This window comes from Viridibacillus sp. FSL R5-0888 (genome assembly GCF_038009105.1).
GTDB classification, from domain to species: domain Bacteria; phylum Bacillota; class Bacilli; order Bacillales_A; family Planococcaceae; genus Viridibacillus; species Viridibacillus arenosi.
This window is the reverse complement of sequence record NZ_JBBPAU010000001.1, coordinates 1,614,805-1,672,475: the sequence shown is the minus strand read 5'-3', so window position 1 is coordinate 1,672,475 and position 57,671 is coordinate 1,614,805. Positions and strand designations below refer to the sequence as shown.

The following is a 57,671-nucleotide window of genomic DNA, read 5'->3' as shown; positions in this document are numbered from 1 at the left end:
CCTTAATAATTCACTCCTAATCATAGATATCATTTATCTACCATATCTATTTTCTGTTTTTTAGTCAAGTTAGATGTCTTTTTGCTACTAGCAATTCTCCTGTCGCTTTAGAAAAAATGCTACCATGACAATAAAAGAAATGATTGTATAACAAGGCTTATCGGAAAACTTGTAGAATATTAATCTATAATGCATTTATAAAAATAGCCACTGTTAAGAAAGGGGCAGAAATGTGAGGGGAATATGAGTCTAAAAGAAACACCAGAAGAAAAAAGAGAACGCTTAAGACAAAGTGAATTGAAAAATAATCCCTCTGGTTCTATACACGATGCATTGAATAGAGGAAGTAGTGGGAATTTAACTGATTTAACAGGAGGTATGGGGTGGAAAGGTACAGGCATATTAATTTTAGTATTAATTTTTGGTTTCATTTTATACAACCTTATATTCTAAGGACTATATTGGATTGTTCACCCTACGAAAAATAAGCATATTCGACTTAATATCGAATATGCTTATTTTTCTGATGAAAAGCAAAAATCAAGTAAAACAGAGTCTTTTGTAGCAAGTCTTCTTAGCTTGAAAATTGAAATGGCTCTACTCTCGTTTCACCTGTCTCCATATTTTTCACCGTTAGTTGATTAAGCTCTACTTCATTCTCACCAATTATTATTACATTGCGTATGCCTTCACTATTCGCACGGTCTAACGCTTTGCCAATTTTCTTGTTACTCATATCTAATTCTACCTTGTATCCCTTCTGTCTTAATCGTGTTGCAACTAATAAGGATTCCATTAATGTATTCATTGGTATGATGTAATAATCGAGTAATGAAGCCTCTATTACAGCTGAATCTTTCAAGGAAATAGCCGTATAAATGACATCTAATCCAAAAGATATACCGACAGTTGAAAAAGACTGATTCGTACCAAGTAAGCCTGCAATCACATTATCGTATCTCCCACCACTCCCAATGCTCGATTTAATTGTCTGGTCGACTAAAAAGAGTTCATAAATCGTACCTGTATATATTTCCAAACCTCTTGCTAAAAATGGGTTGAAAATACATTGCTCCGAAATATTTAAATATGCTAAGAATGATTCTAATGCTTTTAATTCATTTACTCCTTGCTCAATATTGTTATTCAATTTAGTATATGACTCAAAATAATCGATCGTCTTATTCTTCTCATCAGTTAAAAACCGCTCGATGGAATCTACTATTGTTTGTGGTAAACCTAATTCGCTTAGTTCCTTCTTTACCGTTGAAACACCCACTTTCTCTAATTTATCCAACACTAATATTACTGCACTCATTTGATCAGTAGGTACTTCAAACATTTCTAACATTCCGGATAATAATTTTCGGTTGTTATATTGAATGGCGATTTTCAAATCTAACTTGGTAAAGGCGGAAAGTGCCATTTCCATCAGCTCTGCTTCTGCAATTTGAGATTCTACTCCTACGATATCTACATCACATTGTGTAAATTCACGGAATCGTCCTGTCTTTATTGGCCCATCTCTAAAAACTTTACCAATTTCATATCGCTTAAAAGGCATTCTAATGGCGGGATTCATCGCCACAACTTTTGCAAAAGGTATCGTTAAATCATAACGAAGTGCTAAATCTCTCTCTCCCCGATCAGTTAATGTGTACATTTCCTCTAATATTTCTGCACCACCACCGTACTTTGAAGCCATCAGCTCCGTATAATTCAATATTGGCGTTTCAAGTGGTTTACAACCGTATTGTATAAATGTGTCTTCAAGCGTTCTTCTAATTTTCCTTCTAATCACTTCAGCTTCAGGTAAGTAATCTTGTGTACCTTTAACATTTTGATAATCCATTTTTCTCATTTGATATTCCCCCTAATTTTTTGAAAATAAAAAAACTGCACCTGATAAAAGTGATTTCCTTTATCGATGCAGTTCAATATAAATAGTCTTCCTATGTGCGATTTTATAAAATCGGATAGCAAGACTACATGTGATGATGGAATTGTGAAGTGTTACTTAAAATTTTTGTTCGTAACATATAATTCACCTCATATTTGATAATTAACTTAACATAATAATTAGAATATTTCAATGATTTTTGTTGCGCAAATTAAATTGAGACTTTTGGTGAATTGAATAAAATGAAATCAATATGCTTGATTTTTATTCGTTACTTTGTGATTCATTTAAATCAAAATCTTGCTTTAACAGTGAATACATATATAAGTCGTCAAATTTACCACAAGTAAACTCATAATTTCTTAGTAATCCTTCTTTTATAAAGCCTTGCTTTTCAACTAATTTTTGTGATGCAATATTTTCAGGTTCGATTAACGCTTCAATCCTTTGAAGTTTAAAGTTTTCAAACCCGTATTTAATTACAGCTTCAAAAGCCTCGCTAGCAATACCTTGTCCCCAGTATTCTTTGCTTAATTCAGTACCGATTTCTGTACGAAAATGCTTAGGGACCCTGTTAAGAAAACCACAGCTACCAATTACTTCATTATTTTCTTTCAAAGTAATTCCCCATCTAATTCCTGTTCCCTGTTCAAATATTGTTTGATACCAAGTGATCTCATCCATTGCATCCACCACTGTGTTAAAAGGTTCTATTCCAATATGCTTTACTACTTCATTATCAGACATATATTTTAAAACACTACGTGCATCAACTTCTGTAACTTTTCTTAATATTAATCTATCAGTTTCTAGTATTGGAAAAGTCCTGTTTTCTATTTGCATTATAAATGCCTCCAATTCAAATACAATCTAATATCGCTTGAAAATAACATCTATAAAAAATCTGTTTATTTTAACAGATTTAATTACTCTAATTAATAATTTCTTTGATTTTCTTATCGTCTAAAGACATTCTAACTTTTTGAGTAATTACCCCCTCACTATTTATGATATATGTTGTTGGAAAAGATCGTACATCATATAATTTCATAACTTTACCATCATTATCATCTACTAGAACTGGAAATGTCATTTCATATTTCTCAACAAATTCCTCTATTTTTTCTTTACCGCCTTTTTCTACCCTAGTCATATTTACTGCAAGAATTACCATATCAGATTTTTCTCCATACTCTTCATAGTACTTTTGCATATATGGAATTTCTTCTTTACAAGGTGGACACCATGAAGCCCAAAAATTGAGTAGTACTTTTTGTCCTCTATAATCTGATAATTTCACTTGTTCACCGGCTAAATTTTTCAATTGAAAATCAGGTGCAACATCGTTTATTTTAAGTCCTGATTCAGCAGATTCATCTTTATCTATAAAATTTGTTTTAATCATTAATATAATCATAAAGATAACTATAAAAACTGAAATAATCTTTGCCAAAGCTCTAAAGTTCATTAATATCTCCTCCAAAATATCATTTCTCAAATCAGATTTTAATAAGAAATGCCAATACTAATACTTTACTTATTTTACATTAAAATATTTTATTTTCCATTTATATTTTGATTAATACTATTGTTATGTAGAACAAAAACTTGTGAAAATTTTTTATAAATAGTAAAAGAATTGTTCTATTTGTTTATTTTCAATCCATCAGGGTACATAAAAGATTAATGTTATTTTAAAGGAGTGTTTACATGAATAGACAATATGAAGAATGTATTAAAATTTGTATGGAATATTTGGAGGCGTGTAACACATGCTTTGATTCATGTTTAAAAGAAGATGATGTCAAAATGATGACCAAATGTATTCGATATGATCGTGCTTGTGCTGATGCTTGTATGTTTGCGATTCAAGCGATGGTTTCAAACTCTCCATTTATTGATGAGATTTGTAATCTTTGCGCTGACATTTGCGAACGCTGTGCTGAAGAATGCGCGAAACACAATCATGAACATTGCCAACAGTGTGCTCGGACTTGCCAGAAATGTGCAGATGCTTGCCGTAACATGAGCGCTTAATAATAATTAATTTAGAAAAGGCTACTTCAAAATGAGTTTTGGAGTAGCCTTAGTTTGTTTTAGCAAGATAAATGATTTACTGATTGTCTCCGAATGATTCATCACATTCTAAAGAGATTTTATTAGTTTCTATTTTCTTTTACAAATTGTATTGCCAATTCTGTTGAATGAATTAAAGATTGCTCTTTTTTTCTTTTTCGAATAGATAATGCTTCGTTAAAATGAGATAGTGCTATTTTCCATTCATCCAATTGCATTAGACACTTCCCTTTATGCTGTAGAGCAAAATCCACTAAATCACAATCATCTGTAGGTGTTAATGCTCGAATAGCTAAGTCAAACAACCTTAATGCTTCTTCATATTGTCCAGCATATTTATATGCTTCGCCTAAACGAATCAGATTAGCAATCTTTAATTTTTTTAGACCACTTTCTTCAGCAAGCTTAAAACTTTTTTCTAATATATTTACGGCTTGATTACTATCTCCTGCAATACGATATAGATTACCAAGATTTCCAAATAGAAAAATCTGCTCAATTTTAGAATATTGCTCTAAAGATTTTATAGCCTCTTCAAATTGAGATGTCAGTTCATTTATTGCTTCATAATTGTTGCATTTTTCACGTAAATATTGGTTTTCATCAAAGTATATGAATTCATTAAGCATTACTAAACTTGATTTTAGGATAGAATATCCATTAGATAATACCTCCAAAAAGCTAATCTTCATTCATCTTAATGACTCTATCCACAAACTCCAACTTCGCATTAGCATAAGCATTTTCATTGTTTGGATGTTCTTTAGACAGCTTTATTTTTAACTGTTCATATTCCTTTGCCAATTCAGGTTGTGCTGTTAAGCGATCACGGAATAGTATATGCTTTTGCCACCATTCTTCTCCATACTCTACAACGTGAGCAACATGCGTTTTGAATAGAGGCTCCAAACTTTCAAACTTTGCAATAACTTCCTTGCCTTCAATGTTAACTTTCGCTAAATGATAATAACTGTTCTTTTTGAGCTCCTGAAAATCAAACATTTTAAAATCTTCTATTTTTCTTAAACCAATAATTATATCTACTAATGGCTTAGCTTTAATTCCTGGAATAGCTGTGCTGCCTATATGCTGAATATCTATTATTAAATCCCCTAAAACTCTTTGCAAAATATCCTTCTCATTTATGAAAGATTGCACCCAGTTATCATCAGGTTCCACTAAATATACTTCGCCTTTTTGTAATCCAGACATTTCCATCCCTCCCTTATTATTTAAGGCTACCGTATATTACTTCCCAAAAACAGGCTAATATTATATGTGAATTTTTGTTATAATAGAAGTAGCAAATAAGCATAGTTCACTGCTTAATATTCATTCAAACATTCATTTAAATTCCTAAACTTTCCATATTTAATTAATAAATTCTTGCTCCGACAAATTAACATCCCTCATTAAACTATCCGCTTCTACACCCAAATCCATTTGGATACTTACAATTCGAGTGAGATTTTCAATTACATTCAAATCGATTTGTGAACTTGTCGCTAACTTGATTAATTTGGGTACTTCCCAAGCACTTCTTAAAGCGACAGAAGCGCAAAATCCGTATCTTGGTAATGTTATGTCCCCATTCCATCCAGCATCTTTAAGTCCTTCAATATAGTTTTTAAATAATAAATTTTGATAGTAGTCACCTTGATCACTTTCAATATTTCCTTGACTCATCGCAACACCATATAATTTACCTAAATCTTCACCTAACCCCGAGATGCTTAAAAACTGCCAATCAATTAATGTCAACACCTTTTCAGCACCTTGATATGTATTAATAAACATATTTTGCCGGCTTAAATCTTGATGGGCAAGAACACGCGGTAGTTTACTTAATGTTTGGAGATGATTATTCATATTATTATTTAAACAGGTATAGGAATTCCAAATATTTTCGAGATTAAGCCCAAACTGAATTTGAGGATAATAAATGGTTGGGTCACTAGCATATCTTTTACATCCATTAATCCATGACTCAAGCCAATTACGACAAATCCAGTTGTGTTCTGGAAGTGTATGACCTGTTACATAAGCTCCATTGAAAATTCCCAATTGACGAGCCACAAATGCATAATCATTTTCAGACCAAATCTTAATACTATCTTCTATTATTTCTTCCATCCATATCCACACTGAACCATCTGTTTTTTCCTCAACGTTAAAACATTGTGAGGTATTAATCACATCAGGAAGTTTAACCAATATATCTGACTGGTTGACCAATGCTTCACGCCTCCAATAGTTGTGATACCATGGATCATTCATTTCTACTTGTCCAGGCTTTATGACCTTTACCACAACAGCCCATGGTACTTCCTTTCCCATGATATCTGCAATCCCATGAATACGGTAAACACCTTCTGTCGTAAAATTAAGGGATTTACAAACGATCGAATCAAATTCCCAGCTTTTCACACAATTAACTCGTTCGTTTAATATCTTTGAAACACATTGATGTAATATTCCCAAGTCTACACGTTTACTTAATAATAATTGGTTCATATTAGTCACCTCGTTATTTAAAGCAATATTAACTATGCTCATATTATTGATACTATCATTTATTTCCAGATAAAAGTGACAAAATTCAGGGTGATTTAATTAGTATCCAATCTCCCTGTTAAGTTTTATATGAAGAAATTTTAATTAAGAATAAAACATTCTATTACTGTGCACCTTACACTCTAGGAGGTGAAGATCCATGTCTAAGAACAATAACAAAACAAAAAACGAAAGAAATCATAACAAGAATATCGACAACAGTAATAGTAGCTACAACAGTAACAACAATGACCCCAACAACAACGAAGAATTTGCTGCTGAATTTGATGCTAAATCAAATAATAAAAGTAAAAAATCAAATAAAAGTAAAAAATAGTTAAACATGAATGATTAAACTGAACTCCGAATAGGGCCACTTTTTTCAGTGTCTACTACTCGGGTTTCAGTTCAAAATCTATTAGGATCACTTCTTCTATTTAGATTAGCAGTACATAAACTATAAAATATTTGCTGTATACTTATATATTTTTGAGGACCCTTATCTTCAATCCGAGATTCTCGATTCAATTTCATAGTTGGTAATTGAATCGTTTTCGAAATAACATTATTCCCTTTAATTAGATGTTTAGACAATAGTTTATATTTGCTTTATCCAATTACTTTAAGATAACCTTCTTCTGTTATAAGATCCTCATCCTCCCCCTCTGTATCTTCCACACGTCTAGTTATTGAAATAAATACTGGATCCGTGAATATGTACATTTCTAGAGTTATGGAAGCTAAAGACCATGTGATTGTACTTTCATTAGTCTAAAAAGCTGTAAGTTCTTACTTTTAGTGCTTGTTTACGATTAATACTAGCTAATTACGAAATATCTTCACAATATCCACGTTACTGGGTATTGAAAAATATCTGTTGTAACTTGTTTCATAGGAAAGACTTTTTATAGAATTCATTGTGGTGAATTGATTCTACAAGAAATGATCTTTCTTATTTTATTTATTCAATTACACAAGATATATCTCCCTCAACTTGATTGTTACTTCACTAGAGCAAAAATAGTACTGAAAAAAGGTTTAAATTACATAAAACTTTTTACATTAGTCCTACGTCTTAGCACCGTATACAAATTTGATACGTATCAAGGGAGTAATTTTATGTTCAAAAGAAGAAAACTAGAGAAGGCTTACATAAAGTTTGTAACTGAAAATCATACAAACCTATATCGCTTTTCTTATAGTTATATGAAAAATCAACAAGATGCTTTAGATGTTGTCCAGGAATCTATTCGAAAAGGATTAAGTTCGCTTCATACGCTTGAAGATGAGTCAGTAATGAAAAGTTGGATGTACCGAATAGTAATCAATACTTCAATTGATGGCATAAGAAAGCGAAAAAAAGTAATTATGATGGAAACAGATGACATTGAATATCATTTAGCTGGTGTAACTGATGAATATACCAATATGGATTTGAAAAAAGCAATTGAATCGCTACCCAATTCATATCGCGCCATTATTATGCTTCGCTTTTTTGAAGATATGAAAATTGATGAAATAGCCAATGTATTAGAAGAAAATGTTAATACTATTAAAACAAGATTATATAAAGCATTAAAGTTATTGAAAATAGAATTAGAAGAGTGAATCCAGGAGGTTCAAAAGAATGAAGAGAATGAAACAACTGATAAAAGAATATAAAGAAATTGAAATACCAGAAGAAATAGAATCAGTAGTTAAGCACTCATTATTTCCAAGGAAAAGAAAGCTAAAAAAATTGTATTTTGGTATTGCAGTTGCAGCAGCTTTGTTTATGACGAGTGTCAATACAAGTTCAACGATTGCTTATGCTTTTTCCGATATTCCGATTTTAGATAAAGTTGTGAAATTAATTACGTTTAGAGAGTTTAAAGTTGATGAAGGTACTTACAAAGCAGACTATAAAGTTCCAGCAATAACTAACTTAGACAACAAAGAATTAGAAAGCAGTCTAAACGAAAAATATTTAAAAGAGAATGAACAATTATATCAAGAATTTTTAGCCGATAAGAAAGAGCTGAAGAAAAATGGAGGCGGACATTTAGGTGAAAATAGTGGTTATGAAATTAAAACAGACACCAAACAACTTCTTTCAATCGGAAGATATTATGTAAATACTGTTGGTTCTTCATCAACGACAATAAAATTTGATACAATTGACAAAGAAAAGGAAATTTATATAACACTGCCAAGCTTATTTAAGAATGAAAATTATATAAAAGCTATTAGTGAAAATATACAAGAGCAAATGAGAACACAAATGAAAGAGGATGCGGAATTGACTTATTGGGTAAGTGGAACCGGTAAAGAGTTAGTATTTGATCCATTTGAAAAGATAGTTAAAGATCAAAATTTCTATATAAATAACAAAGGTAAATTAGTAATTTCATTTGATAAATATGAAGTTTCTCCTGGTTATATGGGTTTAGTTGAGTTTATAATTCCAACTGAAGTCATCCAAAATGAATTAGTGAGTAATGAATATATAAAATAGCTATTTTTTCAACATTTGATTGCTGTTGATAACATATAAATTTTTAAACAATCATTTATCAAAAAACTTTTAGCAAGATAATAGAAGATTTTCTCATGCCAATAAAGTTGTTTAATTTTAATAAACTATACACACATAGCACCTTTCAGAAATGGAACAGTGTTATGTGTGTTTTTTTCTCCATCCAAGATTCATTTTTCTCAAAACAAACAAAAATATCATTATTTAAAAAGATTCTCAACAATTACATCCCATTCTTAAAGAACAGATTACATTTATCTATATTAAAACGCAGGTGGGGTAACTGAAAATAAAACAACTGCATTTTCAACAAAATTATTTTCCCATTTATGTTTCAAATTTGCTGGTATCTTCACACTATCACCAGCTTCTAATACATATTCATCTTCATCCAAATATAACTTAATTTTTCCTTCCAAAATATATGCCACTTCCTCTCCTCTATGTTCTAAAGGATTTTCTGATGAGGAAGAATTCGAAGGTACTTTCATTAATGCTGTTGCCAAATTCCCTGTAAAATCAGGTGACAATAACTCATAGGTTAAATTATCAATGATTATTTTCTTACGATTGTTGGACCTAACGATTAAATCCTCCGTAACTATTTCTTCAAGTAGAAAACTAAAAGTTGGAACATTTAGAGTTTTAGCTAAGACTTTTAGTGTTTGAATTGACGGATTAGCTAAACCTCGTTCAATCTGGCTTAACATTGAAGGTGTAATTTCAGCTAATTTTGCTAATTCTCTACTACTTAATCCTTTAGCTTTTCTAAATTTTTCTACTTTCTTACCAATGTCTATATTCTCCATTATCGATACTCCTTAAAATACGTTAAATTTAATTAAAAATAATTAAATTTAAATTAATATCACAGTAATTGTATGTTAAACTGTATTTAAATTTATTTAATTATAATTTATAAAACGACTTGCTACAAGAAAATTAGGAGGATCAAACATATGAAAGAAATTGAAAGCAAAGAAATACAAAAATTGAAAGAACAATATCCTTTACTAAACAAACTCATTTCTTTGGAAGAAGTATTTTGGATGAATCCAAATGTTAAAAATTTTCAAACAGGAATTAATAAATCCCCTCTTACTAAAGAAGATGTAAGAGATGCAGAGGAAAGATTAAAACGTTTCGCTCCATATATCGCCAATGTTTTCCCTGAAACAAAAGAAACGAATGGGATCATAGAGTCTCCTTTAGTCAGAATTCCTGACATGAAACGTTCATTAGAACAGGGATATCAACAACCTATATTAGGTGAATTATTACTTAAATGTGATAGTCACCTTCCTATCTCAGGATCTATTAAAGCACGAGGTGGTATTTATGAAATTCTCAAACATGCAGAAGACTTAGCTTTTCAGCATAATTTGTTAACAATTCAAGATGATTATTCGATTTTAGATAGTGATAGATTTCGAAAGTTCTTTTCACAATATTCAATCGCTGTAGGCTCGACTGGAAATTTAGGACTTAGTATTGGTATCATCAGTGCAAAATTAGGGTTTAATGTTACTGTTCATATGTCAGCTGATGCAAAACAGTGGAAAAAAGACTTGCTTAGAAGTAAAAATGTCAAAGTTATTGAATATGAAGCTGATTATAGTAAAGCAGTGGAGGAAGGTCGAATTCAAGCTGATAGTGACCCAACATGTTATTTTGTAGATGATGAAAATTCTCACGACCTATTTTTAGGCTATGCAGTGGCTGCAAGTCGATTGAAGAAACAATTGGAAGAGCTAGAGGTAACAATAGACGAAAATCATCCTTTATTTGTTTACCTTCCATGTGGAGTAGGTGGTGGTCCTGGAGGCGTAGCTTTTGGTTTAAAATTATTGTATCAAGATCATGTTCACTGTTTCTTTGCAGAACCTACCCACTCACCTTGTATGTTACTTGGTTTAATGACTGGACTTCATGATCAAGTTTCTGTACAAGATTTTGGTATAGATAATGTTACAGATGCAGATGGGCTTGCTGTAGGAAAGCCATCTGGGTTTGTCGGTAAAACTATGGAGCCTTTTTTAAGTGGTAATTATACGGTTAGCGATGAACAGTTGTATATGTTACTAAAAGAACTAGTCGATACTGAGGGCATTCATTTAGAACCTTCTGCATTAGCAGGCATGATAGGACCAAGTAAATTATGCAAAGAGGGCATCGATTATTTACAGAACCATAATTTAAAGGAAAAGATGAGTAAAGGTACACATATTATTTGGGGAACTGGTGGAAGCATGGTTCCTGAAGAAATGATGACGCAATACTATCAAACAGGTTTAAAATTATCGTTAGAAAATAAATGATTTTCTTTTTCTTATTAAGAAAAGCTCTCGTTAGTTTATAGACTCCCTCCCCTGCTAGAACTTCTGAAGTTCAGCTATTGCCTTAAACCGGTTAGATAATCCATTAGTGGCTTTGCTTTAATTTCCGAAATTACTTTACTAGCAATATGCATGAACAGTGGAAGAAATAAAAATAATTCATATTGCTCCTCCAAAAATTTCATGGTAAAATTATAAAATGCCTAAAAATAGTGAGTGATAAATATGATTCAAACTACAAATTCACGAAAACTATATATTTCAACAACAAAAACCCTCGACTAAAACCAGTCGAGGGTTTTTGTTGCTCTTGGGAAAGATTTTTATTGGGGGTGCAAATTTATGAATCAAGTCACAAATTCAAATGGTTCAATACTTGCTGGGTGGATTAGTTTAATAAGCAATATTATTTTAACAATTCTTAAAATTGTTGTAGGTACTCTCTTCAATAGCCCTGTTCTTCTTGCAGATGGTTATCATAACGCTGGTGATGTTATTGCAAGTGGTGCTGCTTTAACTTCAATGCGTATTTCAAAACGTCCTGCAGATGAAGACCATCCTTATGGCCACGGTAAAGCTGAAGTAATCAGCTCTGCCATTGTTGGTATAATTTTATTACTAGCAGCAATTTATATTGCCTTTGAATCTTTTTCAGCATTCTTTCATGAACCTGAGAAAGCAAGTGTAATAGCTTTTATTACTGCAATTATTTCACTCGTATGGAAGCAAGTTTTATACGTATATACGATTAGAATTGGTAAAAGAACGAATAGTAAAGGCTTAATTGCAACTGCCTATGATCATCTAGCAGATGTGTATGCTTCATTAGCAGCCGTATTGGGAATTGGCCTTGCACTAGTTGGAGAGATTTATCATATTCAAATCCTTACTTACGGAGATCCAATTGCGGGTATCATTGTAACCATTTTAGTTTTTAAACTTGCATATGGCATGATAATAGAAGCGATAGATACTCTTATGGAAAAAAGTGTTAGCAAGGAAAGATTGGATAACTTTATGACTTTAATACTTACTATTCCAGAAGTGAAACGAATAGATCGTCTACGAGCTAGAGAACATGGACATTATGTATTGGTGGATCTTAGAGTAGGTGTGCAAGGTGAATTAACAATTCAAGAAGGTCATGATATTATTCGCAAAATCAAAAAAACTATAATGGAAAATCAACCTGATGTCGATGAAGTTCTTATTCACCTAAATCCTTGGTACGAAATTGACAAAGCTTAAAGCCTTTACTTACTTATTTGAATGTTCTATTCACATTTATTTTGCCTTACGAAACATTTTTTAAAAAATCGATGTTAAATGATAGACTTTTCTGTTAATTAAGTATATAGTTAAGGAGAAATCTTCCTTTTATAGCCCTTATTTTTAGTTTCGCTCACTCATTTAGAGTGAGCATTTTTTTATGGGGTTTAATCATAAATGCTTGAAACTTACATATAAGAAATATTGATCGATTATTATAATATTAATAACATTTACTTATTTCTAATTTAGATTCACAATTATCTTAACGTTATTAAGAAAAGGAGGTCATTTTATGGCGATTGATTTTCATAGTCAGGATAACCGTTCTACTTATGCCAAGCGACAAGCAGATGATACTTGGGTGAATATGATCCAGTCAATTTGTGTGATTGAAGGTAAAAACGTTTTAGATATTGGATGTGGTGGAGGTATTTACACAAAAGCATTTGCAGAAATGGGCGCTTCTTTTGTTACGGGATTAGATTTTTCCGAGCAAATATTGTCTTCAGCCAAAGAGAACTGCAAAAGTTATACCAACATCAATTTCCATTTAGGTAATGCCTTAAATTCTCAACTAAAAAAAGAACAATATGACATTATTTTAGAAAGAGCAATCATCCATCATATTAATGATTTGGACAGTTGTTTTAAAGAAGCTTATCAATTGTTAAAACCAGGCGGTATTTTCATTATTCAAGATAGAACACCTGAAGATTGCATACTTGAAGGAAGTTCTACTCACATAAGAGGTTATTTTTTCTCCAAATATCCATCCTTAGTGAGTAAAGAAACTGTAAGAAGACATTCAAGTGAAAAAGTCATTCAAACATTACTAGTAGAAGGATTCAAAGATCCACAAGGTTTTTCGTTTTGGGAAACAAGAAAGACATATAAAGTGCTAACTGATCTAGAAACAGATTTATTAAATAGAACTGGAAGATCCATTCTACATGACTTGAGTGACAAGCAACTTGAAGAACTCGTATCGTATATTAAAGAACAGCTGGCTTCAAATGATAACAAGATCATTACCGAAAAAGATAGATGGACTATTTGGAAAGCTATAAAAGATTAATAAGTGTCTGCCACTTAGGTTATTAAAAACTTTTTTGGGTATAATATTTTTGAATTCAAAGTATTCACTTAAAAAGTCATACTCACACAAGGAGTTGGTATTGAAATGAAAGTTGTCAAAACACTCGTTACTGGATTATTAGCAAGTGGTATTGTTCTAACAGGCGTTTCAGCACCTAATAGCGAAATTGATATAGTACATGCAGAGACATCAATCATTCCGCTATCACCTAAGCCACCTATTACGACTTATGACTATTACACAGCAGAAGGTCAAGCCAAAGTGTACAAAATCGTCACGGTGAAAACGAAAATAAATGGGAAAGTTAAAACAACAACAAAACTTGTTGCGTTTAAAGTTGATGAATTTGGCTCAGCTTTCAAGGTCTCCCAAACAATTGGCTTACCATCAACAGTACAAGCTTATATTGGGAAGAGAATAGAATACAAAAAAATTGTTGCCTACAAAGATTTATCCGAAGCGGAAATAGGAACAACTTATTATCTTAAAACAAAACAAGATGGTGTTTACGAAACCACACAGGATAAGTGGAACAGTTGGTTTTCGTCAGTAAAATAGATATGGGATAGGGCTATCAGTTATTGGATAGCCCTTTACTCTTTGTTGTCAATTATTTGACTCTTATTTAAGAAGATTCTTTTTATAGAGCATAGCAATACCATTTAACATGAATTCTGGAATCTTCTTTGGAAAATAGCGTTTTTCATAATAACAGTAAAATGCCTTTTTCAAGTCGAGCCATTGGTTACAGTCCTTCGTTTGTCTAAATCTAGCCACGTCTATAATCTTTACTTGCAAATCTGATGTAATTAAGATGTTTCTTAAATGAACGTCAGATGGATTTAATCCTTCTTGCTTTGCTAATTGTAAAGCGATATCAATATCTCGAACGACTTCTTGTGAGATTGGAATACCATTTGTTAGACAGTCAAAAAGCGTAGTTCCTTCTATATAATCAATAACTAAATAATTTGACCCTGCATCATAAAGAGTTGGATAATAAGTGATTTCCTGAACTACTTTATAGATTTCTGCTTCTTCCTCAGCAATATACATATATTCCGGAAAAAATACTTTCATCGCTTTTCCTGTTTGTTTAATTCTAAATACATAGGCACTTCTCCCCTGACCAATTAATGTTAATGATTTATCATAGTCAAGTAGCGTATGTTGATTGTCAGATTCAATTTTCACACTTGCAGCAAGCTCGTGGAATATAAGAATAATAGCAACTCCGTTCTGTAGTATTCATTATTTTAGCAATAAGAAAAGGCGTTATAACCGATTTGTTGGTTATAACGCCTTTTCTTAAAAAAGACCTTACCAAAAAATCGGTAAGGTCTCGCAAACAACTATCAAAAGTTGCCAATAAAACCGAGGATATTCATCCTGTATTGACGATTTTATTGTATAGCTACTCCCCTTAAACGGAGGATTATTATATTCAATTTTCTTATTATTTTCATTATAGATGTTCGTTAGCCAAACGTCAATTAATGCACTTTATGTGACTTTACACTAAAGTATTTCTCAAATTTATTTATAAAAAATATACATTCCATCCATTTAGCCCATACAAAAAATTTAGTTCTGGGCAGTAGGCAACATATTTATAACCCTTCATATTCTATAATCAGACCTATTAGAGGGGGAAAAGTATGGGAATAGAATTTACAGCTCTCCATTGGATTTATGTTGTTTTCATTGTATTGATTATTGGGTTTATGGTGAAGCGTCGAGATACTACCCTCATTTGTATTATTGGCATTTTCATGCTAGCAATTTTTGCAACAGGGAGTTTAACTGCCTCCATAAGTGGCGTTTTTAATAGTTTTATCTATGCAATTACCGAATTAATGTCGACCATATTAATCATTTCTATTATTGTCGCTATGAGCTCTGTGTTATCTAAGTCCGGCATTAATGATGTCATGATTGCACCTTTTACAAAATTCTTCAAAAACCCGACTCTTGCCTTCTGGATTATTGGAATTTTAATGATGATCATTTCATGGTTCTTCTGGCCATCTCCAGCGGTTGCATTACTTGGTGCAGTTCTACTTCCAGCCGCGTTACGAGCTGGGTTGCCTGCTCTCGGTGTAGCGAACGCAAACAAAGGAATCTTTTTAAACAGGTGTTCATTATCTATTTTTTTTCTGATTCTTGAACTGAAAATATATCGAAAATTGATAACTTAGCCATTAAAATAATCTACTGTCTAAATTAAGCCTTTGAGTAAATACCAAAACATGTAAAATCAATTGCTATAAGTATATTCTAATGAATAAATTTCATCACTATTATTTTGATGAATTACCTGTTGAAGAGTTAATGGCTATATTTTGGAAGCATTGATTCATTTGTTGTGAAGGCTGAGACATTTGCTACGATTCTTTATTTATTTTGAGATCTCTATTATTAAATAACACTTCCAAGATACTTTCCAGAAGTATTTGGTCTAGGTAATCGTACAAGAAACATAATTCTGTTTGCATATAGTATCAATATATGAGAGTAAGGAGGTGCAATGTGGAAAATTTTAAAAAGTTCAAGTTTAAATCAAATCCAAGTTGTCGTTGTCATTGTTGTGGCTTTTGTTGCCCTTGTAGTTGTAACCCACCATTTATACCTGTACCACCAAATTGTAACTTTCTCGTATATGTTACAGACGCTGGTCAGCTAGCTACTCCTGATAATAGAGTATCAGTGATTGATACAGGGACAAATACTATAATCGCTACTATTCCAGTAGGAACTGGTCCACTAGAAGTAGCGATTTCACCAAATGGAACACTTGGTTATGTTCCAGCTTTCTTATCGAATAATGTAACGGTTTTTAATACTGCAACAAACACGCCAATCGCTACTATTCTGGTAGGAGTTAATCCTCTTGGTGTAGCAATTTCACCGAATGGAACACTTGCTTATGTAGCAAATCATGGAGATAACACTGTATCTGTCATAAATACAGCAACAAATACCGTAACTGCTACAATTCCAGTAGGGCTCCAACCTCAAGGTATAGCTTTTACTCCGAATGGTGCGTTTGCTTACGTAGCAAATGAAAACTCAAATAATGTATCCGTCATAAATACTGCAACAAATACGGTGGTTACAACAATCCCTTTGGGAATTCGCCCTAGATCAATTGTTTTCACACCAAACGGACAATTTGCTTACGTTACAAATGAAAATAGTAACACAGTATCTTTAATTGTTGCAGTAACAAATACCGTAGTCGATACAATCCCTGTGGGAACAGGACCTGTTGGAACAGCAATTACACCTGATGGAACACTTGTTTATATCGTAAATAAAGGTAGTAATACTGTATCCGTCATAAATACAGCAACAAATACGGTGATTGCTACAATCCCTGTAGGACTATCTCCTGACCAAGTAACCATCTTGCCGGATGGAACACTTGCTTATGTCACAAATCAACTTGACAATACTGTGTCTGTCATAGATATAGCAACAAATTTTGTAATCGATACAATTTCAGGGTTTAACGGTCCTACTGGTATAAAAACCGGAACAATCTGCCAATAGAAGATAAACTTTTTATACAAACGAGTTAATTTCATAATCCAGAGTCCTAAGAGCTCAAGGGTTTCAAATGAATAATAAAACAGACACTCCCCCAGATTCGGTATAATGGTAGCGATTTTACGAAAAATGAACAAAAACAGCTCAAATATACTCCGAATGTAAAAGCAGTTAATGAGAAAGCGATTACTTATACAGACGAATTTAGGTGTTAGAGTGTAAATCTACTCATACTTTCTACTAAATTCAAACTTAAAAAGGCGTCAAAAGTCATAATTATCTTGTAGTGCTGATAGCAAGCCCACTGTTTTTCATTAGCTAAATCTGTACCAGCTTATCGAGCCTCTAAATTTGTAACAGTCTCTTTTTGTGTAACATATTAAACAAGTATAGTTGAAATATTCCATTACTTGTCCTTAATGTTACATATCAGCCGAAATCTCATATGTTTATTTCGCATTAACTGCCCGTAAAAACCTGATTGGCGAAAAACGAAACAACAAGTAGAATCCTAAAAACATAAAAATTGTTGCTTCAAAAATGTGTCTTGTCTTTCTTTTGAAACAGCCTTCTTCAACATACTTTTATACAGTTTTATCAGTAGTTATTTCTATAGTAAGCTCGTTCAATTTATGGTCCAAGTCATCAAGCAAGCGTAATTTATGATTCAACTGCTTTTCAAAATCCATTGATTGAGCCAATACCTTATTTACTTGAGAATCTAATTGTGTAAGGACCTCTGGATTCATCATCATTTTTCCACTTAGAGAAAAGCTATGTTTTTTTACATCCGCTAATTCTTTCGATAATTTTTCTATCTCAGTGCTTTTCCCCTCTATTTCTATGGCTAAATGCTCATTAAGATTGTCTGAATTAGTTTGTTCTACACGAGATCTTTCAACGGCTTCAATTATAGTCTTCATTTGTTGGCTTATATCCCTTGTAAAAACATTCAACTTATTTTCAAGGCCATCCACTAAAGTCCTATAATTAGCATCTGAACTCACAGTAAGAAATTCATCTTTAGTGGATTTTAACGTTTCCTTTATTAGCTCATTTTCTGCACGCAGTTCTTCTACTACTTTTAATAAACCCTCTATCGAAGAAAGTTGTTTTTTCTGCTGGATTTCTCTTGCTTGTATATCATCATAGTAAGTTTTTATTTTTTTTTCATGGTCTCTCTTCTGCTTTAAAAGCTCCATCGAAAGCTCCTTTTTCTGTTTTGTTAATTGAACATTTTCTCTCTCTACTCTCAGTACTAGTGAATAATAATCACTATCTCTGAGCCTTTTAACTTCATTTTTATATTTCTCTAATTCAGCTCTTAATAATATGATCATTTGCTGAAGCTGAACAGGATCATTATTTTCAACAATATCATTATCCACACTTGATCCTCCTATCACGACAATTTTTCAAGTAAACCAATCACTTCTTCAAATTGCTTCTTACTTTCCTCTAACATCTCGTCAAGCTGTTTAATAAGATTAATTTCTAATTCTTCATCGCCCATTTCTTCAGCTTTTATCTTTTCTCCTGATATTAAATAATTAATAAGTAGATTCAATGTGTCTTTTTCGAGATAAGCAAAGCTATTATTTTCTTTATTACTATAGCTAGGTAAATTCGTAAGCTGTTCCTTCATAAGTTGATGGATAACACTATCTATTTTTTGATTCATATTTTCATACTCACTCATTTTCATCCCCCTGTGTATAACTAATTCCATTGAGATTAATAGGATTTAAGACGACGACACCATCTTTTAGCTGATCACAATATGTAAACCCTATGATACTTCCTGAATAAGATAAGTTATGACCCCATTTGATCTGAAAATTAGGAAATGATAGTGTTTCGTTTGGCTCTAACGTTGTTTTTCCTATAGGTCTAAGCCAGAACTCCTCCTTGCTTGATTGATCATTGATTCGCTCCCAGCTACTGTTTCCTTTTAATTTCGGTGCAAAATGTTCATAGACATACCTTCCTGAGAAAGAGAATGGAGAGTCTTCAGGCAGTTTTATACATAGATACGGGTTTGTTATTGGCTGATTACCTATATTGCGAATATGATAAGAGCCCAAGCATAAGCTCTCCTCATCCGGATTATAAGCAATATTGAACGTGGATGTGAAATAACTAATGACGTTGACACTATCCGGGATAATTAGTTTACCAACCAATTGTTTAATTTCATGAACATAAAAATCCGTTTGTTTTTTTAGTTCATTTATCTTTTCTTCCACATGAACAATACGAGCAGTCATAATTAGTCCCCCTTACCAATAGTATTAAATTAACTAAAGAATTCACATTTTTTGGAGATAGCTATATTTGAATTCTTTCATAAAAAAAAAGAGAGGATTAACCTCTCTTTACGATATGATTTTCTTCTATGTGTTAGTACCCCTAGCCAAGAGTTGGGAAAATAGCGGAACACGGCTGAGGACGAACTACACCCGGACATGTGTATGGTAAATCTGCTCTTGGTTCGCAGAATGTTGCTAAGAATTCCACAGTGACTGGGAATGTAGATTGAATACTTTGACATACTGATACATTAATTGTTAGTGCAGAAAACGTAATTGTGCCGTCTCCAGCTGTTAATGTTCCTGTTGTACTAACGAAAGAATCTAAATCTGTGAATAAAATCTCTACATCTGTTCCTTTAGGCGCACATAATGTAACTTGTTCACTACGCGAAACTGGAATATTATTGCTTGTGAACATAGTTCCATTCGGTAAAGTAACAACTATCGTAAGAATAAAATTCTTTTGAATAGTTAGATGTTGAAGACATACCGTTGAACCATCAATGGAGTATTGGCGATTCTCACGGTTTAAAATTACTATAGGATTATTTGTTGCTGGAACTACTTTGCCTGTTACTACTGCACCCGTTAAGCTAGTAGTTGGTGTTACTCCTGTAAAAGCAACTGCTCCTGTAGGGGAAATATCAAATGACATTTCTTTTACAACCCAGTCAAATACCTTATCAACGTTAATACAAATTAATTCCGGCTCCTGCGCCTGGGATGGCATATTCTCTTGCATCCTTTTGACACCTCCAAAAAATTTTAGCTTTCGTTGTATCATATGTTTTATACCTATAAGTGCATGGGCTAATAAAAAATTCGTTCTGATTTTTATTAAAATGCTTAAGTATCAGTATGTATCGTTTTTACTTACATCTCCTCTTCTTATGGAAAAACTAAAATATTTGAAAGGACCGGTATATTTGTAACAGAAAGTAAATATTTTTAATAAAATATTAATGGACTGAAAGGAGTGAAATATAATGGAAGATTCAAAATTGTACTCCACTCAAGACATTGAAAATTGGAAGAATAAAATAGATGCCTATAAGGAAACGTTAACTTCATTAAAAATGGGGACTTTAAATGATGATTATCTTTTTATAAAAAAGGATTTTAATGGGATTAAAACGCAAATGGCACTTATAGAAGGGCTAACTGAAACAATAGAAGATAAGCAGAATTCTCAAATCAGTGGCCATGAGGAACAGATAAAACTTCTATCTACACAAATTGAGTCTCTGAATCAAATGAATGAGAAAATGAACCAAGAAATACTAAGGGCTCTAAACAAATTACTCACGATTGAAAAGACTGAAACTCCAACCACTACAGCTAAAACTGAAAACACATCTAAATTTATTTCTAATGGTGCACAGAGAGATCCGATAATTACACAGACAACAAGCCAATCGGTGATTACATCTAAACAGCCATCTTATAAAATGTTACAAAGTCTGGCAGGTAAAGCTACAAATGGGCAATTAGATACAAACAATGGTATACCCTTCGCTCGCAATGAAAATCAAAGAAATGTACCCGAAGAACGCCATTTTAATCAACAATACTTTCAATCAACAAATACTCATCCAAGCCAAATATATAATGGTTTATATAGAAATACCACCACCGAATCCACCTTTCATTTTAAAAATGCTATGAACCCACAGGAAACACCAATCAGAGTTTATGAATCTAATATTTTACCGCATGCTGAAATCCATAATTCCATTGATAATGAACTTAAAACGGAAGATTTAGATAATTACGGAGAACCCGAAAAAATTAATAACACTGTCATCACTATAGATAAAACGAGCTCTGTAATAACAAATGAGCCTTCCATTCTTGAAGATTCTAAAGTGGTTCATGAGCCTGCCGTTCTTGAAGATTCTAAAGTGGTTCATGAGCCTTCCATTCTTGAAGATTCTAAAGTGGTTCATGAGCCTTCCATTCTTGAAGATTCTAAAGTGGTTCATGAGCCTTCCATTCTTGAAGCTTCTAAAGTGGTTCATGAGCCTTCCATTCTTGAAGCTTCTAAAGTGGTTCATGAGCAAGACAACACAAATACATCCCCTACTTTAAAAAGTGACGAATTTGAAGTCTTTGAAGTTACGCCAAAGAATAAATTTGAAACCCATATACAAATTAAAGAGTTAAACAAGCAACCTGAGGTAAAAGAAGAATCAACTGAAGAAAGACAAAAAAAAGAAAAGAACTCTTTGTTTTTCAATTTCTTTCGAAAATGGAGTTAGTTTAAAATTGTGGACCATTTAGGAAACTGCCCTTTCCCCCTAATCTTAACGGAATAGAATAAAGGAGAAAGGGGGTGTAAAAATGTGTATGAATAATTCAATGTGCGGCAACGCAAATAATAATAATTGTACTTCACTTGGTCCTTTTATAGCTGTTGACGCTGCATGTATTACTACACCAGCACCAAGAAAAGGCACTATGTACCCATTTTCCTCAGGGGGTGTTCCTGTTTCTTTAGTATCACTTGCTAGTGGCTTAGTCAGTACAACAAGTATGGTAGGATTTGGCTCGGCTATTTCAGCAATATCTCTTGCTGGGACTAATATAGACTTAACAGCTGTTACTGGAACGGAAGCCTTTTCAGTTCCACTTGATGGTAGTATTACAGCTATATCTGCATCCTTGTCTGCAACAGCTACTGCAACCGTTACAGGAACAGCACAAGTCAGAGCACAAATTTACCGCGCGGTTGCTGGAACTAATGTTTTCAACCCTACACCAGCATTTGTCAATTTAACACCACTCACAACAATCGCAATAGGCACTATTACATCTGGTACCGCAAACGTTGCACCAGTGCCAGTAGCTGCTGGTGATCGTTTATTAATGGTGTTCTCGGTTACTACCTCAGGGTTTGCTACTACTATTCTTGGTAATGCAAGTGCAGGAATTAATGTTGAATAAAAGATGATGTTCGTAAGTTAGATTAAACCTACCATACAGGATTATTATCTTTGTAAAATACGATAATTACTTGCAAACAAAAGTAATAAGTAAAGTAGGCGATTTCCCCAAAATCGGGAAATCGCCTGCTTTTCTCTCTAAAATAAATAGTTATAATTTCGCCAAAGCAATTTGAATATGAGCGAGATGATGCTTTCCGTGCCAAGTATATAGGGCTACAGAAAGGAATCTTTTTGAATACATAGAAAACCAATGCTAGTTTTATAACATTTCTTTCATTGCCCCCAACAAAGGCTTAGGAATATCTCCTAAGCCTTTCTATTATTGAATAATGCTTGATTTGAAATAAGATGATAAAGTAGTTATCGATCCTTATTCCAATCTTAGTTTCCTCAAAGTGTGCAGTAACTTTACATTTATTTAAATGTTTAATCATGTAACCCCCTATCTTTATAAATATAACATCAAAAATGAACGATTTAATTAATAGTAAGATTGTTAGCCAATTGCCCTTCTCTCCATTTTTTGAATGAATAATATATTACAAATGGGGGTGAAAAAATGGATAACTGTAATAACTGCAATAAACAATCCTGCTTATGTGGAAGACAAATAGGCCCTTTCAGAGCTGTTGAACTCTGTGGAATTCCTGGCGTGTCTCCTATACCAATAACAACAACATGTAGTGGTTTATGTGAATACGGATATATATATAATCTAGGTGCTGAGGTTGTAGCTATAGATGCTGATATTATTTTTGATTCAACAGGCATAGTTACACCTGGAATTACCCACGTTCCAGGAACCTCTCAAATTATTGTTACCACACCGGGAATCTACGAGATTAATTTCGTCGTATCAGGTGTTCAGTCTAACCAGTTCACACTATTTTTAAATGGCTCACCGGTTACGGGAACAACCTATGGTTCAGGGGCTGGCACTCAACAAAACACTGGTCAAGCAATAATTTCTTTAGCATCCGGTAGTAGTCTTACACTTAGAAATCATTCTTCTGCTGCAGCAGTTACTCTGCAGACTTTGGCAGGAGGCACACAAATAAACGTAAATGCTTCTATTGTACTTAAATTGTTAAGTCCAATTATCTAGAGATAAAATACTCGGTATGATTTTCTTCATTTCAATACTTCAAAAGAATAGATTCTCCATTAGTTAGGAGTGATAATCCTTAAGCGCAGGAATTACTCCTCTCCTCTTTTCTTTTCAGATTTATTCACCCTCCCTGAACAAAGTCTTTCAAATATTCATTCAATATATTGATGAAATTTAAAATTCAACTTTGGTCCTGTTTAAAATAACCTTCCACTTACTCAACTAAACTGCCCATTTAGTTGAATAAGAAAAAAGTGCTGTCTGAACAGCTCAATGATCTTCATACTAAAGCACCCGTTAGGTTAAGTACATTTCTTCAAATTCTTATCTTTAAATAAAATGAGCAAAAACAAAATTGTTACGTCTTAGTAAAACTAAAGGTTGGTTAGTTCCACCGCCAATGCATGTGGACTATCCAGAAAAATAATATTTTTTAAAACTGACAAACCGTTCTCCAGTTTAATGCTGGGGATTTTTAACTGTTCCATTAATAAAATTTCGAGGTATTGTTATGGACATATTTTCATGGTTATTAAATGGAACAAGTTTGTTTTATTTTTTACCTTTGATGAATTTATTAATAGTTTTTATTGTAATATGTGTAAGAATCTACGTTTTAAAATTCATAAAGACTCTTTTTCACCTAAAATATTTAAAATTCTTTTGATACCTGTTGTACTTTTAGGATTCATTATCTGGGTTATTCCAATGAACATGGGATTTTATGAGTTTTTTAGAGCGATGTTTTAATTGCTCTTTTTTCATTTCCAAAGAATATGAACTATACAAACTTTTTACAACTCAAAATATAAATTATATAATTGGTCACTTCCGATAGAGTGGCTTTTTAATGTCTTTTTTTCTCAAAATGTTCAGCACTATCTCCTCTGTACTCCCAATCACCTTCCGACATTAATTCATAGAATATTAGTGAATGAACAGCTTTCTTAATTTATAAGTAACAAACGCCTATAACTTACGGAAAACTAAAATATTACGGAATGGAGGTGACAAAAAAATGGATCCAGAAAAATTGATTTGTGACAGTTGCTGTGAAAATAACCAAGTTCTTTGGCCCCGTATTAAAGCCATTGATATAGGTTCTATTCAACCTCCTCCAGTTGTTATCCCTGAAGGAACTATTATTCCAATAATAAATAGATATTTCTTTATTGTTACAGAAGATATTGATTTAACAAACGGAGCAACCATTCCTGCAAATTTATTTACAGATGATAATAACAATCCATTAACAGAATTCAAACTTTTTAATCCCAATGGATATGTCAATCTTTACATCAACGCTGTGATGCAAGAGGGCGGTGCGTATAAAGTAACCCCAGATTCACTTATCATTAACCCATTTAATGGAACAATTTTTGCTGGAACTCCCATCATTATAGAATCATTGGGATTCCAACAAATGTGATATAAAATCTTCTAAACTAATGGTACTTCCACAAGATTTTTTAATGTGTTAGCAGCAAATTTAACAGTTGCTGACGGTACTACAGTTCTTGCAACTGCCTTTCTAGATGATAGCGAGAATGCAGCTACTGCTTTTCCGGTAGTAACAAATGGTTACTATAATTTTTATATAAATGGTGTACTACAGGTAGGCGATTCGTATACTGTTTCTACTACAGAGTTAACTTTTAACGGTGTTACTGGCACAATTACAGCAGGAACTCCATTGGTAGTAAAAGCTGTAGAATTAGTTACACAAACTTAGTGATTAATAATTAACAACCAAATCATAAGTTTTAATTGTGTAAGCTTTCTAGCCTTTCTTCTATTTTTAATGCTTAAGGTCACTTTTACCCAAGTGACCCTCCAAGCCTATTTGAGCAGTTTATTATACTCCAACTAAATGAAGATTTTCCAGGGATTATATGTAAACATTTCATCTATATTACGCTAGTTATTTAAATTTCAATAATAATAATTTAGCTTTTCACCCTAATAAAAAGATACATAAAAAAACAGACTTTGATCACTTCAAATCAAGTCTGTTTAATTGTATTTAATTGGATTTCATACATCATTTCACATCACTTTTACTTTTATTACCGTGCCACGATTTTGTTATATTAAACTCTGATAATAATCCAAAAGAGCATGCATTTTAATCATTATATAATCGTATTATAAAACATTCTGATTTTAACACTCTTGTATTTGTGTAAACTCGGTTTTCTTAGATATTGTAACTTCTTCGGATTCTTCTTGTTCTTGTGCTAAATATCTAATTGTTGCTGGTAAGAGGTATTTATTCACCGCAGCAGCAAGCTTTTCTGCTGGAACTACTATCTCCATTTTTCTCCCCCCACTTTTCGAAATGTACCATTTTATTTTATGTAATGGATTGTTAAAAGGTCCCTGATGTTGTGATTGTTAACCAAAACTGGATTTGAAAAATAATAGCTTCAAGTTCCGGCTATTCGAATACCTTTTATAATTTTTTTCTGAGGTGAATTTTTTAATGGAAAATAATTTAAGAACAGTAGAATATGAACGAGTTTCTACTGATGAACAAGCGGTAGAAGGATACAGTTTAACCTCTCAGCAAGAAAAAATAAGAAAATTTATAGAATCCCAAGGAAACTGGGATTTAGTTGACACATATATCGATGATGGATATAGTGCCAAAGATTTAAATCGTCCTGCTATGCAAAAATTAATCGAAGATGCTAAAATGGGGAAATTTGATGTAGTAGTCTTCTATAAACTCGATCGCCTAGTTAGATCAGTTAGTAGTCTTCATACACTTCTCAAAACATTTGAAGAAAATGGAGTTATGATAAAGAGTGTTACTGAAGTATTTGATACCACTTCGGCGTTAGGAAGATTCTTTTTGACTCTTGTGGCTGCAATGGCTGAATGGGAACGCGAAACAATATCTGAACGTGTATTATTAAATATGGGGAAAAAAGCGGAAGTTGGAGAAAGAAATGGTGCAAAAGCTCCTTTTGGGTATAAGAGTATAAATTCAAAATTGGAAATACACGAGGAAGAAGCCATTTTAGTAAAAGAAATATTCCGACTTTATAATGATGGTAAAGGCTTACGCTCAATCGCAAAATATTTACAACAACTTAATATTGATAAGGATATTCGAACAATTTCTAGAATGCTTGAAAACCCCATATATTGTGGAAAAGTAAGATGGGGACATAATTCGAATAGAATCGAAACAATTATTATTAAAAGTGAACACATACCAGCGATTATAAGGGAAGAAACCTATGATGAAGCACAAAACCGAAGAATAGCTAATACAAAAGAAGGAAAAAAAGCAACCTCACCTTACCCATTTAGTGGTGTTTTACGATGTGCTAGATGTGGTTCAGCGTTGTCTGGACAATTTAAAAAAGAAAGAGGTACAAAACACTACATTTGTATCGGGAAAAAAAATAAGGGAACATGTGATTTGCCAATATTCACCGAAAAAGCACTTATTAGTGAATTTCTTAAAGGATTATCTACTGATAATCCAGAAAGTTTCATTAATTCAATAGTACCTAATCTGGAAGAATCAGTCTCAGTACAAAATAATGATTTAATAATTGCTGAAATTGAAAAACAACTCAATATAATCAAAAAAAGAAAGAAAAATTGGATGCTAGCTCTTGGCGATGGGATAATGACCCATAAAGACTATTCTGAGATGATGTCACAAGTACTTAAAGAAGAAAACCTATTAATAGAACAAGTGAAAAATCTTTCGTCTAAAAAAAATGTAAAAGATACATCGCAAATAATCGAACATGCAAAAAACATTTCTGCAATGTGGGATAGAGCTAGTGATAACGATAAAAAGAACTTTATCAATATACTTTTTGAGGAAATAGTAGTGGATGTTCCAAGTGATTATAGACGTGGCAGAGGAAATTCTCCTTCCGTGGATATTAAAGAAGTTAAATTACGATGATACATAAAGAACCTCTTAAATATTACATTTCATTTAAAAGGTTCTTTTAGTCACACTAGGTGTAGCGATGGCGATGAACTTATTTGGTCATGGTATTGCTTTATCAAGTGATTTTGTCATTCAAGGTGCTCCTAAGCTTACTGCTGATGCAGCTGGGTTACCAGTCGGAGATGTCATTTCCGCAAGTATTCCACTCGTCATTGTAATGGGTCTTGTTACGACTATTACTGCGTTTATATTATTAAAACGTGATATGAAGCGCGGTACAATCGAATTAACTGGAACAAACGATTCAAATGAAGAACAGGAAAAAGATGAAAAATTGCTCACTCTTAGACAAAAGCAGTTCTTTGCAATTATCATTCCAATTGCTTTCTTAGCAGATGTCGTAGCAATGTCCATTTTAAAGTTGCAAGGTGGGGATGCGACAGCATTAATCGGCGGTACTGCCGTCTTTATTTTACTCATTCTATCCGTTCTAGCCCACAAAAAACAAGGACTTGAAAAGACTACAAGCTATCTAATACATGGCTTCCAATTTGGTTTTAAAGTATTTGGACCTGTTATTCCTATTGCTGCCTTCTTCTATCTAGGTGATTCGGGTTTCACAAAAATCATCGGTGACTTTTTACCGAATGCCTCTCACGGTATTGTTAATGATTTAGGTGTTGGATTAGCTTCCGTAGTTCCTTTAACGAAGGAAATTGCAGCCGTTACTTTATCAGTCGTTGGCGCAATTACTGGATTAGATGGTTCAGGATTCTCAGGTATTTCATTAGCAGGTTCCGTCGGAAGCTTGTTTGGCAATGCAATTGGAAGTGGCGCCGATACTTTAACTGCGCTCGGACAGATTACAGCAATCTGGATCGGTGGCGGAACACTTATCCCTTGGGCACTTATCCCCGCTGCAGCAATTTGTAATGTTAGTCCATTCGAACTTGCACGTAGAAATTTAGTGCCTGTTATTACTGGATTAGTCGTCACAACCATTGTGGCAATGTTTTTGATTTAATCCTGACGAACGGATGCCAGCCATTCATATTATTTAAGCGCTCGTAAATAATATAAATGGCTGGTATATTAATTTTGAGTGGCTATATTTATTTCTTTATTATCACTACCATAAATAACAATATTATATGGTTCTTGATTAATAGAGCTAGTGTCTCCTTGAGTTGTTATAAACATCTTAATAGCCTTCTCAATTTTTTGAGCTTCTTCTATAGCCGCCTCATCTGTAGGGTTAATAGACGTATTTATGAGAAAAGATGATGGTGGTTCAAATAAAGAATAACGAATATCTTTTATTTTCATTTCGTCTTTACCAATGAATTCAGTGTTTATTTTATTTATTATAGCTTGCCATTTAAGGGCAATTTCTTCTTCTTGAGCATCTATTGAATATGTTTTAATCAAATAGGGCTCGAAATTATTTTCCTTTACAATGCTTTGCACTATTTTTTTCATTACACCAGTTCTTGTTTCCTTATCTGATGCAACCAATATAATCATATTCTGAACATCATTATTATTAACAGATACCGATATCAGCTTATAATCTTGTAACCTTGCGTCATTCTTTATATTATTCTGTAATTGTTTTGCCATCAAATTGGTTTCTTGATAAATCATTGTATTCAGAGATACATTCTGAAGATCTTGAACAATTTTTAGTTTATAATCTGTAAGATCAAATGAGCTTAACAGTGAATTAACTTCCTTTTCTATCGCTTTTTCCACTTTCAAAGGATTTTGTTCTGATTTATCTATATTAATAACAATGTTTTTCTTAGGCGCAACTATCGAAACATTTTCGAATGGATAGTTTTTAGAAAGCAATCTTTCTGTTATTATTTTGACTATATCTTTATTTAAAAGTGTTGGTTCATATATTAAATTTAAGAAAGGTGTCTTGGCAAAAGCATTATTTATAGTTGGAGAAATAGATGCTGAACCAAATAGCAATACACCGGCTAGAACTGCTCCGCTTATGTAAAATTTCATGGACTTTCTATTTTTCTTTCCATTAGTAGTGAACTCAATTTTTAACTTATTCTCATTCTTATTTTGTATAAAAACGACCTCCCTCTTTAATAAAGTATTGAATTACTTAGATACTTCGTGCTCTATTTATACTAGCAAAAATTGAGTACGAGCTTTTGTAATATACAGTAGTTTATGTAGGAGTGCCTGTCCTTATCATAGAAATGTAAATTACAATAACTACTTTAAAAAAACTAGCCTATTAGCTAGTCAACTGGTTTCAATTTAAATAATCATTCTACTCAAAAAGATTTTCTTTACTCAAGACTTATCTTAGTGTTCTCTATCCAACAGTTTTCTACCTTCAACTTATTATATTTTCCTTTTAAACTAACCATTACTTTATACTCTTTGGCTTTTTCAAAAATTATTTCTTGAGAATGTTGTAATCTTATTTGTAGACTGTCCTCTGTTATCATAACAAAGTCAAAAACCTTCTTAATCAGTTCAAAATCATTGTTCGAAAAGTTACCACTAATCTTAATTCTATTGATACCCTCAATATTATTTTCTAACGCATTTGGCACCATGTATTTACCCATAAAATCTCTTGTTTTTTGATTTATCATTTGTTGAAAACCAATTTGCAATGGAACTCCTTCAAAGAAGTTTAAATAACTATTTTGCCATGGTAGCGTTTTTGAGAATAGATTGAAAAGAAATTTTATTTTAATACTTTCTGGATTTGTAATAGATATCCCTTTACTTTGCATGTCTTCACATAATAAATCTATATCTGCTACATCAATCATTAAACAAATGAGCCCTCGCTCACCTTGGTTATAGGCATTGACCCATTCTTCTTTCCATCCTCCTCCATCTTCTCGCAATAGGTTAACCATTTCGAAATATTCTTTTCCTATCCAAATATTCGATACTTTAAAACCTTTCGTCCCCTTCCCTTTATTTGGATTGTAAGGTAAACCTATACTACGAATGGCAGTTACCTGTTCTCCTTCTTCCTGATATTTGCTATCTATATTAATAACTAAATGATCAATTTTCATCCAACATTCTCCTTTTCAAGAAAATTAATAAGCAGAAAATTATACACTCAAAATTAAATATTCAACATTGACTATATGATTATTTTTTTTCCTCTCCAAAAAGGAGGAGCATTTATTCATCAAAAAGCTTTAAGATATCTTCAACTAATGTAATTTGCTGTTTGACAATTTTAATCATATTATTAGAAACCAATTGGATCATTGCAGGTAGTTCACCATCTAAATATTTTTCCTTAACTTCTAGACCAATTTCTAATGACTCTAACTCGTTAACTAATTTTTGTAATTGTTGCTCTAATGCTTCCCGTGATTTCTCAGTAGGTAATTTATCTATAAATGATAATCCAGAATATAGTGCTGTTGGATATGGTATTGAAGATGTTTTAATGGCTTTGAAAATCAAGTCTTGCAGATATGATTGACCTTTATCAGTTATTTTATATATTGCTTTTTGTCGCAAACCTGTTTGTTCCATTCGTTCTATTTCAATATATTTATCTTTTTCAAGTTTTTTTAGTGCATGATAAATTGATCCAACGAGTACACCTGACCATCGCTCCACATCATTTTCTTGTAGCATCATTTGAATATCATAACCAGACATAGGTCGGATATCTAACATACCTAAAACTAGTAATTGAGTCATAATAGACACCCCCAAAAATTTATACTCTACATTGAGTATTTTACATTTAGCGCATATATATGTCAATAAAAGTAAAATGTAAAAGTATTCAATACAAATACGACTGCTCATTATTTCCCCAATAAACAGTCGTATTTTTCAGTAATTATCTTTTTAGACTAAGAAGCTCTTACGCTCTTGCCAACATCCGTTCAAGCGCTTTGATTGCGTCTTTCGTCGTATCTTCATCAACCTGAATAACATTGATATCTTCACTATTGACAATGCTCTCTAAGCTCCAAAGTAAGTGTGGTAGATCAATACGATTCATAGTCAAACAAGGACACATGCTCGGATTGAGCGAAACGATTTGTTTGTTTGGGTGGTTTTGAATAAGTCGGTTAACAAGATTCATTTCCGTACCTATTGCCCATTTACTACCTGGCTTGGCATTCTCAATTGCGTCTATGATGTATTTTGTAGAGCCGTTATCATCCGCAAGTTCGACTACCTCTCGTGAACATTCTGGATGAACGATGATGCGTATTTCTGGATCGCATTCACGAAGATCGGCGATATTTTGGACTGTGAATTTTTCATGAACGGAACAATGTCCTTTCCATAAAATCACTTTGATGTCTTCAACTTCCCCTTCATACTCAAGCTTATCGTTTATCGGGTTCCAAACAGCCATTTGCTCAAGTGGAATGCCGATATCGTACGCTGTATTTCTACCGAGATGTTGGTCTGGTAAAAACAAAATACGCTCTTTTTGTGTAAATGCCCATTTTACCATTGAATGAGCATTTGATGACGTCACTGTTGCACCACCATTTTTTCCAACAAATGCTTTAATAGCTGCAGTTGAGTTGACATATGTAAGTGGTACGATTGTGTCACCAAGTATCTCAGTAAGTGCGTCCCATGCACGATCCGTCTGGAAAATGTTCGCCATATCGGCCATTGAACAGCCTGCACGCATGTCGGGTATGTAAACTTTCTGATGGACATTCGTTAATATATCAGCCGTTTCTGCCATGAAATGCACACCACAAAAAACAATGTGCTCCGCTTGTTCATTAGCTGCACAAAGTTGTGCTAGTTGCAGGGAGTCTCCCGTTACATTTGCAAACTGTATTACTTCGTCTTTTTGATAATGATGCCCTGGTATGAAAAGTTTCTCCCCGAGCTTTAGTTTAATTGCTATAATGCGTGCTTCCATTTGCTCAGTCGTTAAATTCCGGTAAGTTTCTGGTAATGTTCCACTTTTTTTCTCTTCAAAATAGTGCATGATGGACATGTCGATTCCTCCATTATTTAGTGCTATTCTTAATGTTTGCGCTAATATCTAGCGCCTTTACAGAATGTGTTAAATAACCTAATGATATATAGTCTACACCCGATTCCGCATACGCTCGGATTGTGTCATTTGTAATCATCCCAGATGCTTCTGTAATGATTGTATTAGGTACAATTTGTCTCCATTCTGCAATGGTTTCAGGTTTACAATTATCAAACATGATAATGTCTACTTTCGAGGTGATCGCTTCTTGTAATTGCTCGAACGTTTCAATTTCGACTTCAATTTTAACCGTATGTCCTAGTGAAGCTTTTACAGTTTCAACTGCTTTCGTAATTGAGCCGGCAAAGGCAATGTGATTATCTTTTAACATGACTGCATCATATAATCCATTACGATGATTACAACCACCACCTGTACGAACAGCGTATTTATCCAACATACGTAATCCTGGCATCGTTTTCCTCGTATCACAAATTTTCGTTCCTGTTCCTCTAACTTTCTCCACAACCCGATTTGTTTCAGTCGCAATGGCACTCATTCTCTGAATTAAATTTAAAATGACACGTTCGCTTTTCAACAAACTATGTATAGGTCCTTTTGCCGTTGCAATGACAGTTCCTTTTCCAATTGAATGACCGTCTTCTACATAACAATTTACTGTCAAATTTTGATTTACAATACGTAACCCCTCTTCAATCACCTTTTTCCCACAAAAAATACCGTCCGTTTTTGCAACAATATCCAGTTCTCCAATCATCGTTTCAGGAAATAAAAATTCACTTGATAGATCACAATCTCCTATATCCTCAATATAAAATTGCTCAAGCATTGACTTCAACTTGATGGTATTCATTTTGTCGTTCCCTCATTTCGGTTCCTTTTTTTGATTGGACAATATGAATTTGTCCCCATCGTTCATCCTCAGAAGGATAATCTTCTCGATTGTGAGCTCCTCTGCTTTCTTTCCTCAGCTGTGCAGAAGTTGTTATCAATTTCGCAACTTGCAGCATAAACAATAGTTGTAAAGTTTCGTTACTATACTCATCCAATGACAAGTCATTTAATATCGATTCGTCATATTTACTTAACCAATCATTAAGTATTTTAAGTTCTGAACTAGTCCGAATAATCCCTGCATACGCCATCATTTTTGCACGCAGTTCTTCTTTGTCAGGTAACAGTGGTACATTAACCGTGGTACTATTCGAAGGATTATAAAAAGGGATTTCCATTTCTTTTTGAATCAATTGTTCATTCAAATGATTAGCTAACATTTTGCCATAATGCAATCCCTCCAACAAGGAATTACTTGCAAGTCGGTTGGCGCCATGAACACCTGTAGAAGCTGTTTCACCAATTGCATACAACCCGTCAACCGACGTTTGCCCTACCGAATTAACAACAATTCCTCCCATCAAAAAATGGCATCCCGGTGCAACCGGAATTCTTTTTTCCTTTAATGACACGCCATTAGACTGACACATTGCTGTAATTGTTGGGAATTGCTCTTCGAATCGATCAATCATCGATATGTCCAAATAGACTTCTTTTTTAGCCAGTCGCTGTTGAAATAGTTCTTTGGCGACGATATGTCTTGGGGCTAAGTCTTCCATAAGATGTTTACCAGCCATTATGGACTGTCCTGATTCCTCTATTAGACGGGCACCCTCTCCCCTTACTGCTTCAGAAATCAAACCCGCTGTTTTCCCTTTAAAATAGAGAAGTGTAGGATGAAATTGAATGAATTCCATATCTACAATATCTGCACCTGCTCGATAAGCTAAAGCAATTCCATCACCAGCTACTGAAGGATCATTTGATGTAATAGAAAATAATCCGCCAATGCCCCCCATAGCTAAAATTACTTGATGACCAAAATAAGATTCATTATGTCCATTTTCGTCCTTGGCTTTAATACCGATACACTTTTTCGTAGTAGGATGAATAATCAGTTCATAAACAAACCGATTTTCTACGATATCAATATCGGTCCTTAGTGTTGAATTAAGATGTTCCATTATGTATTTCCCAGTTGCATCACCGCCACAGTGGACAATCCTTTTCTGCCCATGAGCGCCTTCCATTCCTAAAGCTAATTGACCTTTGTCATCTTTATCAAAATCAAGTCCACTTTTTTTCAACTGTTCTATTAGTTTAGGGCCGTGTTCAACGAGATTATGTACTTCCTTTTCATTTTGAAATTCGCAACCTGCTTTAATCGTATCTTGAAAGTGAAATGCTGGTTTATCCCCTTCTCCTATAGCTGATGCGATGCCACCTTGTGCTCGATAAGAATTATTGGCTCTTTTTGTGGATTTTGTTATAACGAGTATACGAAATTGATCGCTTAGATGATTGGCTAGTTGCATGGCAGCGATTCCGCTACCGACAATGATGCAGTTGTACATCTTCAATTGTATCCTCTCCAAATCTTTTTATATCTTGATAGGTGTCTTGTCACCTATCTTTACACAAAAGAGAAACTATGGCAAGATGAAATTATTATGTAACTGGAGGGAAAGAACTTTGCATTATTTTGATTATGCGGCAACAACGCCATTACATCCGAGTGCGGCACATGTATACGGTGAACTTTCACAATTATGCTATGGCAATACGAGTAGCTTACATGAAGTAGGAACTGAAGCACAGAATATGCTGTCATTCTGTCGTGAGGAACTTGCAAAGATGCTTGGCGTTGATTCTGCAGGTGTATATTTCACTGCTGGGGGTACAGAAAGTAATTTACTTTCTATCATTTCACTTGCGAAAGCGAATCGGCATAAAGGGAATCATATCATTACGACTATGGGCGAACACCCATCTATTGATTCTGCTTTGGAGTATTTAAAAGAAGATGGATTCATCGTAACCACAATCCCCTTTACTAAGGAAGGTATTGTTAACCTAGAATTGTTCGAAAATGCATTAACTAGCGAAACAGTTCTAGCAAGTATCCAACATGTTAATCCTGAGATTGGTACGATACAGCCGCTAAATAAAATCGCTGAAATTTTAAAAGAACGCGCCATTCTACTACATAGTGATTGTGTTCAGTCGTTCGGGAAGATAGATTTAAAATCGATTGGGTCTATTGTCGATGGCTTAACAATTTCAAGTCATAAAGTGTATGGCCCTAAAGGTGTTGGCGCTACATATATTCACCCTCGTCATCGACTTGTTCCTGTTTTCCCTGGACTCTTACATGAATCAGGATTTAGAGGTGGTACCGTTAATGTCCCTGGCATCGCGGCATTTACCACTGCTGCTGACCATTTACTCAAAATAGAACATCAAGATAAATCATTCCGAGATGCATTTCTAAACAAAATTCAAAAGCATCATGAACTATTTACTATCTATCAATCATGTAATAGAGATTTACAATTTCAAAACATTATTGGGCTTGGGGTAAGAAATGTTGAAGGCCAACTAATCATGCTCGAATTAAATCGTCTTGGTTTTGCCATTTCAACTGGTAGCGCGTGCCAAGTCGGTAAACAACATACATCAAAAGCTATGATGGCACTAAAAGTACCTTCACAACAAGCGAGAGAGTTCATCCGTATCTCTTTTGGACAAGATACAACTTTAGATAGTGTTAAAAAATTAGCTGATCGACTCATTGAAATTGCAATCAAAACACGGACACCAATTAAAGTAAACTAACTGCACTTGGAGGAATGAATATGAATGCAAACAAAAAAATGCTCGCAAGGAACGCCGTCAATTTATTGTTGACACATTGCGCTCATCCACCGAACCATTGACGGGAAGAGCACATGGAGGAATAACAAATGTGACTCGACAAGTGATTGTCAGTGATATTACATTACTCAAGGCAAAAAATGACCCATTATAGCGACAAGTCAAGGGTACATCTATTTGGATGTGAAGATGATAAGAACTGGAGAAGAAATAAGATTATAAAACAATGCTAATGACGCATTCGACAACCTTTTATAATAGAAAAAATGATATAAATAATGCCGCAAAGCATATTTATATCATTTATAGTTTGTATGAAGTCACTATTACTCGTGATTTTACTTTTCATAATGTTATTTGGAAGTGTGCGGAGAGCTCAAAACCAAATGTAGAGGATGAAGGTTTCTTGGAATATTACATTAATCACTATACTCCCCCTACCCCCTTAACTTTGGAAAAACAACGATCACTACTGTACCAGTTGAATTGGACTGTACGGTAATCTCCCCATCCATTGCTTCTACAAGTTGCTTTGTAATCGCAAGTCCAAGTCCTGTACCCGAAGCCTCTGAAGTCGTATTTGTTCCTCGATAATAACGATTGAACAGATTATCTAGTTCTTCTTTAGGAATGCCCTGTCCTTCATCTCGAATTTGCAATTGCACCTTATTATTTAACTCAGTCATTTGCAAATAAATTGACGTTCCTTCAGATGTATGTTTTTCCGCGTTTCCTACAATATTATCGAGTATGCGCTTTAGCAAAATTGAATCAGCTAATATATGTATTTCACTATTCATCTGTTCAATCTTGACATTTTCAGAGGTGGTGTTTTTTACATACTCATTTAAAAATGCATTCAAGTACACTTTTCCCCTAGAAATAACAATCGCATTGTTTTTTAGTTGATACGTATATGTTAAATCTTCAATTAAAGCATCCATATACTCAGCTTTTTCCTGCATCGTTTCCGCAAATTTCAACACATCATTTTGTGACCATTCATAGTCCTTAGAAGATAACATTTTAGAATAGCCATAAATAGAGCTAAGTGGTGTTTTCAAATCATGAGAAAGACCTGTAATCCATTCTTCTCGTAACTTTTCACTCTGCTGTATTTTGCATTCATTATCCGCTAATTTAGTAGACAATTGAGTTAGTGATTGATCCACTTCATCAAAAATACGATATTTTCTCTTTAAGCGTCCGTTTCCTTTTCGTCTTAACTTATGATCGTTTACAAAGCCAAAATCTTGTCCTGCTAATTTTTCAATTCTCTTTAAAAAATGTAAAACAGGTCTTCCAAAACGATTGCCTATAAAAGCTGAAAAAATAACGATGAGGATTAATAGATACACATGGAAAACTGCAATCACTATTAATGCCTTTTTCAAACCATTCATAAAAATAGGTTCACTTGGATTATAATGAGGATTTTTCATACGGACGACTAGTAATGAGCCATCTTTTAATATTTCTGAAGCTACAAGCTCTTTCGTCTCTGTTAAATTCCCACTCCCCATCAAAATTTTAATTGGTTCAAGTTCTTTTGTTTCTTTACCAAATAGTATTTTCTGTCGTTGGCCATTTGCACTATATTGTTCTACTATCGCATCCGATTTACTGAGATGTTGATTTGTTGTACTAGATATATGTTGAATACCCTTGTCTGAGATAACCTCAAGTAAATTTTTGGCTGTATTATTCTGTATAAAAACAAGGTATTGATCATTTTTAATTCGCCAAATATGTCCTTGCTCATGCTTCTCTATTTCCACCAATTCCTTCATTGTGTAGGATACGGCTTGTTTTTCTGAGCTTGCAAGTAATTGTCCATTCTCATCAAGTAAATGGATAACTCCACCACTTTTTTCAGCTGAATTAATCAACTTCTGAGTTAGTTTGTAAGAACCATTCTTCTCTTCTATATCCATCTCAACGTCCATTTTATCCATTGTCATTAAGTTTACATAACTAGATGCTTTTTCATTTTCATACACTGCATAAAAAATAAGAGACATAACTGATAAGAGTAAAACAATATAAAATACCGCAAAGTAGCTAATAAATCTTAAAGTCATCTTGCTAGATAAACGCACTTCTTACTCCCCCTTAACTAATTTATAGCCAACTCCTCTTACTGTTGTTATAAGTGCAGGGCGACCTGGGTCAACTTCTATTTTTTCACGCAGTTTTCGAATATGGACCATAATGGTATTATCATCAACATAATAATCATCGCCCCAGACTTGTTCGTAAATTTGTTCCTTTGACAGAACTTGTCCAGGATGCTCGCAAAATAATTGTAATAAATGAAATAGCTTGCCAGATAAAATTGTTTTCTCCCCGTCTATTATTAACTCTGCAGCTGAAATATTTAGTTGAAAACGTCCATAGTCAAATGTTTCTTCAGGAATTGTTACATTTCTTAATGCATTGTACCGCTTGCTATGTACTTTCACACGAGCTGCTAATTCTAACGGATTAAATGGTTTTGTAATATAATCATCTGCACCAGACATAAACCCCCGTAGTATATCTGCATCTGAAACTTTTGCCGTTAAAAAGAAAATCGGGGCATTATTAGTAGGACGTATTCTCTCTGCAAGTTCAAGCCCAGTCCCATCTGGCAACATAATATCTAAAATGAAAAAGTCGTATTTAACTTTTTCAATTTGTTTAGTGGCCTCATTCACACTTCCACAAATATCCACATGTGAAAAACCTTCTTTACGTAATATAATATCTACCATGTCTGCAATTGCTTGTTCATCATCTACGACCAATATTTTAGCATTCATTTTCAATGCACTCTCCAATTTAAGGTAATTTTAAGATTTATTTCAGTTCAGCATAAGAATCTCTATTTATACTAACAAATAGAGAGTATTTAAGGAGGAATTTTTTTTTGGAACGACAGCGTGTTCGATTAGTAGATAGTTTAAGAGGATTTAGTTTATTTGGTATTTTACTGGCCAATTTGCTTATTTTTCAATATGGCATGTTTGGAAAGGACCATATTTCATTTTATAATTTATCCGATTTCAATTTCGGCTCTTATAAATTTATCCAAGTGTTTGTAGAAGGTACATTTATGCCCATCTTTACTTTTTTATTTGGCTATTCACTTATTAAATTAGTCGAATCCATAAGAGAAAAGGGAAGAAAGTCTCGTTGGTTTTTAATAAGACGTTTTTTAATGCTTTTAATTTTAGGTTTACTACATAGTACTTATATTTGGGAAGGTGATATCCTCGCTTTTTACGGTGGTATTGGATTCTTTTTGTTTTTCTTTATCAATCGTAAACCCAAAACACTTATTATTTGGGGCATTGTATTGCTGTTATTAATCACTGCAACAGGCTTCGGAAAATATGAAGAAACTGAAAAAGAAAAAACTATAACTGCAAGCTATGTTGAAAAGACTACATCCATATATAAAAACGGGACTTATTTAGAAATTAAAGATCACCGTAATAACGGGATAGATCCTATGACTGCTATGTTTGATGAAGATCCATTTTATTCATTTTTCATCATACTTATACTTCCATTTATTATAGCTCCATTATTTTTGTTTGGTATGGCTGCTGCAAAATTAAACATATTTACAAAACCTAAGGAAGAACAAAATTCATACTTTAAATACATGATTATTTTCATTCCACTCGGCCTATTTTTAAAAATCGTAGGGCATTTAGCGGAGAAAAGTGATTGGGCGAACATTGGTATAATGAGCGGTGGGCCATTTCTGGCATTAGGATATATGGCTGCTTTTGCTTATCTATTTTCTAACCATGCACAAGCTATACCCTTCCGAGCATTTGAGAGCGTTGGAAAGCTATCCCTTACAAACTATATAATGCAATCTGTTATTTGTACGACTATTTTCTACGGCTATGGACTTGGTCTATTCGGTAACTTCGGTACATTCAATAGTATTTTACTTGGTGTCGTTATCTTTGCCGTTCAATGCTTTATCAGTACAATGTATTTGAAAAAATTCAAGCGTGGTCCATTAGAGTTATTGCTACGCATCGTGACAAATTTCTCTTGGAATGGTCGTATAAAACAAAATAAAAGGATGTAAGTTAAATGAAAAGAGCTATACTGGCATGTATTTGTACAATTTTTGCACTCTTTTTAATCTATAATATTACACAGCAATTACCTATTCTATTTCAATCAACAACAGAAAAAAAAGAATACCTCTTTTTACTGTTACGTATTATAGCCATATTATCACTAGCAGACACAGTGATTAAATTAGCAAGTCCAGAACGAGAATCAGAATAATAAGTCGGAGGTAAAAGATGTTTAAAGTCCATCGTTATATAGCCTATTTGATATTTCATAAAACCAAAACATTATTTTAACGCATGCTGATACTTTGTTTTACAATAATAGGGGCATCTCTAAATTAGAGATGTCCCTTCCTTTGTGAGTAAGTTCATGATGTCATCTTTTAAATAAAACCAGTTATTTAATGCGTTTAATCTTAGCACTACCTTCTAAATAATTTGGATAGGCCTGTAGTTTTAAGGTAATTGGATTTTGTAATGTATCTTCCGGAATCCTAAAGATGGAATCAAAAAAATTGCGTCCCCCATCAATGAAATGATTATCTGAACTAAAGCAATAGATATTTTCTTTTAGTTAACATCCACTCCAGATGAAAAGAAAGTATATGATGAAGATCTATCAGATTTAAGCTTACTTTAAAGCTCTTCTTCTTTATATTTTCAATATGAAGTGGATACTGTTTAGATTAAGAAAATACTTCTTTTTTGTCAAAATCGATGACGACTTCTCTTTCTTTGGCAACACTTTAACATCTCTTATGCGCAGATATAACTCTTTAGGTTTGCGAAAAACAGAACCCCCTTAATTCCAAATTTTGTATTATAATGGATATATCCTTTTAGAAAAGGGAGGGGTTTTTTGTTCAAGGTAAATCTAACTAGGAAAAAACTCAGTTTTTTTTCTATTTTCATGGTCTTATTCTGTTTAATAGCTGGAATTCTAGCTTACTCTTTTAATATTTATCCTGGGGGTTATTCAATAAAGGAGAATTCAGAAGAAGTAACTGTAATAAAAAAGAATTTTTCCGAAAAAGATAAACATACTTTTGAGATTTCAGAAGAAAACGAACTAATAATCTTCTTAATAAAAAATGATGTCAAACAATTACTTACTATGTGGTTAGTAATCATTTTTAGTGTATCTTCATTGTTAATTAATTTAGTAAATCTACTGCATAGAAAAGAAAAAATCGTATTTTATATAACTTCCATAATCCTAATAATCCTATTACCATTAGTTATTAATGTTTATATCGGTAAGTTGGATCATATAGAACAATTATTAGAAATTTAAAAAAATAATTAAAGAGACTTGACTTCAGTCAAGTCTCTTTCAACTACCTTTTAGACATATTAGTAATAAGGTTCGGTCTATGTATAACTACTGGCCTTGAATTAACCTCTTAGTGTTCCTACACTCCTATAAAATTCAATAAAGAAATAGACACTAAAGCCAATTAGTATTACCCCTGCAAGAACAGAAGCCCATTGAATATATCTAGTGTTTAATACCTTCCTAGTACCAGCAATTATTGTCATTAAGCCAATATCATGTATCAAAATCCCAATTAATATGCCAGATCCTATTACTAGAAAGTTAATCGTATTTGATGCATCAAAAGAATTAATCAAAATCGGTCCAAAAATACTAACCCAAAATACTAAGTTCCCTGGTGAAACCGCTACAAGTAAGCCATTAAAATATGATGATTTTAGTGATTTTGTCGATTTTTCACCTGATAGTGAAATACCATGACCTGCGTTTTTTATACTATCATAGCCGACATAAAGTAAGAATAATGCACCGAGCAACCACAAGAAGGTTTGAATTATAGGAACAGCTAGTACTGAAGCTAAACCAAAATACAATAATAAAATAAGTACTAAATCTACTGTCATTCCACCTAGTCCAACAACCCAACCATGCATAAAACCGTTTTTAAGCCCCTGCTTCGTCATCTCTATTGTAATTGTTCCAACAGGGAGTGCAATGGAAAGCCCTAGTAAAATATTTGTTAAAAATAGTGTAACCAACTAATAACCCCCTTCATATTGCATTTATATATTTATATATATTAATATAAATTGAATTATTATGCAATATAATGAATATTAAAAGAGGGATAAGTTAAACATGCTACACTCCAAGTGAAGTTGCAAAAATAGTGGTTGTCCAGAATTCTACAAAAAATATTAAATAGCTTCTTTTTTACAACCCTAGTCTTTCATCATCCTTTTCGAATAACGAACTAACGTCATCTCGCTATTGATTTCTACTTCTACTCCAGTTTTACAATAACCTAATTTTTCATAAAAATAGCAATTCCGCTTCTCTTGTTTTATCGTATCAAGTTCCCATTGAAGTGTTTTATTGTATTTTTGTTCTACTTGTTTAAAAACTTCTTGAGCGATTCCTTTGCCTTGAAAAATCGGATGAATATATACCGGACTTATTCTTGTTCGGTTATTTTCTTTTGGAACAATCCTAATCCCTCCAGCTATATTTTGTCCAAAGTAAATTACATAGTAATCTGAATACGTTTCAGCTATTCTATTTGCTAACTTTTCAATTGGTTCATTCGCCGGGTTGGTTTTAAGGTCATTGTATTTTATTAATAGAGGCATAAAAGCGGCTACTTGGATTTTATGTAATGCTATAAGGTCTTTGTTTGTCGCTTCTCTTAAAGTAATTTGCTTAGACATTTATTACACCCCTTATTTTGGAAATAATGTTATACGTATTGTCCCATACTTACTTGAAAATTAAAATTAATTATTAGTTTTTTTATAAATTGCCTGATTTCTTAACTATTGTGTAAAGATTAATGTTCATCAATTAAAGAACTTAGAACGAAATAAAAAAAGACCTTGAAAAGCTCCTAATTATGATCCTTTTATTTAACGATGATAATTTTTATATCGAGCAGATTACCTATTCCGATGATGAAGATAAGTAAGAGCGATAGGCTTAAAGTGAGTAACATAGCTGTAAAGTCTTCGTCACTTTCCCCTACTCCTTTTTCAAATACATTATATTAAGTTGCAAAAATTGTTACTGTTGGTGAAATTATATGCAGATTAGCTATACTATATTTATAGCAACATATTAAGTATGTTGTATATAGTTATTCATATAAGTGCATTGTCTTAAAGTAAATTGAGTAAGTACAGGACCAGACTAAATAGCTAAAGATTTATAAATGCTGTGGATTGGTTACTAAACGGTCGAGGTGATTTATGAAAACAAATATTTCTCAGTTGCAACCTGATAAACTATCAGACTCTCAACTCACAGATCTTCTGTTCAAAAATCTAGAAGATGATAATGAGGTAGGAGATGTGATTTTTGTTCCGGGTAGTAGTAAAGCTGTAATATACCGCTTACCAAAGGCCATACAACTATATAACGAAGGTAGAGCAAAGAAAATATTATTTTCTGGTGGAGTAATTTGGGAAGGCACAAACTTTACTGAGGCACAATTATTAAAACAAAGGGCGATTGAATTGGGAATCCCCGAAGAGGATATTTTAACAGAAGACCTATCACTTCATACGAAAGAAAACGTCCTTGCTTCCTTACTCATACTAGATCGTGCATTTGAACTACATAACATTAAGAGAATTATAGTTGTTACTACTAGATATCACATGCGAAGAACGCTTTTAAATCTCAAAACCTTTATGCCTAATTGGATCCACTATTCAATATGTGCTGTAGATGACAATACTACTAAGGCTACTAACTGGTTTGAAAATCCTTATGGTAGAAAAAGAGTAGAAATGGAAGCAAATAAAATTATTAAATACGTTACTCAAGGGAGTATTATGGATGAATTAATTGATCTATCCGAATGTTGATTATGATTTTGGATAGTAAGTTTATGTAATGACTGTTATATAAGGCAGTCATTTTTGATTGATTTTTTGGAGAAATATCAAAAAAAAGTGCAGCTTATCACCATCACCATTTATTTATGTTATCATTTATTATAAATATTCCCATTATTAGCAAACACCCCTCTGCTAATTTGGATTCGATTATCAAATTCATCCATGAAATTCTAAAACAAGTTAAGGAGTGACGCCAATGTAGACAACAATCTTCTCTTGAACAATTAAATAAGAGGGGTTGTTTGTGTTGAAAAATAAATCATTTCGTGCATTGCTGGCAGGAGAGTCTTTAGCCAATGCAGGAGATACATTTTACATTGTGGCTCTCATTACAACTGTTTTTAGTGTGACAGATTCTTTGTTTTATGTTTCTTTAGTTCCTGTCATTAATTTATCTGGCGGATTCTTGGGTGGATTGGTTGCACCGCTTTTAATTGACCGACATAAATTAAGATCAATTTTATTAAATTCTCAATTATTGAAGACCTGTCTATTACTTTTGTTATCACTGTATGTATCACTATTCCTATCAATTGATACGTTTGTGATCATTTATCTACTTATTTTTTGTACTAATTTTTTGGATGGCTTCGCCTATCCCACTAGTAGTGCGATTATTCCAGAGCTTATTGAAGAGACTTACTTGTTAAAAGCAAATAGTCTCATGTCATCTGTTTATCAGTTCATTAATATGGCTGGATGGGCAGTTGGTGGCATTTTGGCAGTGCTTTTGCATTCGAGTGGATTGTTAATTTTAACGTTTATCTTGTATGTATTGTCCACATTCTTATTATCATTTATTAAAGTCGAAGATAAGAAAGATGCTACAACATCAACTAATAAAGAAAGTAATCTGCATTCCTTTTTAGAGGGATGGAAATTAATATTGGTAGATAATAAGTTGCGTATTCTTCAAATCACTCTGTTTTTAGGTTCAATTGCAGGTCCTGTCTGGGTATCTTCAATCATTTACCCCTTTATAGAGTTACGACTGCATGAAGGTACTGAATGGTGGGGCTATATTAATGCAGCTTTCTTTTTAGGTTTATTTTTTGGTGGTTTGATCGGGTATAAGAAGTCTGTTTTAATTGACCGAAACATCCATATTGTCATATTGATATGTAGCTTTGTTGGCTTTTTAATGACTCTTTTGTTTGGGATCAATAGTTCCCCATTACTCGCTCTTTTAGTGAGTTGTATCTATGGTTTATTTTACGAATTAAGTATGATCGCCATTAATACACTCATTCAAGGTAGGGTCAAAGAAAAACTTCTAGCAAAAGTATATGCTGCACAAAGTTCTATAACTATGGCTACTTTTGCTGTCTCCACTCTGATCATGGGTGTCATAGGAGAACGTTATAATATCGTTGCTGTATATATGGTTTCTTCAATTGTTTTATTGTTGTCATTTTTGATTCTTTTGATTAAGAAAAAACACTTAGTAGTTGATACGAATCAAAGCGTCGATATTGAATAATCTAATAGTAAATATATAGCATTACTTAATAAGAATTAAAAAAACGTCCATTCTTGTTCAAAATATGAACTGAGTGGACGTTTCTTTTTTAAGCATTCTATTTTCTATTCTTTTACTCCACGAAAAGTTAATAAATATTATTTAGTTTCGTACCTATCCATTCAAAAACCCGCTTATAAGAATCAACCTTATTCAAGTGTAAAAATTTATTATTACGATGAAGAATTTTCAACGGACGTCCGAGAACTATCGAATTATAAGTTAAAATAGATGAAGAATGCTACAATTACGATTAAAATGATTGTTTCAAGAAAATTATAATCCTGGTCTTTTTTATTACGGATTTGTTCTCGATAAAGCCGTTGAATTTGTTTTTTATTCGCAAACTTCATCAATATTCCCCCAACCAATCATAATGTGTATTCATGTATAACTGTTATAATAATCCACGGACTTATTATCTATTTATTACTTATAATACCATTTCATTAATTTTTATCTATAATTTTTTGAATTACTTATATTATTGTATGCTGGGATATGCTTTCTTCTAAAGGTATAGGCCCAAGTACATTTTTTCACTAATTTCTTTCAAGCAGTTTTTCAATATTACATAACGTTTCATTAGCAAGATGGTTAATCAATCAATAGTAAAAACGGCCATAATTAGCAATCTTATTATGAAAATTATTTAGATGTTGGTGGTGAAAACAATTTCCCCTAGTGTTTTATTAGATTTATAAAATTCCACTTAACCTACACCCTTTACCTTTCAACAATTCTATAATCAATTTCTAAAAATGGAATACCAAAAATCTTCATCTTATGAAGTGCTGTTAGATGGCCTGTATGCGTTTCTGTAATTGTAAAATGTTCGGATAATGGCAGCTTGAATAGAAATTTTCCTGCTCCTAAATAAATTCCTTCATCCCCACTACCTTCACTCTTTAATATTAGTCGCCCGTCTATTTCCTCAAGTTGTAAAATACCGATCATGGAGGAATGCGGTAAAGGCAATGCAATATTCATATATGTTCTACCTGCTGTATTATGCTGCGAATAGATGGCCACAAAGGCGGTTTGCTCCCCCACTTTACGAATCCAAGCACGTGGTTTAACTCTACCATCCACTCCCGTATCAATTTTTTTTATTTCCCCCGTCATTTCAGTTTCTTTACTTGAAATCGGTAAGTTTAATTGTTGCATTTGTTTGCTAATTAACTTATAACACATAGCAAACGGTTTAAACCAAGTCGCCCATTTAATAGAAGCAATTAGTTGATATCGATCCGTTTGCTCATAAAACTCTATAATTGTTTTTGTTAATGCTTTTGTATCAACGAAAGCACTCAAGTCATCCACAAGGCCTGGATGTGAGTCACCGGTTACTATCAATTTCCCACGAACTTGGCTTATTGGAAATTCCCATGAAAGCTGTTTTGTTTTTGGTGGAGACATCGCCCATCCAACTACACCGAGTAGCCCGAAGATAATACAGTTAAAAAAGCCGTGAAAAGCAAGCATAAAGTCAATACGAATTATCCATTCACCAAATGCATTTCCTAATGCATAAAGGAATGAAAATATAATCGTCACAGCTAGAGCACTAAAAGAAAGACGGATACATACAGCTTGTATACGCGTTGCAAAATGGGTTTGAAATGCCAGTAAAACAAGACTATAAATAGCGAATATATACATTAAAACCGAGATCACTTCGAGTATTGGCCAAAATGTAATACCTATTGCAACAAGCATAGGTCCTGACAAAATCATCGGGGCAATCCATCTATACAACTTTGAATCATGCAATCTGCCAAAAAGGCCAAGAGAAATACACAATAAAAACGCGGAATAATGAAAATGAATGCCCGTCAACCAAGTTATCAGTGGACTAAACCCTGTATTTACTCCTGCTATATAGGAAAAGAACCAAAGTCCCCCGACAAATAAATACATCATGCCAATATCTATTGAAATTTCTGCCCAGTTTACAAAGCCTCGTCGCAAGAATCGCTTCGCTCCAAGTAATGCCACAAATAAAGTAAATGCGACGTAAATTAATGCAAGTATGATTGACCAGGTGCTAGATGAAATAATATGTAAAATAAATATAGAAACCATTCCTGTGAAAATAATAAAGCGATGTAACCTTTTTATTTTTATGATTAGTTGAAGTATTACAGGCACAAATATTAACTGTGCTGCTGTTAACATTAGAAAAAAAGGCTGTTGCTTTGTGAACAGACTGCTTGCGATAAAAAGAATGAAACCTATCATCGTTATTGAACTAAAAAGTGTGTTCCTTGAATTCACCTGCGTAAGCCATCACCTTTCCTATAATTGGGTTATGAATAAATACATGAATCGAAAATAATTCACGTACTTCATCATAACCTTCTTCCACTATGACACGACCTTCTAATACTCGTGGAATTGGCACTTCTAACTTCCCTATAACTACGCGCTGAAAACCTGACCGAATAAGTAATCGACCTTCATTTGTCACATTAAATTTTAAATCTGAATATAAAAGACTTGGATCTCCTAAATAATCCTTTACAACTTTGCGCCTAGTATCAATAGACATAAATGCATTAAAACATCTTGTCCTCTCTTCAAAATAGAAGGTACGTTCCCAATATACTTCTACTTCACCATTCGGGGATAATTTACATGTATTTTTAATCGTAAATGGCACGTCTTGACCGTTTTCAGGGAACAAAAATTTCCAGTTACTAGCAAACTTTAAGAATGGAGTTAACCATCTAGCGCCCGTTTCTATTTTTGACATCTTACCGATCGCGAAAAATGGTACATCTATTGGTAGTGCATAACGTGCTTGTAGTTTAGGATGGAGTTTGTGGAATTCTTCCCCCAAAAGGTTTTGATAAATTGTCATCCTACCCCCTCCCTCTTTTACGAATACAGCTTGACGCAGTTGGCAAATCTTTTGACATATAGAAACCTATAATAGATAGAACCCATAGGCTCATATTAAATGTAACCGGATTGAATGGATGTGTTGCGATTGCAGGATCTGCAAGTAAAGCACTAATTGTTAACATAGGGAACACTATAATTTGAAATGCAAATAATCGCATTTTGTTACGATATAGTAGCCAGACAAGTGCAAATAAAATCTCAAGTATTCCGATTATGCTTACCGCTTTTATAGCAGCTGTTCCATCTATTGCCGTTAAACTCGATAACATAGCCACCTCCTCAGGATGCTTAGCAACCAGTTTCGGTATAAACCCTTGATACAGCCAAACGAAAATAAACAAAAGAGTTATAACAGAGCTTCCAAAAAAACGTAAATATTGTGTTCTAGGGACTTCTCCCTTTTCAACCCAACGCTTCAGAACATCAAAACTAAGGGCTGTTGCCCAGCCCATAACCGGACGGAAAAATAGATCTAGTAGCCGTCCTAGCATTCCATAACGTACTTTATAGTCATATTGCGTTAAAAATGTCAGTCCCTTTTCTGTCTGTACATATTGCCAATAGCCTCTACCTTCACTAATTGGTGTGATTTTCTGGTCAGTCCCAAAATGAAGCGAGGAGGTTCTAGTGCCATCATTCTTGTTATGTATACCATTACTTTTACCCCAACCCACTACCTTTAAGCCGAACCCGATTTTCGTTTCATATAGAAAAGACTGCGGATCTTTTTCTTTTACTTTCGGTAAATATGTAATGGTAGAAAAGCGTAAATCCCATTGTTCATGGAGTTCAGGTTTTTGTGTAAACTCCCAGACTTCATCTATATTTGCTTGAATAGGTATTTCTACATAAATTGGTTTATTCATCATTCTACAACACCTCTACTTTAATACTTTGGCTGCGTTGCCCAAGCTGCTCTAAACATCGCCCAAAAGCATATGCAACACAATCCTAATATAACTGCCCAATCATACTTCAGAACTATCTTAAACACCAAAATCATATATAGTAATGCTACAGAAAAACTAGCCCACAAAATGCCTTTTTGAATTCCCCTTGCTTGAAGACCAAAAAATACCATAGTAATAATTATAGGTAAATAAAAACCCATAACTTACCTCAATTTTTGGTGATTAGGTTAATGTTAACAAAAAAGGCATGTAATAAATAGGTATAAAAAATAGCCTATACTTTTAAAAAGTATAGGCTATTGAAATCAACTCAATCTGTTTTCAATTTAGAATATAAATTAAGGTCGATAAATTTTCCATTAGATTTTTCTGATTGTCTTAGTGTTCCTTCGAATACAAAGTTTAACTTTTGCAAAACCTTTATGGAATTTATATTTTCAGGTTCTACTTTTGCTTCGATTCTATTTAACTCTAAAGACCTAAATGCATAATCTAACAAAGCACTGATTGCTTCAGTGGCATATCCCTTACCCCAAAATGATTTAGCGAGGTCATAACCGATTTCCACTTTGGCATTTTCAAAATCTATGGAGTTAAAACCACATGAACCGATAATTTCGTTAGATTCCAACTCAATGATCGCGTAACGCACAGCTTTGTCTTCTTGAGCCAATTCATCTAATAGTTCTATCATATCTTTTGCTTGGTTTTCATCAGTAAAACTGCTGATATTCATGAATTTAGCAACGTCTGGGTCAGACCAAATCCTAAATAATCTAGGAGAATCCGATACCCTCATTTTTCTTAATAATAATCTTTTTGTGTGTAGTTCTGTAATCAATACTTTTCCCTCCATTATGTTTTTGTAATTGGGTTAAAGTTATTGATATCTGCGCATAGTTCAGTCCCTTCAGTGTAAAATCTGGTTTTATTATACAAAAATTAGTTAGTTAACACAAATAGAAAATTGTAAATTCTATTGTTCATGGAAATCAAGACATTCAATCAAACCACTGACTTCTCAATTGAAGTTAGTTCAGAGTAAATGGTAAATAACAATATCGGCTTACTGTAATACAATTGGCTGGGCAAAATCAAATTGGCACCATACTAAAATAGTTAGCTGAATACTTTAAACTTCACTCAAATTCATTAGGCGATTCCATGGTATTAAAACCCACTTTTTTACAATATTATTTACAAAAGGAAATATATACCTTATTATTTTGTAAAAGGAGGGCTTTCAATGACGATTCTTTCTATTAACAATCTTTCCATGAGCTATAAAAAACATAAAGTACTAGATAACATAAATCTTACTATTAACTCACCCGGTATATGGGCTTTAGTGGGTCCGAATGGAACAGGAAAAACTACTTTTTTAAATACAGTTACGAATCTAATTCCCGCCACTTCAGGAAAAGTAACATTGGTAGGGAAGCCAAATACTGATACTTCTGTCTTTAAAGAAGTCGCTTTCTTGCAAGATAATACGGTTCTCTTTGATTATTTGAATGGCTATGATCATCTCAAATACATATGTGAGGTACAAAAAATTAATAAAAATCGTATTCAAGAAGTAGCTAAATATGTAGGAATGGAAAAGTATCTAAAGAAAACGGTCGGAAACTATTCATTAGGTATGAAACAGCATCTGCTTTTGGCAATGACCATCATAAATAAACCAAAGTTGTTGTTACTTGATGAACCATTAAATGGCTTAGACCCTACTAGCGCTATTTTAATGCGTAAAATTTTGCTTGAACTAGCTGATCAAGGTACAACGATCATCCTATCTTCTCACAACTTATCCGAGATTGATCGTGTGACAAAGCAAATATTGTTCTTAAAAGATGGACAAATAATAGAAGAAGATATGAACCAACACGAAACGACATACTATCATTTTATTGTTTCTGATTTAGTAAGGGCAGTTAAACTACTAACTGCAGAGAATTATCAAATTGGACAAACTGAACACGGATTTAAAGTAGTGCTTGGAAGCCATTTACTACAACATTTATTTGACTTATTAAAAAAGGAAAAAATCGATATTTTAGACGTTCAAAAAGAGATAGTCAGTTCGGAAACACCCTGTACTTATTTATGAAGGTTCAGAACCGAATCCGTTTAATAGCGAGTATAATACATTAGATCCTTTAAAAGATCAGTTTCATTTTATTAACTTAAGTAGTTATTTATTGCAAGCGTTATTACTGTCTATTGTCTTGGTCATTTTTTTGTATTCGATTTATTATGTTCTATCACTATTTGTAAGGAATCCAATTGTAACGGCAATCCTTGTTGGTATCATTACTTTTTTGGGGATGAAGTATCCAGCAGCTTATAACCCTTTCACATATGTTGATATTCATAAAGTATTGAATGGAGAAACGGCAACGTTGGCCTTTAATCCAGCAATTGATTTGCAAAATGGCATATTTGTATTACTTGGGGTTGGATGTTTGATGATTCTCTTAGGGTATATACGGTTTAGTAAACTCTCTAACTAGAAGTCCATAAAAAGACAAATTGTATTAATCATAATATAACAGAGATCATAAAGTATGATTATTTTTATCCCAACAATAAGAGCCTTGCTACTCTTTTCATGTAGCAAGGCTCTTATTTGTTATTTAGTTTTGGATTATTAAAACTATAACTTATCAAAAATGAGATGTTAACATCTTTTAACCTAAAGCTGAATATATGATACAGCTCTCTATTATAGATTTCCTCTTAATAAACGCTCTCTATGTACATTACTTAATTTTATATATTTAAACGTATCATTCTGTAACTCTTCATAGATTGTATTAAAAGTAGAGAATGCTAAATTATATTGTTCTTTGGTAATCCAACCTTTATCTAAAGCCTCTTCAATTTCTTCTAAATCTTTTTTTATTATTTCCCCTGTAGGTAAGACAATTAAATCTAAAAATAGGTCCTCCATATAAGGTACACCATTCTCGATACCATTATGAGTTGTAATATCTATATACCATTGAATAATTTCATTCGATTCGTTGAACATTGTAGTAATTGCAAAGTGTTCTTTCTCAGGAAGCTGTTGAAGCCAAGAATAACCATTGTCGACAATACATATTTTCTTGTTACAATGGTACGTCCATAACTGTTCTTTTACTTTGTTTAAAGTTAATAAAGAAATATACCCTGAAAAACTTGTATCAGAAATATATAATTGTTTGAATTCACGCTCTAAGATTCTAGTCCAATCTTCTCTAGTAACAAATCGTTTTTTTAACAAAGTGAGCTCACTCTTTTCTCCTTATTATTAAATAATCGAACTCAGTTATATCAGCTAAATCCTTTACATTTGCATACCGAATAAAAGCCACTACAGCCACCCCTTATACTTCAATTACTCCTAAGATAGATTCCTTGAAAGGCATAATATATCCTCTATACTCTTCATTTAAAGAATCTGGTATTTGGTTGATATTAAAATATTTTAAATCGCCAGTTTCTTCTTGGTCTTTTTTCATTTTACCTGTAATATTTCTCGTTATATAAACTGCGGTTACTGAATATACTTCATCACTATTTACTACTTTACTATCATAACTTTCACCAGAAAATACACCTAACAATTGTAAATCATCAATAATAAAACCTGTCTCCTCTAACACTGCTCTTTTCGCTGTTTCTTCTAAACTTTCACCCTGCTCCATTAAACCACCGGGCAATTCCCAGACACCGTCCGATCTGTGTTGCAATAATAGCTCATTCATTTCATTCACTATAAGTACAACAGACCCTGGTAAGATTAATGGATGATTTCCAACTAGTTTTCTTATTTCACTTACATAGCTCATACAATCCACTTCCTCTCATTTAATATAGCTTCGATAATTAAAGTTTACTTTTTCTTTGTTGGAAAGAACACGTAAGAGATGCTAATCAGCCCGTCTATTACTAAGACAACCGACCATAATTTCCAAACTTGATAAAGTGCTATTGTCTGCTCGTCTTTCCCTAGTATTAGCAGCATACCCCATAAAATTAAAGACCCTATAACATAGGCAATAATATGCTGTACAAACCCTTTCGCTTCACGCTTTCCCTTTTCTTTCCCATATAATTTTTTAGGTCGTTCGCCAGTTTTTAATATATACCTTTTAAATTGTTGATCTGCCCACTCGATCATTTGCTTTCCATAGGCAATAGATACACCTATATAAATAGCTGATAGTCCGTGAAAAGTATTTGCGGTTGCTCCATTTTTTAAATCTAACGCCGTCAGTACTATCAGTACGAGATCGATTAAGGGTGTTGCAGCTAATACCCAAATGCTTATACGCTTTAATTTCAAAATGTAGCGTAATACTAATCCAGCTACAATTAATAGCCAAAAAGCAATTTCTGCTCCAATAATAAAATAAATAATCATTTCCTTACCCACTTCCTTACAATAAATAAATGCATTAAATCAATTCTTTTCCAATTGCTTAAGCAAATCGAAAACTTCCTCTAGTTTATCAATAATATACTTGGATTTATATGACTCTATCAGATAATCTCGCTTCCAAATGCCTATCATCCCAACATTAATTGCAGCCTCCACATCATTTGTTGGGTTATCACCAATAAAAAGCGCCTCTTTCGGAGAAACCTGTAATTTAGCTAATGCGTATTCAAAAATGTTCTTATCTGGCTTTTTCATCCCCACTTCTTCAGACACAACAATGACATCAAAAAGATTCTCGATTCCGAGACCCCTGATATTCGCTCGTTGAAAGCCATCTTTACCATTCGTGATCATACCTAGCATATACCCCTGTCTCTTTATTTCAATTAATACTTCTTTATATTTTGGAAATCCAATTACAAAATATTGAAATCGTTCCGTATAATCGTTTAATAATTCTTCAACAGAGATATCCAACTTATATTCTTCAATTAACTGAGCATATACTTTATCTTTCCAAACATATCCTCTAGCATCTAGCTCTACAATTCTCTTAATCAATTGACTCTTTTCTATATGACCCCACACTGAGTGAAACCTTTCATATTGGTCGTTCAAAAACGCAAGCAACGATGATTCTCGATTTAGTATCGACTCATCTAGATCAAAAAGTATAGCTTTCATATATACCTCCTAGAAGATATAGTTGATAAAAAAGTTACCCTATACTCACCTTTCTACTTACCACGTTTAAATAAATCGATAGCATGTGAAAATGCATAAGCAGACACTAAAAAGCTACAGAAGATTCCAGACCAAAAGACCGGACTACTTAACTCAGGTAATAGTTTTTCTCCAAGCGGTCCAGTTCTAGGCTGATAGATATACCAAAATTGCTATACTATTGTCAGGAATACTGTTATTGAAACAACCATTAAGAAGTACTTTTTCAAACAATCACCTACCTGTAACATTACTAATTGTACTTATTGTAAATCGCCTTTGTATATACTACATCCATCGTACTTTTCACCATATTAGCATGACTAATACTTTCGAATTTTGCTTCACTTGTCATATATATAGTCCCTTGCTTTAAGGCGTACTGTGCTCTTGCTTTAATGAGCGCTTTTTGAATTCCTTGTCCACGATATTCTGGCAATGTTGTTGCAGCTGCTAATGTAGCGATATCATCCTGTATATATAGCACTGCAATTCCAACCATTTTGTCATCTTTGACGGCTTTAAAGAATTGCCAGCCTTCAATCTCATACAAACTCTCATTATTTTGTTTAACACCATCCGCGATGAATTCAGGTAATCCATAACCTTTAACATAGACTTCTGCAAAATCATCAAAGTCCTCTTTCTGTAAGAACTGAATTTCGCAATTTATTTGACATGAACTATTTGCTATTTCCTTAACATCTCCAATGAAAGATGCATGAAAACCCGTTTGAATAAATTCATGTTTACGTAACTCATGAAACAACTCTTTACTCGCATTTTGCGGTGCTACCTCAATTTGAAAGTCCATATTTTGTTGTTTATACCAATCTACTATTTCATTTAAGTAAATATAATCTTCCTCATTTAAATTTCTTACAGTATTAAATGCTGTTCCAGATATACGTGGTACTTGAAAAGCAATAGTCGAGCCAAACTGTTTCATTTGAGAACCCAATTCATTATTATTTTTGGACTTAAACGTATTTAATCGAGAAATTAACGTATTATTTTCACTTTGCATAACAATGTCTGAAATTTTCCTCATAATTTTCACCCTTTTCATTTATATATATAATTCTTTCACATGATTTAATTTACTAAAATATGAATATTATGTATATTTATTATAACAGAATAAGCTATTAACTATTAAGATTGGACGGTGAAAATATGATCGTTTCAGAAAAAATCAGTCGTAATTTTACTATATTTGCTGAAAAGGAATGTGCTGGGTCTAGTCGTTTATATGAATGTTTATCTTATGAAATTGCTAAAGATGACGCTATATTAGAATTGTCTAGTCATATCCCACAAGATCAACCGAAGCCAAATTTACTTTTTGCTAGTGTACAATATTTACTAAATAATTCAAATTCGGTAGAGTTACGCACTTATTATCCAAGCTTTGTATCGAACGCAAAAAATCCAGAAGAGGCTTTTCCACATTTCAAAGCTTTTTGCCTAGAACACTGGGATTCATTAATATCGTTGTTTCAAACAAAACTGGTACAAACCAATGAAGTCAGACGATGTGCTTACCTTTATCCCATTTTTACCGAAATTTTTGCTAAGCACAACAAACCGTTAACACTGATTGAAATAGGTACAAGTGCAGGCCTTCAACTTGGATTAGACCAATATGCTTATCAATATAATGAAGGTAACCTTATCGGAAAAATCGAATCTAGCGTACTTATAGAATCTACTAATAAGGGGAAAGCATTACCAGAGTCCATTAAAACACCTCCAATTATTAGTAAAAGAGTTGGCATCGATTTACACACAAATAACGTGAAAAATGCAGACGATGTGGCCTGGTTAAATGCTCTAATTTGGCCGGAACATACAGATCGCCGTAAATTATTTAATGCAGCGACAAATGTTATTCAAAATTTAGAAATTGAACTAATAGACGGTAATGCCGTGGAATTATTAGAAGACATTGTAAAGCAAGTAAATAAAGATTCTATTATATGCGTGTTCCACACCCATGTTGCAAATCAAATACCTTTAGTTCAAAAAGAGCAATTGGTGAAAAATTTGCAGACAATTAGTACTGAAAGAGAGATTTATCATATCTACAACAATCTATTTGATGCAGATTTGCACCGTGATTATTTTTATAAAGAAATCTGTGATGAACATATATTTGAACGTCCTGATGGACATGCACGTTGGTTTGTATGGGGCTAAATACAAAAAAGAGGAACTGTGTGATTAGACAGTTCCTCTTTTTCCGTAAATTTTAGTTTTATCTATAATTAATCCTTAAATAATGCGTAATGGTATACTTAATTTCTCATTAATAGAGAGTATTAAATATTCGATTATTTCTTGTTTTACAACTCATCACAGACTATTTCATATAAAAACTCACCAAAATTATCTGCAATCGCATCGTATTCTAGACCCATGCTTAAAGCTGGCATATAAGAAACAATCTCTGGTTCCCCTGCCTTTATTTGATTGAAATCTAAACAGAATAGTTCGCCATTTCCCGGATTATAAATAACTAAGAGATTACTAGGCAAGCCAACTTCTTTTCTCAATGTTAATGTATAATTAATACCATTTAACATGGAAGGAATCTCGAAATCATCACTGGAAATACCCAAAATTTTAACACCTGCAAAGATTCCCGCACCAAACGTTTCCAAGAAACTTCTATATGAACCTATTATTTCTAATCCCAAGACTTTCTCTATTTGCTCAAGTAAATTGCTCGGCTGAGGTCCTACAAAACTAGCTATTTCTTGTTCAGCTAATATTAACTCTTTAGCAGCTTCATACGATGATAATCTCATTTTCTATCATCCCCCACCAGTTCATAATCTCACATTAAGTTTATCCTTAATATATTCTATGCAGCATTTAGTATATTCACTACTTGTTTTAAAGAAAATTTTTCACTGTATAGAAATTCA

General features: G+C 33.2%; 61 protein-coding genes and 2 pseudogenes (1 of these 63 running past the window's edge). 28 read left to right on the top strand and 35 right to left on the bottom strand.

The features are described from left to right. Position 1, bottom strand: partial view of an Rrf2 family transcriptional regulator gene (locus MKY02_RS08300; RefSeq protein ID WP_038185282.1) — a 1-nt sliver only. 401 nt of this gene lie to the left of the window's left edge; only 1 of the gene's 402 nt is visible here; only part of the start codon is in view: it crosses the left edge, with 1 base visible at position 1; its stop codon lies beyond the left edge, outside the window. Between the two features lie 242 nt (positions 2-243). Here MKY02_RS08300 and MKY02_RS08295 point away from each other — a divergent pair, with 242 nt between their 5' ends. Next, on the top strand, positions 244-453 hold the full coding sequence (locus MKY02_RS08295; RefSeq protein ID WP_038185288.1) for a DUF6366 family protein: 210 nt from the start codon (positions 244-246) through the stop codon (positions 451-453). Between the two features lie 121 nt (positions 454-574). Here MKY02_RS08295 and MKY02_RS08290 read toward each other — a convergent pair whose 3' ends face one another. From MKY02_RS08290 to MKY02_RS08280, 3 genes are all read right to left on the bottom strand, one after another. Next, entirely contained in the window at positions 575-1,861 is a 1,287-nt protein-coding gene (locus MKY02_RS08290; RefSeq protein ID WP_076065903.1) for a histidine--tRNA ligase, read from the bottom strand. A gap of 303 nt (positions 1,862-2,164) precedes the next feature. Further along, positions 2,165-2,743 carry a GNAT family N-acetyltransferase gene (locus MKY02_RS08285; protein WP_340710956.1) on the bottom strand — a complete coding sequence of 193 codons (579 nt, stop codon included), beginning with the start codon at positions 2,741-2,743 and terminating at the stop codon, positions 2,165-2,167. Between the two features lie 88 nt (positions 2,744-2,831). Beyond that, the gene (locus MKY02_RS08280) at positions 2,832-3,368 is read right to left on the bottom strand and encodes a peroxiredoxin family protein (RefSeq protein ID WP_038185295.1); all 537 of its coding nucleotides are present in this window, start codon (positions 3,366-3,368) and stop codon (positions 2,832-2,834) included. Between the two features lie 242 nt (positions 3,369-3,610). On the opposite strand from MKY02_RS08280, the gene MKY02_RS08275 reads away from it, so the two are divergent. After that, complete coding sequence (locus MKY02_RS08275; RefSeq protein ID WP_038185300.1) at positions 3,611-3,937, top strand: four-helix bundle copper-binding protein; 327 nt, start codon at positions 3,611-3,613, stop codon at positions 3,935-3,937. Positions 3,938-4,059: 122 nt separating this feature from the next. On the opposite strand, the gene MKY02_RS08270 is transcribed toward MKY02_RS08275, so the two are convergent. The 3 genes from MKY02_RS08270 to MKY02_RS08260 form a co-directional block, all read right to left on the bottom strand. Continuing rightward, positions 4,060-4,653 (bottom strand): tetratricopeptide repeat protein, encoded by a 594-nt coding sequence (locus tag MKY02_RS08270; protein WP_340710955.1) that lies wholly within the window; start codon positions 4,651-4,653, stop codon positions 4,060-4,062. A gap of 4 nt (positions 4,654-4,657) precedes the next feature. Then, entirely contained in the window at positions 4,658-5,188 is a 531-nt protein-coding gene (locus MKY02_RS08265) for a GrpB family protein (protein ID WP_340710954.1), read from the bottom strand. Positions 5,189-5,347: 159 nt separating this feature from the next. Further along, positions 5,348-6,490, bottom strand: coding sequence for a phosphotransferase (locus MKY02_RS08260; protein WP_340710953.1), 1,143 nt, complete (start codon positions 6,488-6,490; stop codon positions 5,348-5,350). Between the two features lie 199 nt (positions 6,491-6,689). On the opposite strand from MKY02_RS08260, the gene MKY02_RS08255 reads away from it, so the two are divergent. The 3 genes from MKY02_RS08255 (at position 6,690) to MKY02_RS08245 (ending at position 9,023) form a co-directional block, all read left to right on the top strand. Beyond that, the gene (locus MKY02_RS08255) at positions 6,690-6,866 is read left to right on the top strand and encodes a hypothetical protein (RefSeq protein ID WP_164491929.1); all 177 of its coding nucleotides are present in this window, start codon (positions 6,690-6,692) and stop codon (positions 6,864-6,866) included. A gap of 782 nt (positions 6,867-7,648) precedes the next feature. Next, a complete protein-coding gene (locus tag MKY02_RS08250; RefSeq protein WP_076034610.1) occupies positions 7,649-8,137 on the top strand; it encodes an RNA polymerase sigma factor in 489 nt (162 codons plus the stop codon). Positions 8,138-8,156: 19 nt separating this feature from the next. Then, positions 8,157-9,023 carry a DUF3298 and DUF4163 domain-containing protein gene (locus tag MKY02_RS08245; RefSeq protein ID WP_038185308.1) on the top strand — a complete coding sequence of 289 codons (867 nt, stop codon included), beginning with the start codon at positions 8,157-8,159 and terminating at the stop codon, positions 9,021-9,023. A gap of 284 nt (positions 9,024-9,307) precedes the next feature. On the opposite strand, the gene MKY02_RS08240 is transcribed toward MKY02_RS08245, so the two are convergent. After that, positions 9,308-9,853 (bottom strand): helix-turn-helix domain-containing protein, encoded by a 546-nt coding sequence (locus MKY02_RS08240; RefSeq protein ID WP_038185309.1) that lies wholly within the window; start codon positions 9,851-9,853, stop codon positions 9,308-9,310. Between the two features lie 150 nt (positions 9,854-10,003). Between MKY02_RS08240 and MKY02_RS08235 the strand changes: the two genes are divergently transcribed. The 4 genes from MKY02_RS08235 to MKY02_RS08220 all read left to right on the top strand — a co-directional run bounded on the left by MKY02_RS08235 (position 10,004) and on the right by MKY02_RS08220 (position 14,306). Next, complete coding sequence (locus MKY02_RS08235) at positions 10,004-11,362, top strand: D-serine ammonia-lyase (protein WP_038185312.1); 1,359 nt, start codon at positions 10,004-10,006, stop codon at positions 11,360-11,362. 360 nt (positions 11,363-11,722) lie between these two features. Continuing rightward, a complete protein-coding gene (locus MKY02_RS08230; RefSeq protein ID WP_038185314.1) occupies positions 11,723-12,628 on the top strand; it encodes a cation diffusion facilitator family transporter in 906 nt (301 codons plus the stop codon). Positions 12,629-12,944: 316 nt separating this feature from the next. Beyond that, on the top strand, positions 12,945-13,727 hold the full coding sequence (locus MKY02_RS08225) for a class I SAM-dependent methyltransferase (protein ID WP_038185316.1): 783 nt from the start codon (positions 12,945-12,947) through the stop codon (positions 13,725-13,727). A gap of 105 nt (positions 13,728-13,832) precedes the next feature. Then, positions 13,833-14,306: a hypothetical protein gene (locus MKY02_RS08220; RefSeq protein WP_340710952.1), complete on the top strand. Its 474-nt coding sequence runs from the start codon at positions 13,833-13,835 to the stop codon at positions 14,304-14,306. 63 nt (positions 14,307-14,369) lie between these two features. Here the strand turns inward: MKY02_RS08220 and MKY02_RS08215 are convergent, their stop codons facing one another. Next, a complete protein-coding gene (locus tag MKY02_RS08215) occupies positions 14,370-14,942 on the bottom strand; it encodes a protein kinase family protein (protein WP_235175736.1) in 573 nt (190 codons plus the stop codon). A 464-nt stretch (positions 14,943-15,406) separates the two neighbouring features. Between MKY02_RS08215 and MKY02_RS08210 the strand changes: the two are divergent. Together MKY02_RS08210 and MKY02_RS08205 are read left to right on the top strand one after the other, a co-directional pair. Continuing rightward, positions 15,407-15,910, top strand: a pseudogene (locus tag MKY02_RS08210) (hypothetical protein); the annotation flags it as partial. A gap of 367 nt (positions 15,911-16,277) precedes the next feature. After that, positions 16,278-17,300 (top strand): beta-propeller fold lactonase family protein, encoded by a 1,023-nt coding sequence (locus MKY02_RS08205; RefSeq protein WP_340710951.1) that lies wholly within the window; start codon positions 16,278-16,280, stop codon positions 17,298-17,300. A gap of 581 nt (positions 17,301-17,881) precedes the next feature. Here MKY02_RS08205 and MKY02_RS08200 read toward each other — a convergent pair. The 4 genes from MKY02_RS08200 to MKY02_RS08185 all read right to left on the bottom strand — a co-directional run bounded on the left by MKY02_RS08200 (position 17,882) and on the right by MKY02_RS08185 (position 20,351). Next, positions 17,882-18,685, bottom strand: a complete 804-nt coding sequence (locus MKY02_RS08200; RefSeq protein ID WP_038185331.1) for a hypothetical protein — start codon at positions 18,683-18,685, stop codon at positions 17,882-17,884. A gap of 14 nt (positions 18,686-18,699) precedes the next feature. After that, a complete protein-coding gene (locus tag MKY02_RS08195) occupies positions 18,700-18,996 on the bottom strand; it encodes a hypothetical protein (protein WP_038185334.1) in 297 nt (98 codons plus the stop codon). Further along, on the bottom strand, positions 18,989-19,564 hold the full coding sequence (locus tag MKY02_RS08190; protein ID WP_038185336.1) for a hypothetical protein: 576 nt from the start codon (positions 19,562-19,564) through the stop codon (positions 18,989-18,991). The genes MKY02_RS08195 and MKY02_RS08190 overlap by 8 nt, the downstream gene beginning before the upstream one ends. A gap of 142 nt (positions 19,565-19,706) precedes the next feature. Continuing rightward, positions 19,707-20,351 carry a hypothetical protein gene (locus MKY02_RS08185; protein ID WP_038185346.1) on the bottom strand — a complete coding sequence of 215 codons (645 nt, stop codon included), beginning with the start codon at positions 20,349-20,351 and terminating at the stop codon, positions 19,707-19,709. Between the two features lie 244 nt (positions 20,352-20,595). Between MKY02_RS08185 and MKY02_RS08180 the strand changes: the two genes are divergently transcribed. The 5 genes from MKY02_RS08180 to MKY02_RS08160 all read left to right on the top strand — a co-directional run bounded on the left by MKY02_RS08180 (position 20,596) and on the right by MKY02_RS08160 (position 25,394). Further along, a complete protein-coding gene (locus MKY02_RS08180; RefSeq protein ID WP_340710950.1) occupies positions 20,596-21,867 on the top strand; it encodes a hypothetical protein in 1,272 nt (423 codons plus the stop codon). A gap of 82 nt (positions 21,868-21,949) precedes the next feature. After that, entirely contained in the window at positions 21,950-22,552 is a 603-nt protein-coding gene (locus tag MKY02_RS08175; protein ID WP_038185358.1) for an exosporium glycoprotein BclB-related protein, read from the top strand. Between the two features lie 561 nt (positions 22,553-23,113). Beyond that, positions 23,114-23,659, top strand: a complete 546-nt coding sequence (locus MKY02_RS08170) for a BclA C-terminal domain-containing protein (protein ID WP_076034612.1) — start codon at positions 23,114-23,116, stop codon at positions 23,657-23,659. Positions 23,660-24,680: 1,021 nt separating this feature from the next. Further along, the gene (locus MKY02_RS08165) at positions 24,681-25,091 is read left to right on the top strand and encodes a DUF4183 domain-containing protein (RefSeq protein WP_076034613.1); all 411 of its coding nucleotides are present in this window, start codon (positions 24,681-24,683) and stop codon (positions 25,089-25,091) included. 45 nt (positions 25,092-25,136) lie between these two features. After that, on the top strand, positions 25,137-25,394 hold the full coding sequence (locus tag MKY02_RS08160; RefSeq protein ID WP_081730092.1) for a DUF4183 domain-containing protein: 258 nt from the start codon (positions 25,137-25,139) through the stop codon (positions 25,392-25,394). Between the two features lie 431 nt (positions 25,395-25,825). Here the strand turns inward: MKY02_RS08160 and MKY02_RS08155 are convergent, their stop codons facing one another. Further along, a complete protein-coding gene (locus tag MKY02_RS08155) occupies positions 25,826-25,978 on the bottom strand; it encodes a hypothetical protein (protein ID WP_155981187.1) in 153 nt (50 codons plus the stop codon). Positions 25,979-26,144: 166 nt separating this feature from the next. Here MKY02_RS08155 and MKY02_RS08150 point away from each other — a divergent pair, with 166 nt between their 5' ends. Further along, positions 26,145-27,593, top strand: a complete 1,449-nt coding sequence (locus MKY02_RS08150) for a recombinase family protein (RefSeq protein WP_340710949.1) — start codon at positions 26,145-26,147, stop codon at positions 27,591-27,593. Between the two features lie 46 nt (positions 27,594-27,639). Beyond that, positions 27,640-28,605 (top strand): annotated as a pseudogene (locus tag MKY02_RS08145) (hypothetical protein); the annotation flags it as partial. Positions 28,606-28,673: 68 nt separating this feature from the next. Here the strand turns inward: MKY02_RS08145 and MKY02_RS08140 are convergent. The 6 genes from MKY02_RS08140 to nadB form a co-directional block, all read right to left on the bottom strand. After that, entirely contained in the window at positions 28,674-29,597 is a 924-nt protein-coding gene (locus MKY02_RS08140; RefSeq protein ID WP_038185548.1) for a DUF4030 domain-containing protein, read from the bottom strand. Between the two features lie 296 nt (positions 29,598-29,893). Then, a complete protein-coding gene (locus tag MKY02_RS08135) occupies positions 29,894-30,643 on the bottom strand; it encodes a hypothetical protein (protein WP_038185551.1) in 750 nt (249 codons plus the stop codon). A 112-nt stretch (positions 30,644-30,755) separates the two neighbouring features. Beyond that, a complete protein-coding gene (locus MKY02_RS08130) occupies positions 30,756-31,289 on the bottom strand; it encodes a PadR family transcriptional regulator (protein ID WP_038185554.1) in 534 nt (177 codons plus the stop codon). Between the two features lie 169 nt (positions 31,290-31,458). After that, positions 31,459-32,568: a quinolinate synthase NadA gene (gene nadA / locus MKY02_RS08125; RefSeq protein ID WP_340710948.1), complete on the bottom strand. Its 1,110-nt coding sequence runs from the start codon at positions 32,566-32,568 to the stop codon at positions 31,459-31,461. A gap of 13 nt (positions 32,569-32,581) precedes the next feature. After that, positions 32,582-33,424, bottom strand: coding sequence for a carboxylating nicotinate-nucleotide diphosphorylase (gene nadC / locus MKY02_RS08120; protein WP_340710947.1), 843 nt, complete (start codon positions 33,422-33,424; stop codon positions 32,582-32,584). Beyond that, positions 33,393-34,979: an L-aspartate oxidase gene (gene nadB / locus MKY02_RS08115; protein WP_340711685.1), complete on the bottom strand. Its 1,587-nt coding sequence runs from the start codon at positions 34,977-34,979 to the stop codon at positions 33,393-33,395. The genes nadC and nadB overlap by 32 nt, the downstream gene beginning before the upstream one ends. A gap of 118 nt (positions 34,980-35,097) precedes the next feature. Between nadB and MKY02_RS08110 the strand changes: the two genes are divergently transcribed. Then, positions 35,098-36,240, top strand: coding sequence for an IscS subfamily cysteine desulfurase (locus tag MKY02_RS08110; protein ID WP_340710945.1), 1,143 nt, complete (start codon positions 35,098-35,100; stop codon positions 36,238-36,240). A gap of 76 nt (positions 36,241-36,316) precedes the next feature. After that, positions 36,317-36,433 (top strand): hypothetical protein, encoded by a 117-nt coding sequence (locus MKY02_RS08105; protein ID WP_340710943.1) that lies wholly within the window; start codon positions 36,317-36,319, stop codon positions 36,431-36,433. A gap of 283 nt (positions 36,434-36,716) precedes the next feature. Here the strand turns inward: MKY02_RS08105 and MKY02_RS08100 are convergent, their stop codons facing one another. Together MKY02_RS08100 and MKY02_RS08095 are read right to left on the bottom strand one after the other, a co-directional pair. Then, positions 36,717-38,378 (bottom strand): ATP-binding response regulator, encoded by a 1,662-nt coding sequence (locus tag MKY02_RS08100; protein ID WP_038185565.1) that lies wholly within the window; start codon positions 38,376-38,378, stop codon positions 36,717-36,719. Between the two features lie 3 nt (positions 38,379-38,381). Next, a complete protein-coding gene (locus MKY02_RS08095; protein ID WP_038185576.1) occupies positions 38,382-39,080 on the bottom strand; it encodes a response regulator transcription factor in 699 nt (232 codons plus the stop codon). A 107-nt stretch (positions 39,081-39,187) separates the two neighbouring features. On the opposite strand from MKY02_RS08095, the gene MKY02_RS08090 reads away from it, so the two are divergent. The 3 genes from MKY02_RS08090 to MKY02_RS08080 all read left to right on the top strand — a co-directional run bounded on the left by MKY02_RS08090 (position 39,188) and on the right by MKY02_RS08080 (position 41,655). After that, positions 39,188-40,369: a DUF418 domain-containing protein gene (locus MKY02_RS08090; protein WP_038185578.1), complete on the top strand. Its 1,182-nt coding sequence runs from the start codon at positions 39,188-39,190 to the stop codon at positions 40,367-40,369. Between the two features lie 5 nt (positions 40,370-40,374). Beyond that, positions 40,375-40,575 (top strand): hypothetical protein, encoded by a 201-nt coding sequence (locus tag MKY02_RS08085; protein ID WP_038185580.1) that lies wholly within the window; start codon positions 40,375-40,377, stop codon positions 40,573-40,575. Positions 40,576-41,220: 645 nt separating this feature from the next. After that, positions 41,221-41,655, top strand: coding sequence for a hypothetical protein (locus MKY02_RS08080; RefSeq protein WP_038185583.1), 435 nt, complete (start codon positions 41,221-41,223; stop codon positions 41,653-41,655). Between the two features lie 101 nt (positions 41,656-41,756). Here MKY02_RS08080 and MKY02_RS08075 read toward each other — a convergent pair whose 3' ends face one another. Both MKY02_RS08075 and MKY02_RS08070 read right to left on the bottom strand, forming a co-directional pair. Continuing rightward, entirely contained in the window at positions 41,757-42,395 is a 639-nt protein-coding gene (locus tag MKY02_RS08075; protein ID WP_038185586.1) for a LysE family transporter, read from the bottom strand. Between the two features lie 183 nt (positions 42,396-42,578). Next, entirely contained in the window at positions 42,579-43,064 is a 486-nt protein-coding gene (locus MKY02_RS08070; RefSeq protein ID WP_038185587.1) for a GNAT family N-acetyltransferase, read from the bottom strand. A gap of 534 nt (positions 43,065-43,598) precedes the next feature. Here MKY02_RS08070 and MKY02_RS08065 point away from each other — a divergent pair. Beyond that, a complete protein-coding gene (locus tag MKY02_RS08065; protein WP_038185590.1) occupies positions 43,599-44,219 on the top strand; it encodes a YdcF family protein in 621 nt (206 codons plus the stop codon). 280 nt (positions 44,220-44,499) lie between these two features. Further along, positions 44,500-45,732: an MFS transporter gene (locus MKY02_RS08060; RefSeq protein ID WP_162148714.1), complete on the top strand. Its 1,233-nt coding sequence runs from the start codon at positions 44,500-44,502 to the stop codon at positions 45,730-45,732. A 254-nt stretch (positions 45,733-45,986) separates the two neighbouring features. Here the strand turns inward: MKY02_RS08060 and MKY02_RS08055 are convergent, their stop codons facing one another. The 5 genes from MKY02_RS08055 to MKY02_RS08035 all read right to left on the bottom strand — a co-directional run bounded on the left by MKY02_RS08055 (position 45,987) and on the right by MKY02_RS08035 (position 50,430). Continuing rightward, the gene (locus MKY02_RS08055; RefSeq protein WP_164491932.1) at positions 45,987-46,124 is read right to left on the bottom strand and encodes a hypothetical protein; all 138 of its coding nucleotides are present in this window, start codon (positions 46,122-46,124) and stop codon (positions 45,987-45,989) included. Between the two features lie 373 nt (positions 46,125-46,497). After that, positions 46,498-48,048 (bottom strand): YndJ family protein, encoded by a 1,551-nt coding sequence (locus MKY02_RS08050; protein WP_246832124.1) that lies wholly within the window; start codon positions 48,046-48,048, stop codon positions 46,498-46,500. Further along, complete coding sequence (locus MKY02_RS08045) at positions 48,023-48,634, bottom strand: DUF4166 domain-containing protein (RefSeq protein ID WP_038185596.1); 612 nt, start codon at positions 48,632-48,634, stop codon at positions 48,023-48,025. The genes MKY02_RS08050 and MKY02_RS08045 overlap by 26 nt, the downstream gene beginning before the upstream one ends. Before the next feature lies 1 nt (position 48,635). After that, complete coding sequence (locus tag MKY02_RS08040) at positions 48,636-49,547, bottom strand: DoxX-like family protein (RefSeq protein WP_340710941.1); 912 nt, start codon at positions 49,545-49,547, stop codon at positions 48,636-48,638. Between the two features lie 352 nt (positions 49,548-49,899). Further along, positions 49,900-50,430, bottom strand: a complete 531-nt coding sequence (locus tag MKY02_RS08035; RefSeq protein WP_340710940.1) for a GNAT family N-acetyltransferase — start codon at positions 50,428-50,430, stop codon at positions 49,900-49,902. 405 nt (positions 50,431-50,835) lie between these two features. Here MKY02_RS08035 and MKY02_RS08030 point away from each other — a divergent pair, with 405 nt between their 5' ends. After that, complete coding sequence (locus MKY02_RS08030) at positions 50,836-51,699, top strand: ABC transporter ATP-binding protein (protein ID WP_076065885.1); 864 nt, start codon at positions 50,836-50,838, stop codon at positions 51,697-51,699. Between the two features lie 91 nt (positions 51,700-51,790). Then, positions 51,791-52,102 (top strand): hypothetical protein, encoded by a 312-nt coding sequence (locus MKY02_RS08025; protein WP_076065884.1) that lies wholly within the window; start codon positions 51,791-51,793, stop codon positions 52,100-52,102. A 212-nt stretch (positions 52,103-52,314) separates the two neighbouring features. Here the strand turns inward: MKY02_RS08025 and MKY02_RS08020 are convergent, their stop codons facing one another. From MKY02_RS08020 to MKY02_RS08000, 5 genes are all read right to left on the bottom strand, one after another. Then, positions 52,315-52,857: a DUF402 domain-containing protein gene (locus tag MKY02_RS08020; RefSeq protein ID WP_340710939.1), complete on the bottom strand. Its 543-nt coding sequence runs from the start codon at positions 52,855-52,857 to the stop codon at positions 52,315-52,317. A gap of 103 nt (positions 52,858-52,960) precedes the next feature. Then, positions 52,961-53,425, bottom strand: coding sequence for an NUDIX hydrolase (locus MKY02_RS08015; protein WP_340710938.1), 465 nt, complete (start codon positions 53,423-53,425; stop codon positions 52,961-52,963). 44 nt (positions 53,426-53,469) lie between these two features. Beyond that, a complete protein-coding gene (locus tag MKY02_RS08010) occupies positions 53,470-54,000 on the bottom strand; it encodes a membrane protein (protein WP_038185614.1) in 531 nt (176 codons plus the stop codon). Between the two features lie 39 nt (positions 54,001-54,039). Further along, complete coding sequence (locus MKY02_RS08005; RefSeq protein WP_340710937.1) at positions 54,040-54,702, bottom strand: HAD family hydrolase; 663 nt, start codon at positions 54,700-54,702, stop codon at positions 54,040-54,042. 292 nt (positions 54,703-54,994) lie between these two features. Further along, a complete protein-coding gene (locus MKY02_RS08000) occupies positions 54,995-55,792 on the bottom strand; it encodes a GNAT family N-acetyltransferase (protein ID WP_076034624.1) in 798 nt (265 codons plus the stop codon). A 125-nt stretch (positions 55,793-55,917) separates the two neighbouring features. On the opposite strand from MKY02_RS08000, the gene MKY02_RS07995 reads away from it, so the two are divergent. Further along, positions 55,918-56,940: a DUF2332 domain-containing protein gene (locus MKY02_RS07995; RefSeq protein ID WP_038185621.1), complete on the top strand. Its 1,023-nt coding sequence runs from the start codon at positions 55,918-55,920 to the stop codon at positions 56,938-56,940. A 146-nt stretch (positions 56,941-57,086) separates the two neighbouring features. Here the strand turns inward: MKY02_RS07995 and MKY02_RS07990 are convergent, their stop codons facing one another. Beyond that, positions 57,087-57,551, bottom strand: coding sequence for an SMI1/KNR4 family protein (locus MKY02_RS07990; RefSeq protein ID WP_038185623.1), 465 nt, complete (start codon positions 57,549-57,551; stop codon positions 57,087-57,089). Between the last annotated feature and the right edge of the window lie 120 nt (positions 57,552-57,671).

Coding starts and splice junctions, on each gene's coding strand:
- MKY02_RS08295 (WP_038185288.1), top strand. CDS start 244: ATGAGTCTAAAAGAAACACCAGAAGAAAAAAGAGAACGCTTAAGACAA.
- MKY02_RS08290 (WP_076065903.1), bottom strand. CDS start 1,861: ATGAGAAAAATGGATTATCAAAATGTTAAAGGTACACAAGATTACTTA.
- MKY02_RS08285 (WP_340710956.1), bottom strand. CDS start 2,743: ATGCAAATAGAAAACAGGACTTTTCCAATACTAGAAACTGATAGATTA.
- MKY02_RS08280 (WP_038185295.1), bottom strand. CDS start 3,368: ATGAACTTTAGAGCTTTGGCAAAGATTATTTCAGTTTTTATAGTTATC.
- MKY02_RS08275 (WP_038185300.1), top strand. CDS start 3,611: ATGAATAGACAATATGAAGAATGTATTAAAATTTGTATGGAATATTTG.
- MKY02_RS08265 (WP_340710954.1), bottom strand. CDS start 5,188: ATGTCTGGATTACAAAAAGGCGAAGTATATTTAGTGGAACCTGATGAT.
- MKY02_RS08260 (WP_340710953.1), bottom strand. CDS start 6,490: ATGAACCAATTATTATTAAGTAAACGTGTAGACTTGGGAATATTACAT.
- MKY02_RS08255 (WP_164491929.1), top strand. CDS start 6,690: ATGTCTAAGAACAATAACAAAACAAAAAACGAAAGAAATCATAACAAG.
- MKY02_RS08250 (WP_076034610.1), top strand. CDS start 7,649: ATGTTCAAAAGAAGAAAACTAGAGAAGGCTTACATAAAGTTTGTAACT.
- MKY02_RS08245 (WP_038185308.1), top strand. CDS start 8,157: ATGAAGAGAATGAAACAACTGATAAAAGAATATAAAGAAATTGAAATA.
- MKY02_RS08240 (WP_038185309.1), bottom strand. CDS start 9,853: ATGGAGAATATAGACATTGGTAAGAAAGTAGAAAAATTTAGAAAAGCT.
- MKY02_RS08235 (WP_038185312.1), top strand. CDS start 10,004: ATGAAAGAAATTGAAAGCAAAGAAATACAAAAATTGAAAGAACAATAT.
- MKY02_RS08230 (WP_038185314.1), top strand. CDS start 11,723: ATGAATCAAGTCACAAATTCAAATGGTTCAATACTTGCTGGGTGGATT.
- MKY02_RS08225 (WP_038185316.1), top strand. CDS start 12,945: ATGGCGATTGATTTTCATAGTCAGGATAACCGTTCTACTTATGCCAAG.
- MKY02_RS08220 (WP_340710952.1), top strand. CDS start 13,833: ATGAAAGTTGTCAAAACACTCGTTACTGGATTATTAGCAAGTGGTATT.
- MKY02_RS08195 (WP_038185334.1), bottom strand. CDS start 18,996: ATGAGTGAGTATGAAAATATGAATCAAAAAATAGATAGTGTTATCCAT.
- MKY02_RS08190 (WP_038185336.1), bottom strand. CDS start 19,564: ATGACTGCTCGTATTGTTCATGTGGAAGAAAAGATAAATGAACTAAAA.
- MKY02_RS08185 (WP_038185346.1), bottom strand. CDS start 20,351: ATGCAAGAGAATATGCCATCCCAGGCGCAGGAGCCGGAATTAATTTGT.
- MKY02_RS08180 (WP_340710950.1), top strand. CDS start 20,596: ATGGAAGATTCAAAATTGTACTCCACTCAAGACATTGAAAATTGGAAG.
- MKY02_RS08175 (WP_038185358.1), top strand. CDS start 21,950: ATGTGTATGAATAATTCAATGTGCGGCAACGCAAATAATAATAATTGT.
- MKY02_RS08170 (WP_076034612.1), top strand. CDS start 23,114: ATGGATAACTGTAATAACTGCAATAAACAATCCTGCTTATGTGGAAGA.
- MKY02_RS08165 (WP_076034613.1), top strand. CDS start 24,681: ATGGATCCAGAAAAATTGATTTGTGACAGTTGCTGTGAAAATAACCAA.
- MKY02_RS08155 (WP_155981187.1), bottom strand. CDS start 25,978: ATGGAGATAGTAGTTCCAGCAGAAAAGCTTGCTGCTGCGGTGAATAAA.
- MKY02_RS08150 (WP_340710949.1), top strand. CDS start 26,145: ATGGAAAATAATTTAAGAACAGTAGAATATGAACGAGTTTCTACTGAT.
- MKY02_RS08140 (WP_038185548.1), bottom strand. CDS start 29,597: ATGAAATTTTACATAAGCGGAGCAGTTCTAGCCGGTGTATTGCTATTT.
- MKY02_RS08135 (WP_038185551.1), bottom strand. CDS start 30,643: ATGAAAATTGATCATTTAGTTATTAATATAGATAGCAAATATCAGGAA.
- MKY02_RS08130 (WP_038185554.1), bottom strand. CDS start 31,289: ATGACTCAATTACTAGTTTTAGGTATGTTAGATATCCGACCTATGTCT.
- nadA (WP_340710948.1), bottom strand. CDS start 32,568: ATGTCCATCATGCACTATTTTGAAGAGAAAAAAAGTGGAACATTACCA.
- nadC (WP_340710947.1), bottom strand. CDS start 33,424: ATGAATACCATCAAGTTGAAGTCAATGCTTGAGCAATTTTATATTGAG.
- nadB (WP_340711685.1), bottom strand. CDS start 34,979: ATGTACAACTGCATCATTGTCGGTAGCGGAATCGCTGCCATGCAACTA.
- MKY02_RS08095 (WP_038185576.1), bottom strand. CDS start 39,080: ATGAATGCTAAAATATTGGTCGTAGATGATGAACAAGCAATTGCAGAC.
- MKY02_RS08085 (WP_038185580.1), top strand. CDS start 40,375: ATGAAAAGAGCTATACTGGCATGTATTTGTACAATTTTTGCACTCTTT.
- MKY02_RS08070 (WP_038185587.1), bottom strand. CDS start 43,064: ATGTCTAAGCAAATTACTTTAAGAGAAGCGACAAACAAAGACCTTATA.
- MKY02_RS08065 (WP_038185590.1), top strand. CDS start 43,599: ATGAAAACAAATATTTCTCAGTTGCAACCTGATAAACTATCAGACTCT.
- MKY02_RS08055 (WP_164491932.1), bottom strand. CDS start 46,124: ATGAAGTTTGCGAATAAAAAACAAATTCAACGGCTTTATCGAGAACAA.
- MKY02_RS08045 (WP_038185596.1), bottom strand. CDS start 48,634: ATGACAATTTATCAAAACCTTTTGGGGGAAGAATTCCACAAACTCCAT.
- MKY02_RS08040 (WP_340710941.1), bottom strand. CDS start 49,547: ATGATGAATAAACCAATTTATGTAGAAATACCTATTCAAGCAAATATA.
- MKY02_RS08030 (WP_076065885.1), top strand. CDS start 50,836: ATGACGATTCTTTCTATTAACAATCTTTCCATGAGCTATAAAAAACAT.
- MKY02_RS08015 (WP_340710938.1), bottom strand. CDS start 53,425: ATGAGCTATGTAAGTGAAATAAGAAAACTAGTTGGAAATCATCCATTA.
- MKY02_RS08010 (WP_038185614.1), bottom strand. CDS start 54,000: ATGATTATTTATTTTATTATTGGAGCAGAAATTGCTTTTTGGCTATTA.
- MKY02_RS08005 (WP_340710937.1), bottom strand. CDS start 54,702: ATGAAAGCTATACTTTTTGATCTAGATGAGTCGATACTAAATCGAGAA.
- MKY02_RS08000 (WP_076034624.1), bottom strand. CDS start 55,792: ATGAGGAAAATTTCAGACATTGTTATGCAAAGTGAAAATAATACGTTA.
- MKY02_RS07995 (WP_038185621.1), top strand. CDS start 55,918: ATGATCGTTTCAGAAAAAATCAGTCGTAATTTTACTATATTTGCTGAA.
- MKY02_RS07990 (WP_038185623.1), bottom strand. CDS start 57,551: ATGAGATTATCATCGTATGAAGCTGCTAAAGAGTTAATATTAGCTGAA.